Origin of the sequence: Legionella quinlivanii, from assembly GCF_003265995.1 — a bacterium.
Lineage (GTDB): Bacteria > Pseudomonadota > Gammaproteobacteria > Legionellales > Legionellaceae > Legionella_C > Legionella_C quinlivanii_A.
The window spans coordinates 1-57,671 of record NZ_MVJN01000005.1 but is presented as its reverse complement, the minus strand read 5'-3'; the positions used below and the strand labels follow the sequence as shown (position 1 = coordinate 57,671).

Below are 57,671 nucleotides of genomic sequence, written 5' to 3'. Positions count from 1 at the left end.
TCACATTTATGATGCTGATGCTGGTTACCAGTAATAATTTCCTGCAGCTCTTCTTTGGATGGGAGGGCGTTGGTCTTGTTTCCTATTTATTAATTGGATTCTGGTATCAAAAAGAATCAGCGATTGAAGGTAGCCTGAAAGCATTTCTGGTCAACAGGGTCGGGGATTTTGGCTTCGTTCTGGGAATTGGCCTGATTTTAGCTTATACTGGCTCGCTGGACTATGAAACGATTTTTGCAAGCGTAAAAGCACTATCCTCACAAACCATGCAGCTTTATACCGGTCATGACTGGTCCGTATTAACAATTATTTGTTTACTGTTATTTGTGGGTGCAATGGGTAAGTCAGCACAGGTACCTTTACATGTCTGGTTACCGGAATCAATGGAAGGTCCGACGCCGATTTCTGCATTAATCCATGCGGCTACGATGGTTACCGCTGGTGTATTTATGATTGCGCGTATTTCACCATTAATTGAATATTCAACTACTGCGCTGACAGTGGTTTTGGTGATTGGTGCGACAGGCGCTTTATTCACCGGTATTCTCGCTATCGTAATGAATGACATCAAGCGAGTGGTCGCTTATTCAACTCTGTCACAATTAGGCTATATGATGGTAGCAATGGGAGCTTCATCTTATAGTGCAGGGATGTTTCACTTGCTTACACACGCCTGTTTTAAAGCCTTGCTTTTCCTTGGCGCAGGATCCGTGATTATCGCCATGCACCATGAACAGGACATGCGTAAAATGGGTGGCTTGTGGAAAAAAATGCCAATCACCTATGTAACATTTGTTATTGGCAGCCTGGCATTATGTGCTATTCCTCCTTTTGCAGGTTTTTACTCCAAAGATACTATTATTGAAGCAGCCAAACTTTCTGAAATTCCCGGGAGTGGATATGCGTATTTCTGTGTAAGCCTCGGTGCCATGGTGACTGCTTTATATACCTTCCGCTCCTTGTTTATGACATTTCATGGCAAACCGCGCATGGATAAACACACTGAAGAGCATTTGCACGAGTCTCCCTGGGTTGTCTGGTTGCCTCTGGTGATTCTGGCGATTCCCTCTGTCATTATTGGTTATATTCTTTATATGCCCATGCTGTTTGATAGCCCCACATTATTATCTCGTTCGCTGTTCATATTACCTGAACATAATGTAATGGCTGAACTTGCAAAAGAAGTTCACTCTCCCTTGCTAAGTGCTTTGGAGGCGCCAATGACCTTGACGTTCTGGCTGACAGTTGCGGGGATTGTGATCGCCTGGATTTGCTATATTGCCTTGCCTTCAATCCCGGGAAAAATTGCTCATACATTCAAGTGGCTTTATAAACTGCTGCTGAACAAATATGGCTTTGATGCCTTCAATGATCTGGTTATTGTCCGCGGTACAAAAGCTTTGGGTCGGTTGTTTTATAATACTGGCGATCAAAAGCTCATTGATGGATTAATCGTCAATGGAACTGGTCAGACAGTTCGCTGGTTTGCTCAGAAGGGACGTGCATTCCAAAGTGGTTACCTTTACCATTATGCTGCAGTTATGGTACTGGGTCTTTTTATTTTCTTATGCTGGCTGCTATTAGGCTAATTATAAGGTGAAGGTATGTATCATTTGCTGAATTTATTGATCTGGTTGCCAATTGTTGGCGGTGTTTTTGTATTCCTCACTGGTGATGACAAAAACCCAAACACAGCCCGGTATTTGTCATTATTTACCGTACTGCTGACGTTATTAATGTGCATCCCTCTGATGAGCGGGTTTGATCCAAATACATACAGTATGCAGTATGTAGAAGAAATTATCTGGCTGCCGGCTTTAGGCATTAATTATACTTTGGGTGTTGATGGTTTATCGATACTGCTAATTGTATTAAGTGTTTTCACTAATCTAATAGTTATTCTTGCGACCTGGGAAAGCATACATAAGCGTGTTGCCCAATACATGTCAGCCTTTCTGATAATGCAGGGCTTGCTCGTTGGAGTATTCTCCGCAACCGATGCCATTGTCTTCTATATTTTCTGGGAAGCGACATTAATACCGATGTATCTAATTATTGGTATCTGGGGATCGGATAATCGTGTTTATGCTGCCATTAAGTTTTTCCTCTATACATTCCTTGGTTCAGTGTTAATGCTGGCCTCATTCTTGTATATGGGATATACAGTTGGTTCTTTCAAAATTGAAACTTTCTATGCGATTCGATTGGGAATGACAGCTCAGACCCTGATTTTTATAGCGTTTTTTCTGGGTTTTGCTATCAAGATACCCATGTTCCCGGTTCATACCTGGTTGCCTGATGCTCATACAGAAGCACCGGCTGGTGGTTCAATAGTCCTGGCCGCTATATTACTGAAGCTCGGAGCTTACGGATTCATTCGCTTTGCATTACCGATTGTTCCAGACGCCTGCAGACATTATGCGCCATTGATGATTGGATTGTCTTTAGTAGCCGTGGTCTATGTAGGTCTGGTTGCGATTATTCAAAAAGACATGAAACGCCTGATTGCTTATTCATCAATCTCTCACATGGGCTTTGTCACATTAGGATGCTTTACAATATTCACTATCGCTGAGCGATCTGGCTTAAGCAACGCAGGGCTTGTGCTTGAAGGCGCCATTGTTGTAATGATTTCCCATGCATTTATATCAAGCGGCATGTTCGCTGGTGTTGGATTTATCTATGATCGAATGCATACCCGTAAAGTGAGTGATTTTGGAGGTATCGTAAATACCATGCCCGTCTTTGCATCCTTTTTTATGCTGTTTGCCATGGCTAACGCCGGCTTACCAGGTACTTCCGGTTTCGTAGGCGAGTTCATGGTTATTCTTGGCAGCATTAAAGCCGGGTTTTGGATTGCATTTTGGGCTGCTACTACACTGATTATCGGGGCTGCATATACGTTATGGATGTATAAACGCGTCATTTTCGGCAAAATTGCCAATGAAAAAGTAGCTGCTTTGAAAGATTTATCTGTTTATGAGACCAGTGCCTATGTATTGTTGGCATTAATGGTTATCCTTATGGGAGTCTATCCAAAGCCAGTTCTTGATTACGTTCATCAGTCCGTCAGTTATACATTGGCTCAGGCTGACAAATCAAAATTATAAAAAATGCAAGGTTAATAAACATGATGTCTTTACTTGATAATCTACATGTCGCCATACCGGAAATAATACTCCTGATAACAGCTTGTCTGGCTTTGTTGGGTGATCTTTTCTTCAGGGAAAAAGTTAAAAACCTGGCTTATGGCATTAGCCTGGCGGGTATGTTACTGGCTGGAGTAGTCTGCTATCTGCTTCTGGGTAATTTTAAAATTATCGTGCTCGGCGGCCTTTTTATCTGTGATGATGTTTCCCAGTTAATGAAATTATTCATTCTGCTTAGCGTGTTTCTTGCTTTTATCTATTCAGAAAAGTATCTGGATGAACGTCAGATGCCCTCGGGTGATTACTACGTGCTGGGTCTTTTCTCCACTTTAGGAATGATGATCCTGGTTTCCGCTCATTCGCTGCTGACGGTTTATCTTGGACTTGAACTGTTGTCATTACCGCTTTATGCAATGACCGCTATAAGACGCACAAACAGCGATGCTTCAGAAGCTGCCATGAAATATTTCGTCATGGGTGCTATTGCTTCTGGTATGCTGCTTTATGGCATGTCCCTCGTCTATGGAGCAACCGGTAAACTCGATTTACTGGACATTGCCAATGCAATTGCTGCGAACTGGCAGGAGCAGGGCAGCTTGCTGACCTTCGCATTAGTCTTTATTGTTGCCGGCTTTGCCTTTAAGCTTGCTGCAGTGCCATTTCACATGTGGGCACCCGATGTATATCAGGGGGCGCCAACTTCTGTAACTTTATTTATCAGTACTGCGCCCAAAATAGCGGCAATTGGGATGACTTTCCGATTGCTTACGCTTGGACTAGTTGATTTAGCGGCTGATTGGCAGCAACTATTAATTGTTATTACTTTACTCTCTACTGGTATTGGCAATCTGCTGGCAATCGTTCAAACCAATTTTAAACGGCTGCTGGCTTATTCTGCAATATCACATGCCGGCTATGCCTTATTTGGTATTTTGGCTGGTAACGCGGCTGGTTATTCCGCTGCCTTATTTTATGTCCTCATGTATTCAATCATGACAGTAGCTGCGTTTGGTATCATTCTTCTGCTCTCACGCAGTGGTGTAGAGATTGAACAAATCAGCGATCTGAGAGGCCTTAATAAACGAAACCCCTGGATGGCGTTTATGATGCTGATCGTCATGTTTTCAATGGCGGGTGTACCTCCAACAGTGGGCTTCTTCACCAAACTGCTGGTACTCAAGGCGCTGGTTGATGTCCACCTTACCTGGGTTGCTGTTTTCGGTCTGATTTTTGCTGTGATTGGTGCCTATTACTATATTCGTGTGGTTAAAGTAATGTACTTTGATGAAATGGAAGATAGTGCTCCTATCAGACTATCAGGACCTACAACACTACTTTATTCACTCAATTGCCTGTCTTTACTTGCGCTTGGCTTGTTTCCAACAGGCTTATTAACCGCCTGCGTTAACGCGTTTTCCAGTTAGTTAGTTCTCTCAGGGCTGGGTTATGTTGCTCAGCCTGCTGTTACCAATCAACAGCTAAGCATAATAAATATTCGATACAGTAAATCCGGAATAAATTGTATCTTCCAAATACATGTATTGGTTTTAGTCAAAAAACCCTTGATTAACCATATAAAACACAACAATATCAATAAATCGACGAGATTATAAGAAAATGCTTGCAGAGTTAATAAATGCTGCGTATACTTGGTTCTGTTGATGCGGGGTGGAGCAGCCTGGTAGCTCGTCGGGCTCATAACCCGAAGGTCGTAGGTTCAAATCCTGCCCCCGCTACCACTACTAAAAGCCCCATTTATGGGGTTTTTTATTATGTAAAAAACGGATCTCATTTATCGGCAACCCTCTGAATTGCTTTCAGGAGCGAAAGGGAATGTCAAAATCATTGATGGATGAGTAATTGGAGTATAGGAGATATATTCTTTTGGAACTAAATGCTCCGACGCCAATAAACACTCTTTGAAACCGAGAGGTGTACTGTTTCCTGCAATCATATTCTGAACAAAGGTTGAAACCTTCAAATCGCCATAGCGCTGGTATAAATTCAGATGACTGAACAAGCATAGGAAAAAAGTAATTCCTGAACAGCAAATGATTAAGCAAAATTGAAGTTATCGATGATTAAAAATGACATAGAAAATTTGTTATATCCAATAGTGACCGCACTAGGTTACCAGCTATGGGCTTGTGAATATTTACCTCAGGGCAAACATTCCCTGTTAAGAGTCTATATAGACAGACCCGAAGGAATTGGCCTTGGGGATTGTGAAATAGTCAGCAAACAGATCAGTGCATTGCTTGATGTCGAGGATCCGATTCCCGGGAATTATAGCCTTGAGATTTCTTCACCGGGCATACCGCGTCCACTCTTTTATAGAGAGCATTATTTAATGTATGTTGGACAGGAAATTCAACTGAAGCTTAGAAGAGCAATACACGGCCAACGAAAAAAATTGAAAGGGAGCATTGAAAGCGTTCAGGAAAACTCTTTGGTACTAAATGTTGAAAACGAACATCTGGAAATACTATTTTCCGACATTATAAAAGCTAATTTGACAGGCGAGTGAGGCAGGCATGAGTAAAGAATTGTTATTAGTAGCAGAGGCATTGTCCAATGAAAAAGGGGTGACAAAAGATGTCGTTTTGTTAGCCATTCAGGCAGCTCTTGAATCAGCCACTCGAAAATTGTCAGGGCATGACATGGGCGTGCGCGTTAAGCTTGACCCTAAAACAGGCGAATATGAGACCTACCGCTATTGGGAGGTTGTTGCGGATGACGAGATTATAAATCCAGCAGCTGAAATAACCCTGTCAGCAGCCCGTGAGCGTTCACCCGCCATTGAGATCGGTGAAAAAATTGAAGAGCCGATGCCTTCTATTGAGTTCGGACGTATTGCTGCTCAAACGGCGCGGCAGGTCATCATGCAAAAAGTCCGGGAAGCTGAGCGGCAACAAATTGTCGAACAGTTTCGAGCCAAACAGGGGCAGCTGGTTTATGGAACCGTTAAAAAAGTAACCAGAGACAATATTATTATTGACCTGGGCGGCAAAGCAGAAGCGTTTATGCCACGTCAGGAAATGCTTCCTAATGAAATGTTCAGACCCAACGACAGAGTTCGCGCATACCTCTATGAAATCACACCGCAATCACGTGGTCCTCAATTATTTGTCAGCCGCATTCGTAATGAAATGCTGATTGAATTATTCCGTATCGAAGTGCCTGAAATTGGTGAGAATGTTATCGAAGTGAAGGCTGCTGCCCGAGAACCTGGAATTCGTGCTAAAATTGCAGTAAAAACTAACGATGGGCGTATTGATCCTGTAGGGGCCTGTGTTGGTATGAGAGGGGCTCGCGTCCAGGCCGTATCTAGCGAATTGGGCGGCGAGCGCGTTGATATTATTTTATGGGATGATAATCCGGCGCAATTAGTTATCAATGCAATGGCTCCTGCCGATATTACCTCCATCATTGTAGATGAAGACAGTCATACGATGGATTTGGCTGTTCAGAAAGAGCAGTTATCACAGGCAATTGGGCGCAATGGTCAGAACGTAAGGCTAGCCAGCCAATTAACCGGTTGGACATTGAACGTGATGACAGTCGATGACTTTAATGCAAAAACACAGGAAGAATCATCTAAAATAGTAAACCTGTTTACTTCTGCACTGGATATTGACGAAGAAATTGCAGCTCTGCTTGTCGCCAATGGTTTCTCTTCTCTTGAAGAGATTGCTTACGTGCCCAAAGAAGAGCTAATGGGAATTGAAGAGTTTGATGAAGAAATTGTTGATGAATTGCGAAATCGAGCGAATGACACATTACTTGCTCAAGCACTTTCTTCAGGCCAGGATTTAGAGAGTGAAAATGATAATTCCTTACTTGAAATGGAAGGAATGACTGCTGAGATTGCAGATGCCCTCAACAAAAAAGGGATTGTCACCATGGACGATTTGGCAGAGCAATCTGTTGATGAGCTTCTGGAAATAGAAGGTATGACCGAGAAAAAGGCAGCTGCCTTAATAATGAAAGCACGTGAACCCTGGTTTAGCTAAATTAAGCACATCTGGGGCAAAACAGGTTAAGTGTCTGCAGGACGCTTGACCAATGTTACGAAATGATATTTAGAACAAAGCAATTTGATTGAAGTTGCCAAAAGAGGATCATAAATATGGCGGATGTAACGGTTATACAATTAGCTCAGGTCGTGGGTATCCCGGTTGAGAGCCTGTTAAACCAGTTGCAGGAAGCGGGGCTATCGTTTACTGATGGTACTCAAACTGTAAATGAAGATCAGAAGCGGATTTTACTCAATCACTTGAAAACCAGTAGTCGTGGCGAGCTGCGGGCGAGTCCCGAGCGGATTACGCTCAAAAGAAAAAGTCTCACCAAAGTCACTGTGGGGCATGATATTCACAGTGGAAAAACTGTCAATGTTGAATTTAGAAAAAAACACATTTATGTGAAGCGCTCAGCTCTGGAGCAGGAACCTGAAGTCGAAGTAGAGACCACCACTGCGTTGATGGAACCTGTAGAGCATGAGGTAGAGGTTATAGAACCTCCGGTTGCTTTGGAAGAGGCGGTTGAGTCTGTCAGCAGCGAAGAATCCCCAATTTCTGCTGAAGTGGCAGAGACCGATGAATCCGGAATAGTTTCTGAAATCCAGGATGTGAAAGAAGCCGTTACTCCGAATATTGAGGAAGCGGCCAGCATTGTTGCCGAAACTCCTGCTGCCGAGCCAGTCCAAAAACCCTTTACTCCAAGAACTACCGATGAGAAATCGGAAAAGGCACCTAAAAAACGCCATATGGATAAAGAGGAAATGGAAGCCGATAAAAGCGATTACAAGCGAGGTAAAAAGAAGCCTAAATACCAGCAGATGTCTGAGCGTGATGATGACGACGCCGGTGTCCGTTTCAAACGTGGCAAATCGAAAAAACGAAAACCAAATGAAAAATCTGATAAATACCGGGAGGCTGAAGAAGCATTAACCCACGGATTTGCTATGCCTACTGCACCGGTTGTCAGGGAAGTTGCTATTCCTGAAACAATTACTGTGGGTGAGCTGGCCAAGCGAATGTCAGTAAAAGTTGCCGAAGTTATTAAAGTCATGATGGGACTTGGCGCAATGGCGACTATCAACCAGGTTATTGATCAGGATACAGCACTGATTGTAGTCGAGGAAATGGGACATAAAGCCCATCTGCTGAAAGAGGATGCGATTGAGCAAAATCTTGGTGATGCCCTCTCTAAAGGAAGCCATAGTGTTGAGCGTGCACCGGTAGTAACCATCATGGGGCACGTAGATCATGGAAAAACATCGCTGCTGGATTATATTCGCCGTACCAAAGTTGCAGCGGGTGAAGCAGGGGGTATTACACAGCATATCGGTGCATACCACGTGGCTACAGAGAAAGGTGAGATTACTTTTCTTGACACACCAGGTCATGCGGCGTTTACAGCCATGCGGGCACGCGGTGCACAGGTTACTGATATCGTTGTGTTGATTGTCGCAGCGGATGACGGTGTTAAACCACAGACTATTGAAGCGGTACAGCATGCGAAAGCGGCCAGTGTACCTATCATTGTCGCAGTAAATAAAATGGATAAGCCTGATGCAGATCCTGATCGGGTTATGAATGAGTTATCTGCTTATGATGTAATCCCTGAAGCATGGGGCGGCGATAACATGTTTGTGCAGATTTCAGCAAAAGCAGGGACAGGCGTCGATGAATTACTCGATGCAATTCTACTGCAGTCCGAGGTACTTGAATTGACTGCACCAACTGATGGTGCTGCCAAAGGGGTAGTAATTGAATCCCGTCTCGATAAAGGCCGTGGTCCTGTAGCTACTGTCCTCGTCCAGAGCGGTACCCTCCATAAAGGCGATATTTTACTGGCAGGTTTCCAATATGGCCGGGTAAGAGCGTTAGTTAGCGATAATGGGTCATTGGTTGACACTGCCGGACCTTCAATTCCTGTGGAAGTCTTGGGTTTATCGGCCATACCTCATGCAGGGGATGAAGCTGTCGTTGTACCGGATGAGAAGCGAGCACGTGAAGTTGCCTTGTTCCGTCAGGGTAAATTCCGTGATGTGAAACTGGCAAGACGCCAAAAATCGTCTCTTGAAGGCATTTTTGAAAATATGACGACCACTGAAGCGAAAGTACTTAACGTGGTGCTTAAAGCAGATGTTCAAGGTTCTGTCGAAGCAATCGCTGATGCGCTGGTCAAACTTTCAACTGATGAAGTAAAAGTAGAGATTATTGCGAATGGTGTTGGGGGGATCACTGAATCAGATGTTCATTTGGCGATAGCTTCCAGTGCGATCCTGATTGGTTTTAACGTTCGTGCGGATACTGGTGCCAAACGCCTTGCCGAGCAGGAGGGTGTATCCTTGAATTATTACAGTGTTATTTATGACATTGTAGATCAGGTGAAGGGTGCATTAACGGGTATGTTAGCGCCACAGTTTAAAGAAGAAATTGTAGGTATTGCAGAAGTTCGCGACGTATTCCGCTCTCCCAAGTTAGGCGCAATTGCTGGTTGTATGGTCATCGAAGGTACGGTGAAACGTAATAATCCAATACGTGTGCTGCGCAATAATGTGGTTATTTATGAAGGTACTCTCGAATCGCTACGCCGCTTTAAAGACGATGTCCTGGAAGTACGTCAAGGATTTGAGTGCGGTATTGGGGTTAAAAACTATAATGACGTTAAACCCGGTGATTTGATTGAAGTTTTTGAAACGATTGAGATAAAACGAGATTTATGAGTAATTTTAAACGAGTAGATCGGGTTGCGGAAATGCTGCAACGGGAACTGTCACAATTGATACAGCAGGAAATTAAAGATCCTCGACTGCCTTCTTTTGTGACAATCTCGGCTGTAAAAGTATCTCCTGATTTGAGCCATGCAAAAGTATATTTCACGGTGCTGAATCATGATGTTAAAATGACAGCCGGGATCCTGAACGCTGCTTCAAGTTATTTAAGAACCGCTTTGGCACGTTCTGTAAAGTTGCGCATAGCTCCTCAATTGCATTTTATCTATGATGAATCCATTGAGTATGGCCGTCGTTTGAGTAAGCTGATTGATGATGTTAACCCCGCGGAGCCTGATGAAGACGCGTGATTCCCTGGCAATTAATGGTATTTTGCTGTTGAACAAACCACAGGGATTGTCTTCTAATGCAGTATTACAAAAAGCTAAACGATTGCTTAATGCCACTAAGGCAGGTCATACTGGTAGTCTTGATCCTCTGGCTACTGGTATGCTGCCTTTATGTTTTGGCGAGGCAACCAAGGTTTGCCAATATTTACTGGACGCCGATAAAACTTACCAGGCGACGGGCCGTTTAGGTATCAAAACCGACAGTGGTGATTCAACCGGAACTATCGTGGCTCAGGTTTCAGATTTACCTGCGATTAGCGAATCCGTGCTGCATTCAGTCGTCCAGGAATTTACCGGGGCTATTGAGCAGACTCCATCGATGTATTCTGCCCTTAAACATCAGGGTAAGCCGCTGTATAAGTATGCGCGTGAAGGTAAGACCCTCGAGCGAAAAAAACGGATTATTAATATCTATCATATTGAATTAATGAGCTTTGATGGCCAGGATTTCGCTATTGAAGTCAGTTGCAGTAAAGGAACCTATATTCGCTCTCTCATTGAGGATATTGGCGAGAGGCTCGGCGTTTATGCGCATATGACGCAATTGCATCGACTGCATACTGCAGGATTTAAGCATGAGCCGATGTATACATTTGAGCAGTTGTCCGTACAAGATGACTTGCAAAAACTTCTATTACCTATGGATAATGCGATTTCGCATTTGCCTGCGGTTGAGTTAGAAGATAACCAGTTGCAAAGCTTACGGCAGGGTAAAATAATCCAATTAACAGACGATGTGCTTCCAGGCCTGCTGCGTCTTTATAATCAAAGCAGTTTTTCCGGCATTGGTGAAATCAATGAGAATGGAGACTTACTGGTCAGACGGTTGCTGTCGTTTTAATGATGGGCTGGAGTTGCAGTCGGATTGATTCGCTTCAGAAAAATCTAGTGGAAATTTTGCAAAAAGAGTTGTTTTTGAATAACTTTTTGACTAAAGTATAGCAATGCATTATCCAATACTTGTTTATTTGTTGTGGTCTTGGTAAAATGCTCGCCTTTAATACCACACACTTAGCTTATATCCAGGAGTGAACAATGTCGCTAAGCAGCGAACAAAAAGTAGAAATCATCAACCAGTTCAAGCGAGCTGACAATGACACCGGATCTCCCGAGGTTCAAGTCTCCCTTATTACTGGACGTATCAAATATTTAACTGAACACTTCAAAGTGAACCGTAAAGATTTCCATTCAAAACGTGGTTTGCAGGCTTTAGTTAACAAAAGAAGAAAGCTTCTCAAATATTTAAAAGATAATGACTCAGGTCGCTATCAAACACTAATTCAGAGTTTGGGATTAAGAGATTCTTATTGATTCAGGATTTCATTTAATGCCAGAAGCTCTTGACATATTTGACTAATGAAAGGCGCAGTGTTCTGCGCCTTTTTTTTATAATAATTAAACGAGGTAAATTACGTGTCCAAAATTATAAAAGAAATACGCTTTGGTGAGCATCGCCTGGTTTTGGAAACCGGTGAGATTGCGAGACAAGCGGATGGCGCCATATTAGCCAGTATGGCAGGTACCCAGGTATTGGTAGCTGTTGTAGCTAAAAAAGAAGGCGCTGATTCAAACAATTTCTTTCCATTAACAGTTAATTATCAGGAAAAAAGTTATGCCGCAGGCAAAATTCCTGGCGGTTTTAACAAAAGGGAAGGACGGCCAAGCGAACATGAGACGCTGACATCACGTTTAATGGACAGGCCATTACGTCCTCTATTTCCTGAAGGCTTTTCTAATGAAGTGCAAGTCATTGCCACCGTTTTATCTTTAAATCCGGAAGTTCCAGCAGATATTATTTCCATGATTGGTGCTTCGGCTGCGTTAGCTGTCTCTGGCTTACCATTTCAAGGACCAATCGGTGCCGCAAGAGTTGGTTATAAAGATGGCATTTATCTTTTGAACCCTGGCTACAAAACCTTGCAGCAATCCGAATTGGATCTGGTAGTTGCCGGAACGCAGGACGCCATATTGATGGTAGAGTCCGAAGCTAAAGAATTGTCCGAAGAAATCATGCTGGGTGCTGTGCTTTATGGCCATGAAATGATGCAGTCTGTTATTCAGGGGATCAAGGAATTGGCTAAAGAAGTCAATAAAACCCCTTGGAACTGGACAATGAAACCTGCCAATGAGGAACTGGTTCAGCGTGTCAGTGAGTTCGCCAGAGGAAGTATTACAGAAGCTTATTTACTCAAAGACAAGCAACAACGTTATCAGCGCCTGGATGAGATCAGAGTGCAGCTGATTGAAAATATGTGCGGCGAAACCCAGGAAATTATGCCTGCAGAAATCAGTGACATAATGAACTCGCTTGAAAAAGAAATCGTCCGTAACCGCATTCTGGATGGCGAGCCTCGTATCGATGGACGTGATCAGCACACTGTAAGACCTATCTCTATCCGTACCAAATTTCTGGAAAGAGCTCATGGTTCGGTATTATTTACCCGCGGTGAGACTCAGGCCATTGTAGCGGCAACCTTGGGGAATGAGCGTGATGCTCAGATTCTGGATAGCCTGACCGGCGAATCAAAAGATCGCTTTATGCTCCACTACAATTTTCCTCCCTATTCTGTTGGAGAAGTGGGAATGGTTGGTAGCCCAAAACGTCGTGAAATTGGACATGGTCGTTTGGCAAAGCGCAGTCTTATCGCCGTATTGCCAACAGCCAGTGAATTTCCCTATGTTCTGCGAGTCGTTTCTGACATTACCGAGTCGAATGGCTCAAGCTCAATGGCGACCGTCTGCGGTACCAGTCTGGCATTAATGGATGCCGGAGTTCCTCTCAAAGCTCCTGTTGCCGGGGTGGCAATGGGATTAATTAAAGAAGGCGAGCGCTTTGCTGTATTGACCGATATACTCGGCGACGAAGATCATCTGGGTGATATGGATTTCAAAGTGGCTGGAACTGATCAAGGCGTCACTGCTTTGCAAATGGATATCAAGATTACTGGTATCACCAGGGAGATTATGGAGCAGGCACTGGAACAGGCAAAAGCTGGACGGCTTCATATTTTGGGTGTGATGAATAACGCATTGTCTGAGCACCGTGATGAGCTATCGCAACATGCTCCACGCATTACCACCATGAAAGTTGCGGAAGATAAAATTCGGACAGTCATCGGTAAAGGCGGTTCTACAATTAAAGGATTGATAGAAAGCACAGGTGTTTCCATCGACATCGATGATTCAGGTGTTATCCAGTTGTTTTCTCCTGATGCGCTGGCATTGGAAGAAGCACAGCGTCAAATCAAGGCTCTGGTTGCTGAAGTTGAAGTAGGCCAGATCTATCGCGGTAAAGTAAGCAAGATAGTTGATTTTGGTGCATTCATTAACCTTCTGCCTGGCAAAGATGGGTTACTGCATATTTCTCAGATCTGCAGCGATCGCTCTCAGAAGGTGGAGTCTGTTCTCAGCGAAGGCCAGGAAATTGAAGTGCTGGTAGCTGGAATCGACAAACAAGGCCGTATCAAACTGGAGTGGAAGGACAAGCCTGAAGCCCCTGCGAAAGCTGAGAGTGAAAGCACTGCGTCTGCTGAGACTGAAACAGCTAATGCCGGCTCAGATCGTAGTGGGGAAGAAGAGTAATTTCACGTTCATTCCCAACTAGCATCTTAAGGTGTTTTGTCATTCCCGCGAAGGCGGGAATCTATTTCTCAGTTGCCATTATAGCTAGCTCAGAGATGGATCCCCGCCTGCGCGGGGAGGACAGTTTAATGGCAGTGTCCCTAACCCTGTTTACTTAAAAAAACCATGCCATGTATTAAGCATTTTGCAAAACAGCTCTGCTGTTTTTTCAGCATCATAAATCGCGGAATGCGCCTCCTGGGTATTAAACTCAATCCCCGCGGCCCTGACTGCTTTTGCCAACACCGTTTGACCATAGAAAAGTCCAGATAAGGTAGCGGTATCAAAACAGGTAAATGCATGAAAGGGTAATTTAACTTTGGTGCGTTCAGCCGCTTCTTTCATAAACAAAAGATCAAACCAGGCATTATGGCCTACGAGCACAGCTCTTTGGCAGTGATTTTTCTTCAATGCCTTTTGAATAGGTTTAAAGAGATTTTCAAGCGCTTCTTTTTCCTCAATAGCAAAACGTAATGGTTGAAACGGATCAACCTGAATGAATTCCAGCGACTTCTGATCCAGAACAGAACCCTCAAAGGGTATAACATGTTCAAAATGGGTAGATTCCCGATAATAATTCCCATGCTCATCGCGATTAATAAGTACAACACAGGCTTCTAACAATGCATTAGTTTTAGGATTTATGCCTGCAGTTTCCAAATCGACAATAACGGGTAAAAAACCTCTGAATCGCTCTTTTAACTGATTGCCATATGTTTCTAAAAATTTAGTCATCTATACTCCATGACAGTAATTCGCCTGCGGCCATAGGTACAATTTTGTCCTGGCCGAAGGTTAAAAACCCGGGAATCGACTGCGGTTTTTTAACAAGCTGCAATTGATCGACATTGGGAGTTAAGCGATAGAAATCAGAACCATGCTGAGCTAAAAATCCATTAAGCAAAGAAAGTTTGTTTCTCTCATCAAAAAGTTTAGTATAAAACGCTACTGCAAAAGGGGCTGAGTATACTCCTGCACAGCCGCAAGCGGATTCTTTATGCTGGACGGCATGCGGCGCACTATCGGTTCCTGCAAAAAATCTGGGATTACCGCTTAAAGCGGCTTCTTGAAGGGCCAGCTGATCGCGTTCATGTTTCAAAATTGGAAGGCAATAATAATGCGGCTTAAGGCCGCCAGCGAGAAGCTGGTTACGATTATACAGTAAATGATGAGGGGTGATGGTCGCAGCCAGGGTTTCAGGTCCATTATTAACAAACTCAACAGACTTTCGCGTAGAGATATGCTCCAGAACCACTCGTAACCTTGGAAAATTATGTAAAATGGGACTTAGGTAGCTGTCAATGAAATCCTCTTCGCGCTCGAAAATATCGCCTTCAACGGTCTCGCCATGAATCTGCAGCACCAGATCATAATCTTGCATGATCTCCAGCAATGGATATAGAGCATGAATTGAGCGGGCACCTTGTTCAGAGTTGGTAGTTGCTCCTGCAGGATATAGTTTGGCTCCAAGAATAAAATCGGATTGTGCCGCCTGTTGTAGTGTTTCCGGTGAAACAGTTTCATTGAGATACAAAGTCATCAAAGGTTGGAATTTACTGTTTGCGGGCAATACGTCCAGAATACGCTGACGATAGGCTATTATTGCCTCAACGGTGGTCAGGGCTGGTTTTAAGTTAGGCATTACCAATGCGCGTGCAAAGTGTCTTGCAGTCGCATTGACGGTGTCTTTTAACAAGATGCCGTCTCGGAAATGGACATGCCAGTCATCTGGTTTGGTAATGGTGATAGTTTTCAAGATAAAGATTCTCTGAAAATTGCCGATATAGGAGAATAACATGCTTTCGCGATGTGGATGAGCAAAAAATGACACCAGCACGCCTTTTTTTACCGCTTATATTGTCTGTGTTGAATCTGACATATGCAGTCTCATATGCCGCGCCGCTGCATGTCGAATATGTAAGTCCACTGGGAACAGAAAACTGGAAAATGACCGGTAGCCGCTTACGCTGTGGTTTATCACTGACAATTCCAAATTTTGGTGTTGCCTATTTTGAGCAATATGCAGCCAAACCCCCTCATTTCATTATGACTAAATGGGAGCAGGTTGAAAAAAGGCTACCGGCGGCATTTTATGCGGGGCCTCCGATGTGGAAACCAAATGGGCCAATTTTCTTTATATCCAAAACATCCATTAATCCAGGTAAGTATGGTGTATTTTTAAATAGAGAGCCGGCACTAAAAGCCTTAACTTATTTATCTCGTGGATTTATAACCAAATTTCAATACCATTCAGAAGAGGGTTTTGCTGTATCAGTTATTTTGTCACCTGTGAAATTTCAGGAGCCGTTTGCGAAATACCAGAAATGCCTGGGGAATCTTCTGGATTATACCTATCAAAGTGTTGCAGTAACAATTATCCTGTTCAACACAGATAATTCCGAGTTAAGTGATGCCGCGAAGAGTCAACTGGACAAAATAGTCGAGTATTTTCGCGCGGATGCGCAGGTTAAAAAAATTGCTATTGCGGGTTACGCCGACAGCACAGGACGTAAATCCTATAATAATGCTGTTTCCGAAGACAGGGCTGAGGCAGTGAGCCGCTATCTTTCTGGTAAAGGTATCGATAAGAGTGAGATGACAGTTACCTGGTATGGAGCAACCAGACCAGCAGAGACGAATGACACAGAAGAAGGTCAGGCTGCTAATCGGCGAGTTGTCGTTAAGCTGGTAAAGTAAGTATTCATTTATTCATTTGTAATTAATTTTACTTCTTCTTTCCTTTCAGACAAAGCAGAAATATACCCTATTTAAAAAGCAGTGATGGGCTTATCTTCATTTGACCACTTTGATCATAATAAACTCTTTTCTATATGTTGATGAAAGAGTCATCTCGATCTGGATTCGTGCATTTGGTCAAATATTGGTCTGTAGTCCTGAAATTATAAAGTTGATGATAAGTTGCTTATGATGATTATTTTGGAATCAATTAGTAAGGTTTGCTTATCAGTTTTTAAAAATTATATTGAAAATTAGATGAAATACTGTTGACTTTGCCAAATTGGCGCTTGATAATTTGCCCATGTACGTTCTCGGTTAGAGCGATGATTGCGTACTGTCGTCAACCTTCAATGGTTTGACAGCAAAACGGGAAATTAATAATAAAAAAGTGGAGATGAAGCATGTTAAATTTGAAAAAAACAGCGGTAGCTGTTCTTGCTTTAGGTAGCAGTGCAGTATTTGCTGGAACCATGGGTCCTGTATGTACCCCTGGTAATGTTACAGTTCCTTGCGAAAGAACAGCTTGGGACTTCGGCGTATCAGCTCTTTATCTTGAGCCTGTTTACAATGGCGATTTTGGTTACCACGGTGCTTATGTTGATCCTTTCACTGGCAACTACCGTTTCAACGAAAATGAGCCTGATTTCGATTGGGGCTTCAAAATCGAAGGTTCTTACCACTTCAGCACTGGAAATGACCTGACTGTAAACTGGTACCATTGGGATAATGATGACGATCGCAATGTTAACACTTACGACTACTTCCTGGAAGGCAACGTTCCTTACCACCTGAGCTGGGAACCTAAATGGGATGCTGTTAACGTCGAATTTGGTCAACACGTTGATTTCGGTGAGTTCAAAAACATCCGTTTCCACGGTGGTGTTCAATACGCTCGCATCGAACATGATCTGAGACTGCGTCCATGGTACAACTACAACATCCAGAACACTCGTTTCGAAACTAAATTCAACGGTTTCGGTCCTCGTGTTGGTGCTGACATGTCTTACGACTGGGGTAACGGGTTTGCAATCTATGCAAACGGCGCTACTGCAATCCTGGTTGGTGACAGCGATTTCAGCAACAACCTGGTTGCCTCAAGCCTGGGCTACGCTCACGGTTCCAAAACTTCTATGGTTCCTGAGTTGGAAGCTAAACTGGGTGCTAAATACACTTACGCAATGGCTCAAGGTGATCTGACTCTGGATGCTGGTTGGATGTGGGTCAACTACTTCAACGTTAACCACGTTGGTTACCCTGCAGCTGGTTTCCCAACTGTTAGCGAAAGCGACTTTGCTCTGCACGGTCCTTACGTTGGTCTGAAATGGGTCGGTAACGTATAATCGTAGTACAGCTTTAGTAAAGCCCATCACTAGTGATGGGCTTTTTTTTACAGAATGGAGTGAATATGTTGAAAAAAATGACTTTGGCTGTATTAGGCTTGACTGTAAGCAGCATGGCTGCTGCAGGAATGTACTCTGAGCCCCCTGCACCTACTTGCACACCGGGCGATGTGACTGTTCCTTGTGAAGCAAAACAATGGGATTTGGGAATACAGGCGCTTTACCTGCAACCTATTTACAGTGCTAGCCGTGGTTATAGACTGGGTGGTACTTTACTGTCCAATCTTTCCTCTACGTATTATAATGACGTTGATCCTGACTGGGGTTGGGGTTATCGATTAGAGGGTTCCTATCATTTCCGCACTGGCAATGATATTACTGCAACCTGGATGCATTATGATGCTGACAGTAAACTCGGTCCTTACTTTGGTCCGTTCTATGTTGCTACAACTCAAAGTTTTATCCCAGGTACTTATCGTCAGTATGTTGATAATCGCTTTGATCAGGTCAATGTGGTTATGGGTCAGCATGTAGATTTTGGATTGCTTAAGAACGCTCGTTTTTATGGCGGTTTACAGTATGCTGATATTCAGGTTGATGCGACTAATTACTACAATCTTCCATTAACTGTTCAGGCAGCTACCTTTGGTATCAGAACATTTAATAATACAGATTTCAATGGAGTGGGTCCGGTTATCGGCATCGATTACTCTTACGACTTATCTCCGAGCTTTAGCATCACTGCAAATACTGCAGGTTCTATTCTGTATGGAACTTCAAGAATTAATCGTGCAGATGTGTACAATGTCGGCCTGGTTGCTCTGAATGATTATGGTTCAAAACACAGTATCGTTCCAAGCTTTGAAGCCAAGTTGGGCGCGAACTATGCGTACCCAGTAGCTCAGGGTGTATTGAATATTCAAGGCGGTTATCATGTACTTAACTATTTCAATGCCCTGCAAGACGTGGAATTTCAATGCTGTACACGCGTCGTAGCCTATAGTGATTTCGGGCTGTATGGTCCATACCTGGGTCTTAAATGGGTAGGCTAAGCAACTGACCTAAAGTAAAAGTTCACTATATCAATTAAGTGAACATGGAGATCTATTTCCCAATTGTTCTATGCAATGAAAGAAATAGATCTCAAATTTCCGCAGCTTAAAAAATCTCGTTGATCATGATAAATAATGTGCAATTATTCTAGTCAGTCCGGGTTCGGCAGGCTATAATCGACCACGCCTTATGTGGAAGAAAAAAAAGAATAGTCAGGAGTACCCGTGAAACACAAAGCTTTAATCCTTGCCCTGGCCGCAGTCACAGCCCCGGTTATTGCAGCCGATAACGAGCAGCTCCAACAGCAAATTCTGCAATTACAACGCCAGACTCAAGAGTTGCAAAATCAATTAAGCCAGTTACAAAAGCAGTTAGTTGCTCAACCATCAGCGAATAAGAGTACGGTTAAAAGAGCTGCGCCTAAAAAGACAAATCGCACAAAAACAGCGCCAGCTCCAATCGCGCGGAAGGCAGAAACAAAACGCCAACAGACGGCAAGCACGCCAGCGGCAAAATCAGTGCCCACGACACAAAAAGGGACGCGTGTTTTTCACAATGCCAATATCACTGTGCATACTCCCGAGGGTCACCCGGAGTCTATTGGATTTTACCCAACAGCACTCCTGGCTGATAACCAGGTAGTTACTTATATTGCAGGAACACCAGTTGTAACCTCTCCCTATTTAGGCGATCGCCCTGCATTTGATGGTTCTGATTATATTGTGAATATTTCCAGTATTAATCGGGACATTCGTTTAATGCAGCAACGTCGGCGACTCTATGATGCTTACAAAAATATCGGTTATCCAATTCCCCATATTCCAATCATTGCATTAAGCGGGAAGGCGGAACCAGTTGCCAGTTTCAGTCAACCCTATGTGGGACAATCAAGTGGTGATTTGACGCTTGGATCGAGTGAGTTAGACGTGGCAGCGGCCTTGAATAGTTATGTTGAGGCATTTATCGGTATTGCTTATGATGAGAGTCCCCCGGATGTAGGAGGCCAGCGCCTGGCGAATTCTGCCTTTGGCCTGAACCTTGGGTTTGTGAACATTGGTAATCTGGATGAAAGTCCTTTTTATTTTACCGCCGGACAGCTCTATGCACCTTTCGGACGTTACTCCAGTTCAATGATTAGTTCCCCGATTACCCAGTCGATTACGCGCACAAAAACCAGACCATTCATCCTTGGATACAAGTCACAGACTGATACGGGTCCATTTGCAGCGGTTTATGGTTACAAGTCGGACACGACACTGGGCCATTCTGCAGTGGGGGGAGTCAATCTGGGTTATATATTTAAGCACGGGGATGCGTCTGGGGAAATTGGCGGCGGCCTGATAGGCTCCATTAATGATGCGCAAGGACTTCAGAGCACCGGCTCGGCACCCTTAACCACTTTTGGCGGTTTTGCTTCACCAACCAATGGAAATGAAGCAGTCGCAAAAAGACAAGGGTTGAATATTCATGGAAATATCAGCTTTGACCGCTACAGTTTAACCGCTGAATGGGTAGGAGCAAGCAAGGCTTTTCGTACTCAGGATCTAAGCTTTAATGGATATGGCGCAAAACCCCAAGGCGCTCAGCTTGAGGGTGCGGTCACATTCATGGCTTTTGATAAACCGGCTTCTTTGGCTCTGGGTTACCAGTGGTCTCAGCAAACGCTTGCGCTCAATTTACCGAAACGTCGTATTGCCGGAGTATTCAATATTTCTTTGTGGAAAGACACAGTGGAAAGTCTTGAATACCGCCATGATACAGACTTTCCTGTTACCGACTTTGCTAATGGTGCTACAGCGCCCGGCTTACTGAATTCTAACACTGTAGGTACCGGGCAATCCGCCGATTCAGTGATAGCCCAAATCGGGGTTTATTTCTAACTTCTTCACACTTTCTTCGTATTAGAGCCTCCGGGTCGGGGGCACTGCCATTAAGTTAAGCTCAGTTGTATATAAACTGTCCTCCCCGCGAAGGCGGGGATCCATCTCTAAGCTCGCTATAATGCCAATTGAGGAATGGATTCCCGCCTTCGCGGGAAAGACAAAATTTCCTTAACTTAATGGCAGTGCGGGTCGGGGGCTCTGCACAGGGATACAACTCTGTTCAATAAATTTACATATCCTTATCGCTTTCTATTGTGCAATAATTGTTCACTTATGTATACTTAAGTAATACGTTGGGGGGTTTTAATGGTTGCACATAATTCCACTCGCATTCTTCGCGTATATCAGACAGATGGAGTTGTTCAAGTTTACAGAAGCATGAACGAGCTGGTTGTCAATGAAAATTTTATAATAATTGAAAATGATATAATTGATACGTCGCTAGGAAGCCTTGTAATAGAAACGAATGATCATCAGTTGTTAAAGCTGATGAATGGATTTCGCTTCAAATTAACCAGCGTGTTGTTTGATGCGATAGAATCCAATTCGCCGCAATTATATCAATTAATATCCCTGTATGATCTGAATCAGATGAACAACATGGGATATAATCGAAGCAACCAGTATTATCTGGCCCTCCTCGCTGTTGCCATTGCTTCCTCAGTGACCAGCTATGTCGCTTATAAAACCTGGGATGACTGGTTTCCTTCAGCTGAAGGTGAAGACGCCTCCTATGGCTTTTTTAATTTTTCATTCCTCCTCGAACTTTTTAAAACGCTGGTTAGCCGATTGGAACTCATGGGCGACAGCAATGATTTTTCAACTCAGTCGGTACTGGTTTCTTTAGGAGATCATTTTCAGGAAGGGGCTCTCGCTGAGTATAAACCGCGCGGAAAATCAGTCGAAAACCCAACAAATACAGCGACCACGAGTAATGAGCAAACACGAGAGTCTGAGCACTCGGAGTTCATTCAACCACAGCCCTACAACCCCCAAACGCCCGATGTGATTATTTATGAGCCGCACTCGCCAGGTCAATTATCAGTTGACGGGCAGTTGGCCTTGCGAAGTTCTGGCAGCGGTTATTCAATGAATCTAACTGGCAGGACTGTTAATATAGCGCCCGGTTCAACGGTCATCGTTACGATTACCGATAGCCAGGGAAATTCAGTGCGATCAGTTATCCCTGTTAATGCTGTTGGAGGTTACAGTTTAAATGGTATCAATGTATCCGGTTTAATTGATGGCGTGTTGCACATCAATGCTACGGTGGTCGATGAGCTGAATCAAGTGGTTAGTGCCAGTGATCAGTTAGTGCTTGATGCGGTGCAGGGGGCGCTTAAAATTAATCTGGTTACCCAACAAAATCAGAGCGCTATGGCAATTGGAGGTACGTCTGCAGATATTCTGCCAGGGCGAATTTTAAATGCTGTGATAACTGATAAACATGGGCAAGTGGTCAATGCGAAAGTCATTATAAACCCGGATGGCAGTTTCAGTCTGTCGAATATCAATGGCGCCTCCCTCACGGATGGCAAGCTTACAGTCTCTATCTCTGGTGTAGATAATAATGGCTATACAGTAAAAGCGGTTGCGCAGGCCATATTTGATGCCATTGCCGGTTCAATCAGCGCCCAGGCGAGCACGATTATCCATTCTCCATTAATTGATATCAATGGGCTGACAAAGGATATTCCTGCAGGAAGTATTATTAATGTCATCATTACTGATAGCCATGGCAATCAGATTCACACTACAGCGACGGTTGGCAGTGACGGCCGCTTTCAACTCAGCCAGTTTGATGCTTCGTCTTTGATTGATGGGGATATTGCTATCACCGTCAGTGGTGTGGACAATAATGATACCGGGCGAACCGCAAATGCTGCAGCAGAACTGGATGCACTCGAAGGTTCTGTTAATGCGCAAATTACAACTTTCCTGCATTCACCTTTTGTTGATATCAGTGGCCAGACAGTGGATATTTATCCAGGAAACCTCGTCATCATTACGCTTACAGACAGCCACGGAAATCAGGTATCGGCTACTGCGGTGGTTAATAATGATGGAAGCTACCAGCTCAATCAACTGGATCTGTCCGGCTTGATAGACGGCAGCATTACGCTGGAAGTGGTAGGTGTCGATAATAATGGTTTCAGCAGAACTACAAATGTTCCCACTGTTCTGGATGCCTTGCAAGGCGCCTTAACTACAGAGCTAACGACCTATTCCCACTCTCCTTTAGTCGATATCAGCGGCCAAACCGTGGATGTGTATCCGGGGAGCGTTCTCGATATAACCATTACTGATAGCCATGGGAATCAGCTCACCACTACAGCTACGGTCAATAGTGATGGTTCGTTTCTACTTAGCCAGTTTGATGTCTCTGGCTTAGTGGATGGAAATGTCAGTATCCAGGTCAGTGGAACAGACAACAATGGTTTTAGTGTGTCGGCCAGTGATATTACTGAGCTGGATGCCCTGCAAAGTGCACTAAGCACCCAGCTGGTGACCTACAATCATTCCTCACTGGTGGACATCAGCGGTCAGTCCACTGATATTTATCCGGGAACGGTACTGGCGGTTATTGTCAGTGACAGTCACGGTCATCAGGTAGTTACGAATGCCATCGTTAATGGTGATGGTTCCTTTCAAATCAGTCAACTGAATGTTTCCTCTCTGACTGATGGCAATATTTCAGTGCAGGTTACGGGAATTGACAATAATGGCGATCCTTTGACTGCTACCCAGAATGCCAGCCTCGATGCTATTGCCAGCTCGCTGACTGCTGATCTGGTGACCACTAATTATTCGCCCCTCATTGATATCAGTGGACAGGCAATTGATTTTGCTTCAGGTGTTGTTAATTTTACTCTTAGTGATGTCAATGGAAACCAGATTTCAGGCATGACGGTGGTAGATGGCAATGGTATGTTTCATATAAGCCAGTTGAATGCTTCAGGGCTTGCTGATGGTGTTTTGACATTGCGGGTATTTGGCCAGGACAATAATGGCAACGCTTTAAGCGTACAGGATACCTCAATATTCAATGCCGTGGATTCGCCACCCGTCCTTAGTGTTATAAATCAATCGATTGAGTTTTTCCGGGACGCACAGGGATTGCAGTTGACTGATGCACAGGCGGCCCAGTATCTTCTGTCGCAGAAACTGAGCGGCAGCGGGGGGCAAACGATTACGGTGCCTGAGTATGGAGTGGATTTGTCCAATACTATAATTAATACCCCTGTTCAGGTGACAGTCAATTTTGTTACCGAAGGCTCTGGTTATAATAATCTAGTTGGGTATTATATTTTTGATAGCAATGGGCAAATTATTTCGGATAAAGTGGGCTTTATGTGGCTGGCAACGGATACCCCTGATGGAAGCTCGCTCTCCAATGTCCGTTTTGGTATTGCTCAGTCCGCTTCCTATACGATTACTGAGGGGATTCAGCCGGGCCAGGGGATTGGTTTCTTTGTAATTGCCAATGGTTCTAATCTGGCCTTTAATGCCAATTTAATTCAGGGAAACTATTCCAGTCTGGCGGCTCTGAATAATGACGTGACTATTGAAAATGGGCAGGTCAAAATCAATGGTACCGTAGTGAGCGGTGATGTGTTTTTTTCACACGACAAAAGCCTTAATGCGGATGCTTCTGTAAGCAACGATGCCCATGCAATTGGCGGTATCAGCTTCAATAACACTGGGAATATGGCTGATTATGCCGGGCTTCTGCTTATTGGTTTTGAAGACTTATATGGAACTGGCGACAGTGATTACAATGATTTAGTGTTTAGTGTGAATATTGGCACCAACATCAACCAGTTGACCACCACCTCCGCTTCAGGTATTAATACCTTGACCGATATTGACAGTTCAGGTATTACCAGCGTTGAAATCAGCACCAGCGGATTTCTGGCGGGTGATCTGTTGCAGTTTAATGGAACACTACCGGGTATAACGGTTGGAACAAACAGCATAACCATTAACTATCAGAACCAGAACTATCAGATTGACATCAGCCAGATCAATGACGGAAACCCTTATCATCTGCTTTTTTCAGGGCATGCCGGAGCAGTGCCTGTCGATGTATTTGAATTGTTACTTCAGGCGATAACGTTTGTACCGGTGGCATCTGAAAGCAGCGCCGGCACGCGCTCAATTCATTTTGCGGTTACCGATGATGGCGGAGCGGTTGGGCATAGCCAGATTAACTACAATGTCAGCATTGAAGATCTCGGTTTCAGCGGCCTGATGGCGGCCCAGGATCTCTCCAGTTTGAGTGCAGGCGATGAGGTGGTGCATGTGACTGATGATCTAAGCCATTTGGGGATTATGTCCGGCACTTCCGGAACTGACACCATACAGTTTGACCAGCTGAATATGGGCTTGAGTGCTTCAGAAATTAAGGAGCATTTTCAGTCAAATTGGGAAATCATTGATATGACCGGGCAAGGAAACAATAACCTGCAATTGGATTACGAAGCGATTCATCAATTGATTCAAAATAATCAACTCGTATTTGAATTAAGTACGGGAGAAGATGTTAATGTGTTAAAAATTGTTGCTGATGGCAAACAATCAGCAGCCAGCATGAACTTCGACAGTATTAGTCTGGAAAGCACCCATGTGACCCAGATTAATGATCCCAATCTTGCCAGCAATGAGCAATTATTCAAATTAACCAATGCTCAGGAGCAATCGGTGTACGTACATATTGTCAGCTTGACTGAGCACCTGCCGCAGGTTCACACGACCGAGGTTTCTGCTTAAATTTATAAGAGTGTTCATCAAATTGAGTATTGACACAATTTAATGAACACTCTCTAATGTGTTGTCAATTATCCACCGCTAAAAGGCTTTTTAAACAGGGTTTCGGAAGACTCTTCCTCCGTTTTCTTTTGCTCTTTATTCAACATGGAATCAAAATCTTGCTCACGAGTCGTTTTGACTTCCGCCGAGCTGAAAAAATAGGTTTTGCCTGCGGCTTTTCGACCCAGACCCACAAAAACACCGCCAAAAAGGGTGGTAAGTACCATGGCTAAATCTGCAATGAAACGCCTGGTCGAATGGCGAGGCTGAAATTCCTTTTTGGCCGCCTTTTTCATGGCCTCTGCCTGCTCTTTAATTGGCTGATCAGACAAGCGGGTTTTGAGCGTTTGCTCATAAAATCGATCCAAAGACGCTGTATATTCTTCGCCATACTTGTTCTTATGATTTTTTAACACTCTCTCGTCATGAAACTGCTTTAAACTGACTAAATCGGCGGCAATTTCAGGCTTTAACGGGGTGCTTGAGGATTTTACTGCGTTCCATAATCGCTGATCGCTGAGCAGCTCTTGCCTGAAGAGCTGTAATTCAACCTGGTCCCCCGCCAAGTCAGGGTTGGAAAACACCTTTTTCAATACAGGATTGATTTCTTTCACAGGAGTTGTCTCAGACACCACCTTTTCAGCGACTAATATTCGATATTGTTTCTCTTTTTCCAGCAGCTTTTCATACTCTTTCTGATAGGTTCCTTTTTTTGTATTGTCCATGCTGGCATATCGTTTAAGAAGTGGTTCAGAAAGGTTAAGAAACCGCTGAACAGATACCTCATCCCCCCTAATCTCATCGTAAAGTTTTTTAAAGTTCATGAATCGTAAGGCTTTGGTATAATCCGCTTCAAACTGGGGTTTATGTTCGGCAGGTAAGGCTTTAAAAGCCAATTCCAGGGCATTGAGATTAGCCATGGTATTATCTTTTTCGAATTCTGATAATTTGCTTTGACAATCAGCGATCCGAACTTGTGTTTCATTCTTTTCCGAAGCGTTTTGGTAACTTGATTGATGCTTGATTTGCTGTGGATCCTTTAATTTTTCATAGTGTGTTTTCAACAGTTCAAAGTGCTCAGTTGTGGAATTTTGCTCATATTTTTCAAGTGATAAAAGATAAGCCGTCTCCAGTTGCAATTGCTCCAGTGATTTCTCTGCCATTTCCAGACTTTGCTCTTTGCTTTTCTTAACATCAGAAGGCAGCATTTCATAATGAGATTTTAACAGTTCCAGTGTGCTCAGGCTGATATTGCTTTGGAATGCTTCCAAAGCCTGTTCAAAATCGATTTCCAGTTGATGCAGAGCCAACAGTCTGTCATCTGCTTCCTGAAGAAGTAAAACGGCCTCTTCCTGCAAATTAGTGTCCAGTTTTTTAAGTTGTTCGGCCATCCGCAGTCGTTCTTCCTGTTTTTGAATATAAGTTTCGGCAACACTGAATTGCTTGTATGTATTAATAAATAGATAAAATTTTGCTAATTCGGCGGTTTTGCCAGCTGGGGAATCCACTCTCTTGGTAAATACATCTTTTGAAAGAGCGGCTTGTACTTTCAAATAGAGTTCATCGTTACTTACAATTCGAGTGAGTAAAGAGCTCACTTTCCTGGCGTTTAATTCCTCAAGACAAATAGTGGCCAGCTGATCGTCAGACAAAGCCTTTAACTCATCTTCCTTAAATGGGTAAAAAAACTCGCTGCTGTACCTTTCGCTGTCTGTTTTTTGCGGAACTAACTGTTGGAAGCTCTCCTCCAGTTTCTTATTATGGTGCAAAAACTTACTAATAGCGTCTTTAAATTCTTTCAGATGCTCTTCGTTAAGGGATGGTGCGTCAGGTGATGATTGTATTTTTTGCAATACGTGCAGGTTATTGACGATAGCCTGGGCCTCAGTAATGGCATTCTGGCATAAAACCCAATATGAGTCGGGATGAGTTTGTACATAGCGCTCAATCGCTCCTTCATAAAGAGCAATACGGTGCGTTATGAATACGCCTAATGGATGGGCTTCGTCAATGTGCAGATAGCTATAAGCCATTCGCCGCAGTAAAGTCGCTTCACGGTATTGAGGAAGATAGGCATGTCCACGCAGAGCTTCCGTCTCAATTTCGGGTGCATAAGGGGTGAATATATTCTGATTAGATTCCTGATTCCCCCAGAGATTAAAAAGCTCACCTTGCTGCGCCCAAAAATCGATATAGCTATTCAGCTGATTTACTATCGCTGAAATATTAATCTGTCCAAATTCATCTTTATAGGTCCATTTTATGAACTCTTTAACGAGAATCGGGAAAGGTTCTTCCCAGACGGATGGATCGGGCCTCTGGGGAAAATAGATGCTTGTATGCATGCTGTTATCTGGTGCAGTCAGAAACAATTTTCGGGCTTTGTCCTTATAAGTATCCTCTGGTGTTTTTAAAGTTTCCATTTTATTCAGACGGCCGCCCATAATGGCGGCCATTTCCTGTGCCAGCTCCCTTGTACTTTCCTCATCACCCAGGCGAAGCGCATTGAAGCTGCTGATACTGGTATCCTTCGCCAGGGTGGCAAGCGTTTTCTGTTCTCCGGAATCAGGAAGTTCCTGCTGGAGTGGGGAGTCAATATCTGGTGAATCATTAGAAACTGGCTGCCCTGGCTTTTTAGTCTTCAATAAGTCGGCAGGTATTTCATTCAGCGCAGTATGAATAATATCAATGAGAAGCTCCTGCGGCAGTCTGGCATTTAATTGCCGCGCTCTCTCCGCCATTGTCTCGAATAAGCCAGGAATATATCGATAATTTAAGAAATAGGCTTTGGTGATGCCCTTGAGATTAAAAGCCCCTATGGATTCATAGCCATAAATAATGAGGTCAGTATTTTCTTTTTTTCCATAATTACGAAATGCAGCGCCCCAGTCAATTTTTCCATATTGATAGCAGACCTGACCGTCGATGTTTTTTGTCATGCGCACCATATTTCCACTATGCACACTGTAATCGCCAAGCAACATTGAAAGCATGAGGGTGGTTGATAGTCCAAACGTATTACTGGTATTCAGAAGTGACATGTAGTAAGCAGGACCGTTGGTTGCTTCAATTCTGGGGTCACGGTCAGAACCATCGCGATAGCCGGTGTTAATTATTTTATAGAGGAGTTCAAAATCAACTTTGGGTTGGATAAGTGCATAACTGCCGTCAGGCATTTGAACAACGTCAGCACAAATCAGGGAAGATGCATGCAGTTTGTCAACCAGACCGCGCTTTACAAACTCTTGTAAAATCAAACCTGCAAGTAATTCAGTCAATAACTCTGCCTTATCATCCGGTTGTTTAATAAAATATTCTTCACCGGTTTCCGTGTTTCGATAAAACCCGCCGACTTTGTTTTTGCCGCCTGTTTTATCACCAGTTTTTTCGAGATTCAATTGATTGAAATGCAACATTTTGATTCATTTTTAATTAAATAATGTTAATTTTAGCTGAATTTACCGGTGGATACCTTAAGTAAAACTTAAGGTCGAGGAATTTGGCAATTACTTGTACGTAAGTAGAGGTTGAAGCTTTCAGGGGGAGCTATTGTGGCGGCAACGAAGATAAGGGTTATACTTAAGGTGGTGGATTAAAGGAAATCAATATGGAAAAAATATTCGCAAGTCTGTTGCTGGTCATTAGCGGTGTTGCAAATGCCGAGCCGCTAGTCCTCATTTCTACTTCCGACCCTAATATTAACCTGCTTCCTTCCCCTTTTCCTGTGTATGTTATTGAGGGACAGGCAGTTATCAATCATCCCTCTCCGGGAGCGACCAAAGTTGATCTGCCCACGGACAATAGTTATACCAAACAACCGGGATGCTACATTGCCTGCTACTCTCATCAACCAGGCGTGTATGCTGTATCACCAACTATCAGCGTGATGGGGCAAATCAGGGTTCCGGGTACTTATGTTGCAAGGCTTTGCCAGCCTGCCGGTTTCGAGAATCAGGATATTAGTAAGGCTGAACAATTCAAACAGCTTTGTACCAGTAAAATTGCAGCCTGCAAAGGAAGCTGCTGGGCTGGTGGTGACACAGGCGGCTGGTTTGGTATTCAGGGAACTGACTGATTGGCCGCAGTATTATTTTTAATAAACTTAAAAAAGCTGATTAATTCTGTTAATTCCTGCTGAGAAAGTTTTGAAGGAGGAAATAAAGGATTAATCTGCAAAGCAAGGAAACCGAGTATCAGTGAAAGGCTAACCCCAAACCACCAGGCGCCAGTATTGCTTATGTTCATCTCTCGATAATATCCTTTCTGCCAGAATGAAACCCAATAAACAGTAATACCCAAGCCAGCAATGGTTTGGGATCAAATCGTACTGCAACTTATTGTAAATCATTAGCAAAGAGGCGGAAAGGGCCAATATCCACGGCATATACACGGCATATTTCAAGCTGCTGTACCAATAAAGCGTGGTCAGAATACCACCGAATAACAAGCCGCCAAGAATATCGTAGAAATTATGATAGCCATAATGCATCAAGCCGGCTCCGACAGCCGAAAGAATGGCAGCAATCAGTAGTTTAAGCGGCCGGCTAGGGGTATGCCAGGCCAGCCACAGATAAAAGACAGTGGATAACTGCATATGGCCGCTGGGAAACGCATAGCCTTTTCCTAGCCAGGCGACCAAGGGCACTTTAAAAGTTCCTTTTAAGGCCACATTGACTACTATATCAAAGGCAGTGAGACAAGCGGTTTGAAAAAACAAGGGCTTGCTGATGAGAAAAAAACCAGCCAGTGCAATGATTAACAACACATTGAGCTGGCTGAAGGACAGAAAGACATCTGCTAAAGAGTCATGCAGCATGGTCAACCTTACTGGGCTAAATCAAGCGATTTTTTTTTTGCGACACTTGCCGGCGCAGGGGCCTCTGTCCCGTCTGTTTCAGATTGCGTTTTATGATTTTTCAGAACATAGGTGCCAGGCGCATCAATAATTGCTTTGAAAGCCAGTTTAGCCATATCAGGTGCTGCAACCAGCTCTCCTGATTGTTTCTGCAGCCATTTCAGCCACTCAGGCCACCAGGAGCCGGCATGCTCAGTGGCTTGCTGCAGCCATTCCTCTGCTGTTGCTGGCGCTTTGGGGTTCGTGTAATAACTGTACTTCTGACTTTGCGGCGGATTGACGATTCCGGCAATATGGCCTGAGCCTCCAAGAAGGAATTGTTTTTTGCCTTTCATATGCTGGAAACCGGTATAAGTGGTTTGCCAGGGAGCGATATGGTCTTTTTTAGTGGAAACAAAGAAAGTTGGAATATCAATCTGACTGACATCAAGCGGAGTATGGTTCAGTTTGATTTTACCCGGTTTGATCAGATCGTTATGCAGGTACATCCAGCGCAGATATTGCGAGTGCATTTTTGCTGGCATGTTTGTCGCATCGGCGTTCCAGTATAAAATATCAAAGGGAACCGGATTTTGGCCGCGCAGATAATTTTTGATGAAAAAAGACCAAATCAAGTCATTGGCACGCAATGAATTAAAGGTGCTCGCCATAAACCGGCCGTCCAGAAAACCTTTCAACTTCATCTCTTCCTCGAGACGCTTAATCTGGTGTTCATCAATGAATACCGAGATATCGCCAGGATCGCTAAAATCAATCATCGAGGCTAGAAATGTGGCGCTGCGAACGGGATCTTCCTGATGCGCCTTTAAGTAGGCTAACATACTGGCTAAAAGAGTACCGCCGATACAAAAGCCCAGTGTGTTGACCTGCTTGACCTGGCATTGCTTTTTCATAATCTCGATAGCCGCCATCGGGCCATCCTGCAGGTAATCGAACAGGCCTTTGTCCGCATAGCTGGCATCCGGATTAATCCAGGAAATGACAAAGACCGTAATGCCCTGGCTTACTAACCAGCCAATAAAGGAGTTGTCTTTGCTTAAATCAAGAATATAGTATTTGTTAATCCAGGGTGGAATAATCAACAAAGGAATGGAATAGACGGTTTCAGTCGCCGGTTTGAACTGAATGAGTTCCATCATGTCATTGCGAAAGATGACTTTCCCTGGTGTGGTCGCAATATTTTCACCAATTTTAAAGGCGTTCATATCGGTCATCTGAATGATGAGACGGGAAGAGCCTGATTCCAGATCGGTTAACAGATTTTGTAAACCGCGTAATAAATTTTTGCCATGGCTTTGGATGGTTTCAGCCATTAACTGCGGATTGGTGGCAATGAAATTGGCTGGCGACAAGGCATCGAGGAATTGCCGTGTAAAAAATTGCACTCGGCGAGCGAGTTGTTTATCCCCATAATCCATATGCTCCAGGAGGGAGTTCATATGCTCGCTGGCCAGTAAATAATGCTGGCTTAAAAGATTAAAAAAGGGATTGTTAACCCATTCTTCGCTGCTAAAGCGCTTGTCTTCAATAGGCATGGGCTTGCCTTCAAGCCACGAGGTAAACTGGGATTGAGCAAGGCTCATCGCGTCTTGCCAGTAAGCGAGCTGCATTTGCCAGACTTGCTCAGGATTTTTCAGCAAGCTGACTACTAATGACTGAAAGTCATTGGTCAAATCAATATACTGGTTAATCACCATAGGTAAAGCAGCCGGTTGATTCTTCAACTGACTGATCATGCTCAAACTTTTTTCGGCAACTGATTTCATTAAATCGCCAAGTTCTGTGTCCTGAGTCATCCGTACTCCTAAGCCTGTTTAATTAATTTAGAGTAGCAAATAAAGTCTATAATAGCGAGGCGTTATGCAGCCTCGGCCAAATGAAGATAGGAGCAAAAAAAAATCGTCTTTGCGAGCGTTCGCAAAGACGACAGCGAAGTCAGGCCACAGGGGCAAGCCTTGTGTAGGTTATTGATAGGCAGGGGCGGTTATTTCAGGCTCGGTTGGCTGGACAGTTTGTGCGCCAGGAGCCGCGTTAAGCCCTAATCCTGAAAGCAGACGCGCGACAGAAGGTGAATCTTTTTTCTCAGCTGCCTTGGCACTGCCAATGGTTTGAGTACTATGAATAATGACCTTATTCTCGCTATCGGTCACACTAAGCTCAATTTCATCGCCTGGTTTGCAGACTTGTGGCTTAAGACTATGCAATTGTCCGGATAGATCGATATACTCTTCAAACGCTTCATTATTTTTGCCGGCCACTTTAACGACAGTGGTGAAAAGACCGCGGGTAGCCGCCCAGGATCTCATAATCTGGGGATCTTTCAAAGCCGCTAAAAAATCCGCGCTGTTAATGTTAATGATCTGGCCTTTAAAGGTTTCGACCACATCTTTCATCACCGGAGCCTGTTCGACACCAAAAGACAGAATGTAGAATTTGTTACGTGCCTTCAGCGCCGCATTTTCTGGTCCAAATTGACTCAGAGCAGTACTGACCTGGTCTGGGCGAGTCTTGGGATGGCCAAATAAGCCTATATGCTCAAAGGAGCAATTTTCACCATCAGTAAACAACAGAACATTATTGCAGCCGGGTTCATTCCTGATTTCATTTAACACCCTGATAGTGGTTTCATATAAAGGTGTGTCGCCTTTCGTCTGCAAGGATGAAATTATTCTTAAAAAATCATTAAGATTGTTGTTACCGTAAGTGCCAAGTTCATGAATACCGTCAGAAAAAGTAGTCAGTTTGATTCTGGCATTCGGTTGAAACTCAAATAATTGCTGGGCCAATTCATTCACACTCTTTTTTAATCCCTCCATGCGTTTACCACTTGCCATACTACTGCTTATATCAAGCACTATCCGATATAAAGGAGGTACTACTGCACTGGGAACAAAGAAGTAAGGCGTGACCTCCAGGTTGCCATCATCAAGAGGTTTCGTAGCATAGAATACTCGATTGGCTTCAAGAGCTGCGCTATTAAGCAGAAGCATGTCCTGATTGGTGTTTAAGTCGCTGATTGCAATCAATGGCTCGGGTCTGCTTTTGATATATTTTTTAATATCGAAGCGAATTTTTCCGTCATCGCTAATGCTTAAATTGGGATATTTGAGTAATTTGAACATGCCGGCATAAGCAGGTTTAGGCAATTTCATTTCGATAAAGCCGGACTCTTTTGAAAAGCTTGCATTCCATGAAAATTTTCGCAAGGTAGAAAAAAGGCCTTCACAGGCTTCCTTATCTTCTGGATCCGCGGTGGCATTTTCAATTTCTTCGGCAATAATGTCCGCAATTTTGATCGTTTTTAAGGTGTTTTTTTCACCAGAACCATTTAATACATTGAGGATTGATTCGCTAAATTCCTGTTTGCGCTGGGGATTGGGGAACTCAAAGCTGAAAACTCCCTCGACACTCTTGATGGTTAAATCGTCGGTTTTAATTCCCATCGGGTTTAAAAATTCCCGCAGAGAATTCTCACGTAACGCGGCATTACTTAAGTTAGGCATAAAGGCTCCATGATTGAACTGCAGGGCAATTATACAGAGTGATCCTTAATGAAATCTTAAGAAATGAGCTTTTCTGGATCCTGAGAATGAGTCGACATTGGATAAAGAAGATAAGCGTACAACAAACCGATTGATAACTTACTAGCCCACCATGTACCGCGACTCGTTTTTTTAATTAGCCTGAAGTTAAGCTCAATTGCATAATAATTAATCTGTCATCCCCGCGAAGGCGGGGATCTATCTCTGAGCTAGCTATAATGCCAATGAGGGATGGATTCCCGCCTTCGCGGGAATGACAAAATTCCTTAACTTAATGGCTGTGAGGGCCGGGGTATTGAATTGACCCACAGGCTATTCCTGATCTTTCCTTAAAATCTCACTGGTGATGATAATTTCTCCCAGTAAGGTACGATGTACCGGACAGCGCTCTGCGATTTCTTCAAGACGCCGAACCTGTTCATCGGTTAAGGGGCCGCTGATATGCAGTTGTTTAAAAATGTGATCGAGCACTTTGTTTTTATTTTCAAAATCCTCGCAATCGCGAATATGTTCTTTTTTATGGTTTAAGCGAACACTGACATGCTGCAGGGGAATTTGCTTATGTTCTGCATAAAGACGTAAGGTCATGCTGGTGCAGGCGCCAAGAGCCATTAGTAAATAATCATAGGGTCCGGGGCCTGTATTTTTTCCGCCGGACTCAATGGGTTCGTCGGCAATCAACTGCTGTCCCTGCCAATCAATAATCTGCTGAAATTTGCTTTGATGGCTTTCACTGACAATCACCTGATTCTGGCTGTCAACTGCTTGAGGTTCATTCTCAATGTTCACCCAACGCATACTCCACCCGGCTATCATGCGGGCCAGAAAATCGGCATCCTTTTGCTGGGTAACCAGATGATCGGCATCACCCAGTGACAAAAAACTCTTGGGATGTTTTGCCGCTTTAAAAATCTGCTCGGCATGTTCTATAGATACGGTGGTGTCGACAGGGGAATGACAGACTAAAAGAGCCGCCTTGTTCTTTGCCAGACGCTCCACACAATGATATTGAGCCAAATCATTCAGAAACTGGCGGGTAAGTGTGAGCTTGCGTCCGCCCAGAAGAACATCTGCCTGTCCATTCTTCTCAATTTCACTGATTTTGTCATTAAAATTATGAACAACATGGGCGGCATAAGCCGGAGCACCGATAGTTATAACCACCTTGATATCTGGTAATTGATTAAGCGCTGCAAGAACTGCCGCTCCGCCAAGACTATGTCCGATTAATATCTGGGGAGTATTAAACTCCTGGCTAAGAAAGTGAAAGGCGGCAATCAAATCATCAAGGTTGCTGGTGAAATTGGATTCACTGAAATTGCCTTCGCTTTGCCCAAGACCCGCAAAGTCAAAACGCAGCACATTAATTCCCTGTTGTGCCAGTGCCTTGCTCACTCTCACGGCAGCCAGGGAGCTTTTGGTACAGGTAAAGCAATGCGCGTAAATCGCATAGGTTTTACTGGCTATGAGAGGCTGCTCAAGGATGCCTTTAAGGCGTATTCCATTTTTATTGATAAATGAAACAGGCTTGCTTGCTGTGACCAGATTCATCATATTCTCCTTGCCTCTAAGACAGGCTTCAGACTATTTGCGTACGCGCCATAGCGAATCCACAAAATAGTTTTTTGAATCCATATAATTTTTCACGATTTCAAAACCACTGTTCTCTGCAAAAACCGCCAGTTGATCAATCAGATATTTGTAAGAATATTCAACATGAATGGGTTCGTATTCATAAAAGCTAAAAGAGCGGTTTAAGGCATCAATAGCGATGGATTGTTTTTTTCGGCTGAGCAGGTAACTTTCCATTGCTCCCGAATAGACGTTATAAGTGGCATAATGCTGAAATTGTTCTGGATTAAAGTGGGCGCCCAGTTCACGATTCATGCGATTTAGCAGATTCAGATTGAAATTGCGGGTGATCAGATCACTGTCGTTATATGCCTTGTTTAAAATGTTGATATCTTTTCTAAGGTCAAAGCCAATAAGCAGATAGTCATCATTTTGCAGATCGCTGGCAATATTCTTCAGAAAAACCTGGGTATCTTCCTGATTAAAGTTACCAATACTGGATCCTAGAAAAAGAACTACATTTCGTCGTTTAGAGCGCTGGCTCAGCCAGTGCAGGCCGCTAAAATAATCGGAGTTCAAAGCGATAAGCTTAAGTTTTGGCAAGTCATGATTAAATTGCTTAACAATCTGATTAAGATAGCGTCTTGAAATATCGATAGTAAAATAAGTGAAATCCAGGGACCTCTGCAGAAACTCATCAATAAATATTCTGGATTTAATTCCTTCACCTGGGCCAAGCTCAATCAGATTAAAACTGCTTTCTCCAAAAATGTCGGCGAATTCCCGCTTGTTGTCTTCGAGAATTTCGAGTTCACATTTTGTCAGGTAGTAATCAGGATGCCTCGTTATCTGATTAAATAACTCACTGCCTTTCTCATCATAAAAATATTTTGAGGAAATGTACTTCTTTTTACTGGAAAGTCCTTTTTCAACATCGCGCATAAATTCCTGGCGATCATTCTGCGGGTATTTTCGATCACTTATCGTCTTAATCTGTAAATTTGCATTCATTTTTTATCCTTTTTATTAGTTTGAATCGACAAATTTTCTTCATCCCGGGCCAGACGAATCCCGCTGAATGCCCAGCGTTTATCTGGTTGAAAAAAATTTCGATAAGTAATGCGGATATGAGCCGCAGGCGTTGCACAACTTCCCCCGCGCAAGACTCGTTGGTTATTCATAAATTTGCCATTATATTCACCCAGAGAACCTTCAAGTGATTTGTACCCTGGATAAGCGCTGTAGCAGCTGGCAGTCCATTCCCAGAGATCACCAAAAAGCTGATGAACGTTACCCTTATTTGGCTGAGAGCAGGGCAGCGGGTGGAAAAGTCCTTTGTCCATGAAATTTTCACTTCCTGTTCCCAGTGGATAATGACATGCAAAGTGTTCCCATTCTTCCTCAGTGGGCAATCGACAACCTCTCCATCTCGCAAAAGCCTCTGCTTCGTAAAAACTGATATGCGCCACTGGTTCTTCCGGGACCAGCTCGTTTAGGCCAGACAACCCAAAAATGAACCATTGATTATCTATTTCATGCCAGTAAAGTGGCGAACGAATATGTTGCTGCTGAAGCCAATCCCAACCATCAGACAACCACCATTGCGGTTCCTGATAGGCATTGGCCTCAATGAATTCCAGATATTCTCCATTGGTAACCAGTCGATTAGCGAGTGCATAGGGTGTTAATATCTTACGGTGTCGCGGCAGCTCATTATCAAAACAAAATTTGCCGCCATCGTGGCCAATTTCTGCGATAGTGCCGGCTACTTCAATAAATTTTAAAGAAAGCGGTTCAGTTGCTTTTACCAAGGCTCGTTGCGGCTTATAGACCGGGAATAATGGGTTCACGGAAAAATTATATTTAATGTCCATGAGCAATAATTCCTGATGCTGCTGCTCATGATGCAAACCCAGCGTAATCAATGCGGTAACGCGTTCAAGTTGTTCCTCAGGGAGGCGGTCAAGCATTTCGAGTATTCGATGATCAATAGCCCTGCGGTATCCAAAAATTTCATTCACTGTCGGGCGGGAGAGCAAGCCGCGCTGGGGGCGGGGAAAGGGATGGCCAACCCCTTGATAGTAAGAGTTAAATAAAAACTCAAAATCATTCTGAAACAGAGTGTAATCAGGAACAAAGGATTTAAGAATAAACGTTTCAAAAAACCAGGAGGTATGTGCCAAATGCCATTTGGGCGGGCTGACATCTTCAATTGCCTGAATCACATAGTCTTCAGTAACCAGGGGTTCGCAAATAATTTCTGTCTGATAGCGAATAGTCTGATAACTATTTTTAAGCTGTGCCCGATCCATTTTCAAATCCTTCTAGGGAGGATATCACTCATTAATCGATAATGCTTACGCCTTTCCAGAAAGCGATATAATTTTTTATCCTGTTGGCTGCCTCTTTTGGCTCCGGATAATACCAGGCCGCTGCCGGGTTTGTTTTGCCATCTACCGTAACATCATAGTAATGAGCAATTCCCTTCCAGGGACATGTTGAAGTATGGGAACTGCCTGTTAGAAATTCCTGATGTACTGAATCTAAAGGAAAGTAGAAATTTCCTTCCAAACGCTCACACTGATTACTTTCAGCAATTATTGTGCCATTCCATATTGCCTTGGTCATTTTCTTACCCTCTCTGGCAGTTTCAGGCGCTTGCAGCCTGCCAAGGAAGCTGGCTGTCAGAAAAATGGCTGCTTGTTTCTCAAGTATAGCCTATCACACGACATAGTCCTGGCACTTTGAATCCAGTTTGTGACTGGATATTGCCTATCTTAAAAAAATAGTGTTGTTTGTTCGCAAAGATAACAGGTTGTTGCATGTCCTATTTACGCAACAACGCCGTGCTGAAATAACATTGTCTGCCGGGAAAATAATGCAGCCAAAACCTTCTCTTCATTGGAGATATTAAGGTACAATTTTTCAATAATCGATTGCCCTTCATCCCATGCAGCTTAAACAATTAAAACTGGCAGGTTTCAAATCTTTCGTAGATCCAACCGTAATTCCATTCCCAAGTCAGCTTGTCGCTGTCGTCGGGCCCAATGGTTGCGGAAAATCCAATGTCATCGATGCGGTGCGTTGGGTAATGGGTGAAAGCGCTGCAAAAAACCTGCGCGGTGAATCAATGACCGATGTCATATTCAATGGCTCATCAACCCGAAAAGCAGTGGGCCAGGCTTCGGTTGAACTGGTATTTGATAACAGCATGGGCCGTTTAACGGGTCAATACGCCAGTTATCAGGAAATTTCAGTCAAGCGCCTAATCACCCGCGACGGCGATTCCTCCTATTTTTTAAACGGAACCCGCTGTCGCCGCCGCGATATTACCGATATTTTTTTGGGAACCGGTGCGGGCGCCCGCGGTTACTCAATCATTGGCCAGGGAACTATTTCCAAAATTATTGAAGCCAGACCTGAGGAGTTACGCGCCTTTCTGGAAGAGGCCGCGGGGATTTCCAAATACAAGGAAAGACGGCGGGAAACTGTGCTAAGAATCGGTCATACCCGCGAAAATCTCTTACGCGTCGCTGATGTCCGGGAAGAGTTGGGCAAGCAATTGCAGCGTCTCGAACGTCAGGCTAAAACCGCCGCGCGTTATCAGGAGTTAGTGGAGCAGGAAAAGCGATGCAAAGCCGAAATCCTGGCTTTAAAATGGGATGCCTTAATCAAGGAACAGGAACAAACCCGTAAAAATCTCGCCCAGTTGCTCATTAGCCATGAACAACATCAAACGCAATCTACGACTGCCTATCGGGTATGTACGGAAATGCGTGAGAGTCTGTATCAGAAGAACCAGCAATTTCAGTTGCTGCAGGAGCAATTTTATCAGCTGGCTACGGAAATAGCCCGCCTGGAAGAAAGTCGTGAACAGCAGCATCGCGAAAAACAACGTCTGCAGAGCGATCAACAGCAATTACAGAATGACTGGCAGACGGTTTGCGAGCAATTGCAACTGGATGCTGAAACCCTGGCATCCAGTGAGCTTAATCAGAAAGAACTGGACGTCAGACTGGATAGCTTGCGCGATGAGCTGGATGAGTGTACCCAGGCTTATCAATCGCTGCAGGAAGAATTTGCCGCCTGGCAGAATACCGCCGGTGAAGTAAGCACCCATTTAAACAAACTTGCACGTGACAGCCAGCTTGAGCAACTACGCCTGCAGCATATTCAGCAGCGAACGCATGAATGTCAAATCAGGCTGGAAAAAATTACTATTGAGAAGCAGCAACTCACCCCCGTAGACGGGCTTTTGGAGCAATTCAATGGGTTGCAGGATGCCTTGTCTCAAACAGCAGAACAATCTGAACAGGCTGAAACACAGAGCCAGCTTCTTATGGCCGATATCCAGGCATTGAAGCGTCTGGCGAATGAAACTGAAAGCAGTCTTCGTCAGCAACAAAGCCGCTCACATCAGTTAAATGTAGAGCAGGCCAGTCTAAGCGCTGCCCTCCACAATCGCGTTAACCAGCAGCATACAATCCCACAACCCTGGTCAGCCAGGCCCCGTCTTATTGAAAAAATGCAGGTGGAAAAAGGCTGGGAATATGCGATTGAGTTAATCCTGGGACTGGGTATGCATGCAGTCGTTGTGGACGATATCAGCGAATTAATGCCGGCGCTCAGCGAACAGCAGATTACCGGGGGAACCTTCACCACCGCGGCGCACACTGCACAGGTTAAACAGGACATTCCCTGCCTTGCCGATAAAATTCAGGGACTGATTCCTGAATCCGCGGTTTATCTTGGTCGAATTTATGCTGCCGAAGATTTGGAGCAGGCGCGTGCGTGGCTGCCGAGACTCAAGCCTGAAGAGTCTGTGATTACTCCGCAAGGAATCTGGATGGCGCAAGCTTGGCTACAGGTCATTTTGCCGCAAGAGCAATCCGGTGAGAGCTTGCTGGTCAAGCAGCAGCAATTAAATCACTGCCGTGAAAAACTGGCCGAATGCGAAGCGGTATTGAAGGTGCTTCAGGGTCAATTAGAGGAAGTTCGCGAACAAATTCAGAATAAAGAGTTCGAGCTTGAGAACTGGCAGGATAATCGTCGACAGAGGCAGGATCAGCAAAGACAGCTGAAAGCGGAAATAGACGCACTGGAACGACAGATTGCGCATCAGAAACAAATGCGCCACCGTTTTGATGATGAGACGCATGAGCTGTATCAGCAGCTCGAAGAGCTAAATCTGGAAAAAGAAGACGTTCAAATCAAACTCAGCCTCACCCAACAGGAATTGCAGCGTTATGAGCAGGAACAGATTCGTTTTAATGCTGAAAAGCAGATCTGGGATGAGCATAGCAAGGCGCGCCGTCAGTCCCTGGACGACTGCCGCAGCCGCATCCATCAGATAGAATTGCAGCGAGAGAGAGAAGCACTGATTAATAAGCAGCTGAGTGCCAACATTCAGCGAGAGGAAGTCAGGCAGCAAACTATTGGGGAACGTCTGGAAAAAATCGCACAGCGTTTATTTGAGCTTGAAACACCTGATAGCAGCAGGACCAATTCACTGGATGACAAACTGGCTCAGCATCAGGAGCTGGAAGATGTGCTTTGCCAGTACAGGGAGGCAATTGACAGTTTAAACCAAAGTTTGTCTCATCAGGAATCACTTTACAAAGCAGAGGAATCTGCCGCCAAAACCCTGCAGGATAAAACGCAGCAGGAACAATTACAGCTGCAGACCTTGACTGTTCGGATTGATACTGTTCTGGAAAATCTTAATGAATTGAATGTAAATCCTCAGGACATTCTAAATGAAATTCCTGAGGAAAGTACTTGGGCATTATGCGAACAGCAGTTACAGGAAATTGTTGACAAAATTGGCCGGCTTGGGGCAATCAATCTTGCCGCTATCGAAGAATACGAAACGGAAGCTCAGCGTAAATTGTATCTTGATGAACAGCACAACGATTTAACAGAGGCGCTGTCGACGCTTGAGGTGGCTATTGAAAAAATGGATAAAGAAACGCGGCAGCGTTTACAAATTACCTTTGATGAGGTGAATTCGCGTTTTCAAAGTCTTTTCCCACGCCTTTTTGGTGGAGGGCGAGCCTTTCTTGAATTAACCTGTGATAATCTTCTGGAAGCGGGAATCATGGTAATGGCTCAGCCCCCGGGCAAGCGCAATAGTACGATTCATCTGCTATCAGGCGGTGAAAAGGCTATGACAGCTGTTGCTCTGGTATTTGCCATATTTCAATTAAATCCTTCACCGTTTTGTATGTTGGACGAAGTGGATGCGCCGCTTGATGATGTGAATGTCGGAAGATTTTGTGCTTTGGTTAAAGAAATGTCACAATTCGTGCAATTCCTGTTTATTACTCACAATAAGATCGCAATGGAGTTGGCGGATCACTTAATTGGTGTCACTATGAGGGAACCCGGTGTATCGCGAGTGGTCACTGTCGATGTTGAGCAAGCTTTAGTAATGACCGAATCATAATTTATAAAAATCAAATGTCTGGGAAGGTGAGTTAAAACCTTGAAGACTAATTAATAGGAGTCAAACATGCAGGCAAACTGGAGTCTGATTCTCAATGTGGTGTTACTCATTGGGGTGGTAATCGCAATCGGGCGATTAATGAAAGCCAGGCGGCAAAGTTTCAGTACGGCGGTGAATCAGCAAGCGAAACCCACACTGGGAACCGCTGCGGAGAACCGTTCATTTGATGACATTATCGCTGTACGCAAATTGACTCAGGACAATACCGCTTCTTCTGAAGTGAAAGAGGAGCCCGAAGTCAGAAAGCATCCAGTTCGTGAAGTCAAAACACCCGTGGTAAGAGCGGTCGTAGAAGAGAAAAAACAACCGAGGGTTAAACCTGGAAAAATGATCATGTTGTTTTTACAGGCCAAGGAAAATCGCCAGCTGGCTGGCTATGAGCTGTTACAGACAGTGCTGGCTGCGGGTCTGCGTTTTGGAGAAGGTCAGTTATTTCACCGCCATCAGCAAGCCAATGGTCAGGGAGCTGTTCTTTGCAGTCTGGCTGCGGCAACCGCAACAGGGGTATTTGATTTGCAGAATATCGGTGCGTTCAGCGTAAAAGGCCTGTGCCTCTTTATGCAGACTTCCGGCGAACCAGAGGTGGATGCCGAACGAATCAGAGCCATGTTTGAAACTGCGAGATTATTAAGTGAGGGCCTGGATGCGCGTTTACTGGATGATCAGCAGCGAGTTTTAAACGAAGAAGGTATGGCAAGGTATTATCAGATGCTTAATATTCCGGAAGAGGAACGAGATTTGATTGAACTTGCCCACTAGCTTTTGAACTGAGCAGAATTTAAAACCCAAATGAAGCAATTCCGGAAGGACGAGAGTTCATGAAATTAGAAGAAATTACAAAGATACTGGGATGCCCTGAATTCGCAGGTGAAATTCAGCGGATTGTGATTGATAGCCGGCAGGTAAAAAAGGGCGATTTATTTGTCGCGTTACAGGGTGAACGCCTTAATGGTTATGAATTTATTCTGGACGCCCAGGCGAATGGCGCTGCGGCTGTTATTTGTGAGCAAAAGCACCCAAAGGCGAATATACCCCAGATTCTGGTGGACAATTCTCTAACGGCAATGACTGAACTGGCCAAAGCCCACCGCCAGAGTATTGATTGTCCGGTGATTGCCCTGACAGGAAGCAATGGTAAAACAACCGTCAAGGAAATGATTGCATCGATTTTACCCAAGCCCTCCCATGCAACCTTTGGCAATCTGAATAACCATATTGGCGCACCACTCAGTGTCCTGCAGTTAAGCAAAGCACATCGCTATGCAGTATTTGAACTGGGAGCGAATCATCCGGGAGAGATTGCTCATACGGTTGCCATAGTCAAACCGCAAATCGCTTTGATTAACAACATTGCTCCGGCACATATCGAAGGCTTTGGCTCTATTGATGGAGTAGCTCGTGCCAAGGGAGAAATTTACGAGGGCTTGTCCGAAAATGGCACTGCTGTTGTTAATCAGGATGATCATTATGCCCATTTCTGGGATGGACTATTTACCGACAGAAAAGTCCTGCGTTTTGGATTGCACACTGGCGATGTTCATGCCCGGGACATTACTTATGATGATAAAGGATGTGCCTCATTTACCCTGATACTACCTAATGGAAGTGAGAAAATTCATCTTCAGGTTCCTGGAGAGCATTCTATTCGTAATGCGCTGGCAGCCTCAAGTTGTACTTATGCTGCCGGTATTAGTTCTGTAGATATTGCCAATGGTCTCAATACCTTTTCGGGTGTAAAAGGCAGGATGACTTATTTGGCCGGTAAAAATAATTCCATAGTCATTGATGATACCTACAATGCTAATCTTCGCTCAGTATTAACGGCTGTCGATGTGCTGTCGAAGCGGCAGGGCAAGCGTATTTTAGTTTTGGGTGATATGGGTGAACTGGGTGCCTGGACACAAAAACATCATGAAGAAATTGGTCAGGCCGCTCTGTCTCACGGCATCGATTTACTCCTGACCTGTGGCCGGCAAAGCGAATTCACCAGCAAGGCATTTGGTCAGGCTGCCAGACATTACACCAGTCAGGACGCCCTGGCCCAGGATTTACTGCCGCAATTGGACAGCAGCACGACAGTATTGGTAAAGGGCTCTCGATCGGCTGCGATGGAAAATATTGTTCACCAGTTAGTGGCTTGATGTGGAACCCGCCCTGCGGACACTGCCACTAAGTTGAGAAGGCTTTGTCATTCCCGCGAAGGCGGGAATCCATTCCTCAGTTGCCATTATAGCAAGCTCAGAGATGGATCCCCGCCTTCGCGGGGACGACAGGTTAATAGAAAATTGATCTTAACTTAATGGCAATACGCTTGTCTCAAGGTGGGCTACAAATTGAAGCCTGGTTTGTGGTATTCTTGCCCGGTTTTGCGTTTGTATTTTGCTGGAAAAAAACAACTGGCAGAAAAAGTATTTAAATATTAATTATTTTTGAGGAATTCCCAACATGCTTTACTGGTTAACGCAGCTTATACAGGGACAGTATCATGCGTTCAGAGTGTTTCAATATTTGACCTTTCGCTCAATTCTTGCGGCACTCACGGCTCTTTTAGTAAGCCTGTTTTGCGGTCCATTAATGATTCGCTGGCTTCGCAATTTGCAGATGGGGCAAGTGGTGCGTAATGACGGTCCGCAAACTCATTTGTCAAAGGCAGGAACTCCCACTATGGGGGGCGTACTGATTCTTGTGGGGATTACGGCCAGCAGCTTATTATGGGGCGATTTACATCAACCCGCCTTGTGGCTGGTTCTGCTGGTAACACTGGGCTTTGGTGCGGTAGGCTGGATTGACGATTATCGTAAAGTCGTTCGTAAAAACAGCAGGGGTTTGCCAGGGCGTTGGAAATATTTCTGGCAATCCGTAATCGCAATCCTGGCTGTACTTTATTTATACCTCAATGCCAACTTGCCGGTGCATACCCAGCTCACTATCCCTTTCTTCAAAAATCTGATAGTCAATCTGGGACCGCTATTCCCGATACTGGCTTATTTTGTTATCGTTGGTAGCAGTAATGCGGTGAATCTGACCGATGGACTGGATGGTCTGGCCATAGTGCCTATTATAATGGTTGCTGGAGCGCTTGGTGTATTTGCCTATGCCAGCAGCAATGCGGTGTATGCTCATTATCTGTCTATCCCCTTTGTACCTGACACTGGCGAACTGACTATCTTCTGCTCAGCGGTTTTGGGCGCAGGGCTTGGCTTTCTCTGGTACAACACCTATCCGGCTCAGGTGTTTATGGGCGATGTCGGCTCATTGGCATTGGGCGCTGCCTTGGGAACCGTTGCAGTAGTGGTTAGACAAGAGCTGGTTCTCCTGATCATGGGCGGCTTGTTTGTATTGGAAACTATGTCGGTAATTTTACAGGTGGGTTATTTTAAATATACCGGTGGCAAACGCTTGTTCCGTATGGCGCCTCTGCATCATCATTTTGAGTTAAAAGGCTGGTCGGAACCTAAGGTTATCGTGCGTTTCTGGATTATGACAATAATCTTCGTTCTTTGTGGTTTGGCTACATTAAAGTTACGATAGGAAAATTATGAATCAATCATTGTATCTGGTTGCCGGTCTTGGAAAAACAGGGCGCTCAATAGCAGGCTATCTACATCGTCGTAATTTACCTTTTGTGGTATTTGATACCCGCGCAGAACCCGCTGGTTTAAGCGAATTCAGAACTGATTTTCCGGGAGTTGATATTTTCCTGGGGCAGTTTCCAGATGAAATATATGATCAGTTAAAAGAAATCATTGCCAGCCCTGGCATTTCTCTGGATGAGCCTTTTCTGCAAAAAGCGATTGAAAAAAAAATTCCGGTAATTGGTGATATCGAATGTCTGGCGCGAGAAATCCAGGCTCCGGTTGTCGCAATTACCGGCACTAACGGCAAGTCCACTGTAACCACCCTGGTTGGCGAGATGGCCAAAAAAGCGGGCTTGTCTGTGGCTGTTGCAGGTAACATCGGCCTGCCTGTTCTGGATTTACTCGATGATAAACAACACTATGATCTTTGGATTCTGGAACTCTCAAGCTTCCAGCTTGATTTAATCTACAGCTTGTCTCCGGTTGCGGCCACCATATTAAACATCACCCCCGATCATTTGGACAGACACCACAGCATCGAAGCTTATCGGTTTTCCAAACAGCGAGTTTATAGGAATGCCGGACTCTGTGTGTATAATCGCGATGACTGGCAAACCACACCGATTGAGCAAGAGGCAGTTCATAAGGCAATCAGCTTTGGCTTTAGTCAGCCCACAGCCGGACAATGGGGAATTATTCGCCAGGCAGAAATGAACAGTCTGGCCTTTGAAGAGAATTGCATCATTCCAGTAAACGATATCCTGATTAAGGGCAAGCATAATTGGCAAAATTCACTCGCTGCCTGTGCTTTAGCAACCGCCGCAGGAATCGATACACAAAGTATTCGTGATGTGTTAACCCGATTCGCTGGACTTCCTCATCGTTGCCAGTGGGTGAGAGCGCTGGATGGGGTCGACTGGATTAATGACTCGAAAGGAACCAACATTGGAGCGGCCATATCAGCAATATCAGGAATCGGCGGGGCCATGCAGGGGCGAATTGTTCTGATAGCCGGTGGTTTGGGGAAAGGGGCTGATTTTAATGAATTGCGTACTCCTGTGAGCGAATACGTGCGCTCGGTTGTATTAATTGGAAAAGATGCTGACCAGATTGAAGCCGCGTTGACCGGAGTCGTTCCGGTGTTAAGAGCATCAAATCTTGATAATGCCGTAGCACTTGCCAGAGACGAAGCTAAACCGGGGGATGTGGTGCTGCTTTCTCCTGCCTGCGCGAGTATGGATATGTTTAAAGATTTTAATCATCGGGGCGAGGTGTTCAGCGAAGCAGTCAGAAGGTTATAACGATATGCAACCCAGGCATTATACTCAACGCGGTAAACCCACGAATAAACCTTTAGCCCTTTATGACAGATGGCTTATGGGGGCGGTATTGGGTTTGATTATCATTGGCCTGATGATGGTTGCTTCAAGCGCCGTTATGATTTCAACCAAATATTATCATCAGCCTTTTCATTTTCTCATTCGCCAATTCTGTTATCTGTTCGCGGGTTTTATGGTGGCTTTGGTTATCATGCGCATTGACAGCAGCTCCTGGGAAAAATTGAGTATGCCGCTTTTGCTGGTCTGCCTTTTGATGCTGCTGGTGGTTTTGGTTCCTGGCATTGGCCGGACAGTGAATGGCAGCCGGCGCTGGCTGGCATTTGGCCCTATTGGCATTCAGGTATCCGAACTCGCCAAAATGACCATGATCTTTTATGTTTCGGGCTACCTGGTACGGCAGCAACAGTCGATCAGACAATCGATTCTAGGCTTTATAAAACCCATGATTATTTTGGGTGTGGTCGCGGTTTTACTACTAATGGAGCCTGACTTTGGTGCCACAGTGGTCATAACCGGAACTGTGATGGCGATGTTATTTCTGGCTGGGGTTAAATTTCGTTATTATGCCGGGTTACTACTGGTGGTAGGGGCGGCTCTGGCTTTACTGGCTATTTCGTCTCCTTATCGTGTCGCCAGATTGACCGCATTTCTTGATCCCTGGGCGGATCAATACAATAGCGGTTACCAGTTGACCCAGTCTTTAATCGCTTTTGGGCGAGGCGGATGGATGGGAGCCGGACTTGGCGACAGCGTTCAAAAATTATTCTATTTGCCTGAGGCGCATACGGATTTCTTATTTGCTGTACTGGCAGAAGAATTAGGTTTGCTGGGTGTGCTTCTAGTATTGATTTTGTATAGTATACTGGTGTGTCGAGGTTTATTAATTGGATATACCGCGCATAGCCAGGAGAGGCTTTTTGCTGCTTACGCTGCCTATGGTTTAACCTTTTGGCTGGGATTACAGGCAGCTATTAATATGGGTGTGAATTCAGGGTTACTGCCGACAAAGGGCTTGACGTTACCCCTGCTGAGTTATGGGGGCGCAAGTATGGTGGTAAATTGTATGGTCATTGCATTACTGCTGCGTATCGATCATGAAAATCGTTGGCAATCATTGGGATTAAGATCGCCAGCCTAATAGAAAATAAAGGGGAATTGTGTGAATAGCTTGGGACACTTTCTTTCGCCAAGGATGGGGCGGGTGGAACAGATTCATTTTGTTGGAATTGGCGGTGTTGGCATGTGTGGTATCGCTGAGGTGCTGCATAATGAAGGGTATCGGGTAACCGGCTCTGATATTAGCGAAAATAAAACGGTTCAACGCCTGCAATCTCTCGGCATCAAAGTTCACATCGGACATCGCGTGGAAAATATTCATGGCGCGGATGTGGTCGTTCGATCAACCGCTGTCCAGTCTGAAAACCCCGAAATTATTGCAGCGCATGAGCAACTAATTCCCGTTATCCCCCGGGCGGCCATGCTGGCAGAGCTTATGCGCTTTCGCCATGGGATCGCTATTGCCGGTACTCATGGTAAGACCACTACAACCAGTCTGGTCAGTAGTATTCTGGCCGAGGGTGGTTTTGATCCCAGTTTTGTTATCGGCGGCAAGCTTAATAGCTGCGGTAGTAATGCGCAATTAGGTAAATCGGCTTATTTCGTGGCTGAAGCGGATGAAAGCGATGCCTCCTTTTTATACCTGAAGCCAATGATGGCTGTGGTTACCAATATCGATGCCGATCATATGGCCACATATGATGACAATTTCGACAAGCTTCGCAGCACCTTTGTCGAGTTTCTCCATCATTTACCTTTTTATGGTCTGGCAGTGGTTTGCCTTGAGGATGATGAAGTGCGGCGTATATTGCCGGCCATCCAGCGGCCGACCAAAACCTATGGTTTCCGGGAAGATGCTCATTTTCGAGCAGTGGATTGGACGCAGAATGGCCTGCTCAGTGAGTTTACGGTCATCAGACCCGCGCCCCACAAACCACTGGCGATTAAGTTCTCCTGGCCGGGCCGGCATAATGTATTAAACGCTTTGGCGGCAATTGCCATTGCGACTGAGCTTGATGTGAGTGATGAAGCGATTATCAATGGCTTGTTCAAATTCCAGGGTGTGGGTCGCCGCTTTCAGATTTTAGGCGAGCGCCGCTTTGAACAAGGCAGTGCTATTGTGGTCGACGACTATGGACATCATCCCCAGGAAATTATTTCAACTATCGACGCATTTCGCCGGGTGTGGCCTGATCGACGCCTGATTCATGTATTCCAGCCGCATCGATACAGCCGTACTCACTCCTTGTTTTCACAATTTGTAGACGCTCTGAGTCTGGCCGATGAGCTACTGTTACTGGATATTTACTCAGCAGGAGAATCTCCGATTGAAGGCGTTTCCAGTCAGTCGCTTTTACAGGAAATTCGTAAAAACTTCCCCAATGCCCGCCTTATTAACGAGCAGACTTTGCAGTCGACCCTTGATGAAATCGTTACTGAAGGCAATGTCATTCTGATGCAGGGTGCTGGAAATGTTGGGCAGATGGCAATCAACCTGGTACAAGCCATAAGAGAGCCAGCATGAGCACAATGAATCTGCAATCTGCGGAGCCGACTTATCAGGGAGAGCTGTTGCTGCATGAGCCTTTGGCTGATTATACCACCTGGCGAGCAGGGGGGCCGGCTCATAAACTGTATAAGCCAGTGAGTATTGAGGATTTGGCTGTTTTTCTGAAGCAATTACCAGCCGATGAACCATTGCTCTGGCTGGGGCTGGGCAGTAATTCTCTCATTCGAGATGGTGGTTTCCCGGGAACGGTTGTTCTGACTCAGGGGTGTTTGAAAAACGTTCATCTTATTGATGAGACAACTGTACAGGTTGAAGCAGGAGTTTCCTGCGCCACGATGGCCCGTTTCTGCGCACGTAATAATCTGGCTGGCGGGGAGTTCTGGGCAGGTATTCCTGGAACGATGGGGGGCGCTTTGCGAATGAATGCGGGTTGTTTTGGCAGCGAAACCTGGAAGGCGGTTGTTCAGGTTGAGACCATGACTCGACGAGGTGAACGCAGAATTCGCAAGCCTGAAGAATTTGAAATTTCCTATAGGCATGTTTCTGGACTGGCTGATAATGAGTGGTTTATTGCGGCCACCTGCCGTCTGGAAAAGGGAGAAAAAGAGCAGTCTCTGAAACTGATTAAAGAGCTGCTTGCGCACAGAGCCGAAACCCAGCCCACCAGCGAATATAACTGTGGTTCAGTCTTTAGAAACCCGCCAGGCAATTTTGCGGCCCGATTAATTGAATCCTGTGGGTTGAAGGGAAGGCAAGTGGGTGGGGCTGTAGTATCTGCCAAACATGCCAATTTTATTATTAACCAACATGGAAATGCTTCTGCTAATGATATTGAATCGTTAATAGAGCTAGTGCGTGAAACAGTTCATCAACAAACAGGCGTAGAACTAATTCGCGAAGTACATATCATCGGAGCAAAACATGTCTAATCTAATTAATCTCGTACTTCTTTATGGTGGAAAGTCCGGCGAACATGAAGTGTCACTCATTTCTGCCGCCTCCGTATTAACTCAGCTCCGAGCCGATAAGTATCGGATAATTCCTATTGGTATTGATAAGGAAGGGCGATGTTATTTAAACGATTATCAGGAGCTGCTGGCCGCTGGGAAAAGCCTGCCAGTGCAGACTGAAAAATCCCGGCTTCTTCCCAGCCTGTTTGTCAATGGCCATTTAGCGGTTGAAGCCGATGTGGTCTTTCCTGTAATGCATGGGCCCTTATATGAAGATGGCTGTATTCAAGGTTTGCTGGAATTGGCAGATACGGCCTACGTAGGTTGCGACGTCCTTGCGTCTGCTATCGGCATGGATAAGGACATGGCGCGACGCCTGGCTTGCTATGGTGATATTCAGAGTGCGAGATACCGCATGCTGTCCTGGCATGCGACTGCGAAAGAAAAACAGCAGTTTTGCCAGCAAATGATTAGCGAATTCGGTTTGCCGCTTTTTGTGAAACCCTGCTCGCTCGGTTCTTCAGTGGGAATTCATAAAGCCAAGACAGCCGAAGAGCTTGCCCGCGCGGTAGACGACGCGCTGCGCTACGATGAAGCGATTCTGGTGGAAGAGTTTATTGCCGGTCGGGAAATTGAATTATCAGTTCTTGAGAATAGTCAACAGCCTGCCGAGCCTTTGGTTAGTGTGGCTGGTGAAATAAAAGTTAACCATGCGGATGGATTTTATTCCTACACGGCCAAATACCTGGAAAGCGAAGAAACTGAATTACACATTCCCGCCAGCCTGCCTGCCTCTTTACTGGAGCGATTACAAAAAATGGCAAGCGCTATTTTTCTGCGCCTGAAGTGCAAGGGAATGGCAAGAGTCGATTTCTTTGTTAACGAACAGACTAATCAGATTTATTTTAATGAAATCAACACGCTGCCTGGGTTTACTCCTATCAGCATGTATCCGAAGCTTTGGGATGCCAGTGGTCTTTGCTATCCTGATCTGCTGGATAAGTTGGTTGAACTGGCGATGAGACATCATCGCTGTAAACAACAGTTAGTGACCAATTATCAGTAGGAACAGGAACGAATTGCCGGGCTTATTTAAGCCCTTCGCGATTATAAAAGACGAGGCAAGAGGATGGATGGGGAAAAAGGGCAACTGCGCTATGCGAGTGTATTATCACTGTTAATCGCCTGCGCCCTTTTTTTGGCGGCGCGTCTGATTTATTTATTTGTGGCAGATCCAGAACGCTTCCCAATAAGTACTGTAAAGATTGCTGCCAGTTACCACCATATTTCGCATAAGCAGCTGGAAGAGGTACTGGAAAAATATTTAAATGACAGCTTTTTCTCTTTGTCGGTAGGAAGACTGCATACGGAGCTATCAGCTTTTGAATGGACTCGCCAAGTTCATATTGAACGAGTCTGGCCGGACACTCTGAAAATTACCCTGGTAGAAAAAATTCCATTCGCGAAGTGGAATGACGCTATGCTGACTGAAGATGGAGAAATGTTCAATGAGGGCAATTCTCAAACAGATATATTGCTACCGGAGCTGAGTGGACCGTCTAATCAATACAGAGAAGTCTTACAAGTTTACAAAAAAATGAGTAAGATATTATCAATTTATGGTTTGCACGCATCCTCACTGGAATTACGCGACAATCATGCCTGGGAGCTTGGTTTGGATAATGGCGTGCAATTGCGACTGGGTAAGCGGGACCTGGAAAAGCGAATATTAAGGTTTTGTAAGGCTTATCCAGCAGTTTTTGCAGAAAAATCAGCGCAATTGGCAAGTGTCGATCTACGCTATCCGCGTGGTATGGCAGTGCAATGGAAAAATGAAGCGGGAAGATAATGGCTAAAAAATCAGAAAAAAATATCATAACCGGTTTGGATATAGGAACATCAAAGGTAGTGGCGCTGGTTGGGGAAGTTAGCTCCGATGGAACTATTGAAGTGATCGGTATAGGGCGCCATCCATCTCGTGGTTTAAAACGTGGTGTAGTTGTCGATATTGAGGCAACTGTGAACTCAATACAGCGAGCCGTACAGGAAGCGGAACTAATGGCTGGCTGTGAAGTACGAACTGTATATGCCGGGATCGCCGGTAGTCATATTCGCAGCCTTAATTCGCATGGTATTGTGGCTATTCGTGATCAGGAAGTCTCCCAGGCTGATGTTGAGCGGGTTATTGAAGCAGCAAAAGCAGTCGCCATTCCTGCTGATCAAAAAATTCTGCATATCCTTCCTCAGGAATTTATTATCGATAATCAGGGAAGCATCCGCGAACCAGCCGGCATGTCAGGTGTCAGACTTGAAGCCCGAGTGCATATTGTAACCGGAGCGGTGAGTGCTGCGCAGAATATAGCAAAGTGTGTGCGCCGCTGTGGTCTTGAGGTATCAGATGTCATTCTCGAGCAATTGGCATCCAGTCATGCAGTACTTACTGATGATGAAAAAGAGTTAGGGGTCTGCGTATTGGACATTGGCGGGGGTACAACAGACATCGCTGTATTCGCCGAAGGAGCTATTCAGTATACCGCCGTGATTCCAATTGCCGGCGATCAGGTAACCAATGATATCGCGATGGCGCTAAGAACCCCAACCAAGGCGGCAGAAGTGATTAAAGTCAACCATGCCTGTGCCTTGCCCGAATTTGCGAATGCTGATGAAATGCTGGAAGTCATAAGCGTCAATGAACGTCCAGGTCGAAAAATTTCCGCAAAAATCCTGGCTGATGTGGTTTCGGCACGTTATGAAGAACTATTCAGATTGGTTAGAAATGAACTAAGACGCAGCGGGTTTGAAAATCGAATTGCTGCGGGAATGGTTATAACCGGTGGCGGCTCCTGCGTGCGCGGTGCTATTGAACTGGCGGAATTATGTTTTGAAATGCCGGTAAGGCAGGGATGCGCGCATCATGTGGCAGGATTAGTGGAGGCGACAAGCAACCCCTCACTGGCTACAGGAGTGGGTTTACTACTGCACGGATTTCAACAGCAATACGAAGGAGGCTACAGCGTGCCGACTCTTAGTGAAAGCGGTAAAAGCATGTGGTCAAGAATGCGAGAATGGTTTCAAGGGAATTTTTAAACTGGAGTTTTAGGAATACAGGATCTAATCGCTCAATGAATTATTAGGCCCTGTATAAAAATGAGTTGAATTGTGTGTGGACGTGTTCTGATTTATTAAATGGACAGTATGATATACATAATCTCTAAGTATTAATCGGCAGTTAAAAAGAGGGGAGAGGCAGGAATGTTTGAATTAACGCAAAGCCAGGACAACAGTGCCGTTATCAAAGTGGTGGGAGTTGGCGGCGGTGGCGGTAATGCGCTTGAGCATATGGTCGCTGAAAATATTGATGGAGTTGAATTTATCTGTGCCAATACTGATGCACAGGCATTAAAAAACTCCAACGCTAAAGTTCATATTCAATTAGGTGATAATCTCACCAAAGGGCTTGGCGCAGGTGCCAATCCGCAAATCGGCCGCGAAGCGGCTGAAGAAGATCGTGACCGCATTCGCGAAGTGCTTGAAGGCGCGGATATGGTATTTATTACAGCGGGTATGGGTGGCGGTACCGGTACCGGTGCGGCTCCAGTGTTTGCTGAGGTGGCCAAGGAATTAAATATCCTTACTGTGGCAGTTGTCACCAAGCCTTTCTCTTTTGAAGGCAAGCAACGAGCCCTGGCTGCTGATGAAGGAATCAGACGTCTTGCGGAGCATGTGGATTCATTAATTACAATTCCTAATAACAAGCTCTTAAGCGTTCTGGGTAAAAATATCAGCCTGCTTAATGCCTTTAAAGCGGCAAATAATGTATTGCTGGGTGCAGTAAAAGGGATTTCTGATTTAATCACCCGTCCAGGATTAATTAATGTGGATTTTGCTGACGTTCGTACAGTAATGTCTGAAATGGGCATGGCGATGATGGGCACCGGCAGCGCCACCGGCGAGCAGCGAGCCAGACAAGCGGCAGAAGCAGCCATTGCCTCGCCTTTATTGGAAGATGTGAATTTCTCAGGCGCACGCGGTATTCTGGTGAATATTACTGCCGGTCTTGATATGTCAATCGGCGAATTTGAAGAAGTGGGTGATGTGGTGAAAGAGTTCATTTCTGATGATGCCACGGTCGTTGTCGGTACCGTCATTGATCCGGATATGACCGATGAGATGCGAGTCACAGTCATCGTAACCGGTTTAGGTGATCCCAATCGCGGCAGACAGCAGCAACAGCAACCGCAATATGCTGGAATTGCCAAAACCCGCACTTCCGAATCAATGCGAAGCGATGGCACCTTTGATTATCAGCAATATGAGAGACCCGCTGTGATGCGAAAGCAAGCAACTCCCGCGATGCAGTCGTCTGCTGCCAAGTCAAACGAACCCACTATTCCCGATGTCGATTATCTCGATATTCCGGCTTTCTTACGCCGTCAGGAAGAGCAGGTAGAGTCTTAAGTATAAGTGCAGATTGGGAATGGCCGCCCAATCTGCACCTTGTTATCAAGTGGTCAGATGCAAATTAAGTTAAACGTATTCAATAATGGCTCCTGTGCTCAAGTCTATGCTTTCTGTGACCCAGATGAAGATGCTTGGCTGAACTTCAGAATTGTCAAAATATGGCATAATTCGACGAAAACCAGCATGGTTGGGCTTTATGCTGCTCCTGATAATTACGACAATGATTACTGTGTTAGCTTTGTCAGTAAAATGTCTTTTAATAGTTTCTGTTCTCAATTTGAATTATCGGAGTATAACCGTCCTGAAAATTATCAATATTTGACTCACAATTGTTCAAATGCTGCGTATTATGCGCTGCAGCTGGCGGGAGTCACCATGCCCTCCAATAGCTTGCGATGGATGAGTTTTTCCAGTTATGTTTCTATTCCGGGGCCATTTCTAACACCTATTGAGCTTTTCAATCGGGCTAAAAAATATAAAACCAGCTTACTTGAACACCCCACACGACCATTCAGCGAAATTCCTTTCAGGTTTGAATTGATATCGTCGAGACTGCGTTTTTGGTCCACAACAGCCGACGCCGAAAACAGAGATAAAATTCATACTCTACTTTCTGAAATGAATCAGCGCATAAAAAAACGGCCTTGGCATGCAGAGATGCATCTTGAGACGTTAGTCAATATAACTGATTGGCTAATGCATGAAGCTTCTGAAAGCGAAGCGACTGATTATGAAGAATTGGCGTCTACATTTCGAGCAAGGAACAATTTTCTTGAGACTCAGTTTCTGGATACAGCAGTCTTTGCGCTACTTTTACTCAAATGTTTCATGCTAGTGCATTATGGTCTACTCCATTACGAGTCCAATTGGCAGTTTGCACAGAGTTTTCTTAAAAATGCTCTGGTTGGATCACAAAATGACTGGCTAATGCTGATTCCTTTCTTCCTGCTGGTGATCGCCACAGGGGCTTACGATATACTCTATCCTCCCAGGTCTTCAGAAACGGTACTTTCTCGAGTAATAAGCAATTTAACGGCTGGTGCCAATCAGCAAAGTTTAATTCAAAACACGCAGCGTATTCGTTTCCTGGCGACATCGGAGAATAGACGAAATGAGACTACAGCTCAGTCAGATGATTTGCCGAGCGACCTGACTCTAAGCAAGTATCGATAAAATAAATAAAAAATTAGACTAATCAACCGATTGTTGATATGATTGGGGGAATTATTGTGTGAAAAAATGGGATATCTGAATAAGGTGATCGCTGAATGATTAAACAAAGAACTCCTAAAAAGGTGATTCAAGCGACAGGTGTTGGTTTGCATTCTGGTGATAAAGTACTTTTAACCTTGCGTCCCGCTCCAATCAATACTGGCATCGTATTTAGACGTATCGATTTAAATCCCGTGGTCGAAATCCCTGCAGTTTATGATTATGTTGGCGATACCATGTTATGCACGTCATTACTGCATCAAGGGGTAAAAGTTGCTACAGTAGAGCATCTGCTTTCTGCGCTGGCTGGTTTGGGTATTGACAATGCCTATGTCGATATTAATGCGCCTGAACTGCCGATTATGGATGGCAGCGCCGCGCCTTTTGTTTTTCTGATTCAATCGGCCGGAATTCGTGAGCAAAGCGCCGCTAAACGCTTTATTCGCATCCTCAAGCCGATTCGTGTCGAAGATAATGGCAAGTATGTGCAATTTCTTCCTTATAACGGCTACAAAGTTTCCTTTACTATTGATTTTGACCATCCAGTTTTCAATGACAAGCCGCAAACAGCGACTTTTGATTTCTCAAACACCTCCTATGTGAAAGAAGTTTGCCGGGCCAGAACTTTTGGTTTTCTTTCTGATTATGAAAAATTACGTGAAAATGATTTAGCCAAAGGTGGAAGCCTGGATAATGCGATTGTTGTCGATGAATACCGTGTTCTGAATGAAGATGGTCTTCGTTTCGACAGTGAGTTCGTTACCCATAAAGTGCTCGACGCCATCGGTGATTTGTACTTGCTGGGCTGTGGATTAATCGGTGCATTTGAAGGTTACAAATCAGGTCATGAACTCAATAATCGCCTGCTCAGAGAGCTGATGGTTCGCCAGGATGCCTGGGAATATACTTATTTTGACGCCGAAAATTACATGCCTGCCATGCCAGGTTTTATGCCTGTAGAAGCCTGATTCTGGTTCCGCAAAAAGCGTAGGTCGGGCGCTTTCGCCCGACATTTCCTCTTAATCCTTATTAAAGCATTCAGCAATTTATCAATATGACGTTCCTTCCTTCTTTGAATCAGTAACAGTAACATCATCTCATTTGTGAAAAATCGAATGTCGGGCGCTTTCGCCCATAGCCGTCAGGCTAAGGAACTAAAATCCCTCCCCCGGGGAGGGAGCTGGCTCCCAATCGGGTTTCTTTTTTACATTTTTTATAGCAAAGCAAGCGAGACTTTCATAAAAGGAATGGATAAACGATTTTAGGCGATAGACAGAGACTAGAGCAGAAGCTAGTTCTGAGACGTTGATGATTAGGAGTTTACAGGCTTTGTAAAAGGAAAATTCTATATTGTTATGGTTTTTT

Annotated in this window: 40 protein-coding genes and 1 tRNA gene (1 of these 41 running past the window's edge); 31 read left to right on the top strand and 10 right to left on the bottom strand. The window is 44.6% G+C overall.

Annotated features, from left to right (window positions below):
* The 11 genes from nuoL to pnp all read left to right on the top strand — a co-directional run.
* Positions 1–1,589 carry the 3' portion of an NADH-quinone oxidoreductase subunit L gene (gene nuoL, locus B1207_RS07155; protein WP_112219319.1) on the top strand. Its footprint begins 385 nt before the window's first position, so 1,589 of the gene's 1,974 nt are visible here — the last part of the coding sequence; the start codon falls outside the window, past its left edge; it ends in the stop codon at positions 1,587–1,589.
* 15 nt (positions 1,590–1,604) lie between these two features.
* Positions 1,605–3,110: an NADH-quinone oxidoreductase subunit M gene (locus tag B1207_RS07150; protein ID WP_112219318.1), complete on the top strand. Its 1,506-nt coding sequence runs from the start codon at positions 1,605–1,607 to the stop codon at positions 3,108–3,110.
* Positions 3,111–3,130: 20 nt separating this feature from the next.
* Positions 3,131–4,573, top strand: coding sequence for an NADH-quinone oxidoreductase subunit NuoN (gene nuoN / locus B1207_RS07145; RefSeq protein WP_112219317.1), 1,443 nt, complete (start codon positions 3,131–3,133; stop codon positions 4,571–4,573).
* Between the two features lie 238 nt (positions 4,574–4,811).
* Positions 4,812–4,888 (top strand) — tRNA-Met (locus B1207_RS07135).
* A 338-nt stretch (positions 4,889–5,226) separates the two neighbouring features.
* Entirely contained in the window at positions 5,227–5,676 is a 450-nt protein-coding gene (rimP, locus tag B1207_RS07125; protein ID WP_112219314.1) for a ribosome maturation factor RimP, read from the top strand.
* 7 nt (positions 5,677–5,683) lie between these two features.
* Positions 5,684–7,162, top strand: coding sequence for a transcription termination factor NusA (gene nusA / locus B1207_RS07120; RefSeq protein WP_112219313.1), 1,479 nt, complete (start codon positions 5,684–5,686; stop codon positions 7,160–7,162).
* 116 nt (positions 7,163–7,278) lie between these two features.
* A complete protein-coding gene (gene infB, locus B1207_RS07115) occupies positions 7,279–9,882 on the top strand; it encodes a translation initiation factor IF-2 (protein WP_112219312.1) in 2,604 nt (867 codons plus the stop codon).
* Positions 9,879–10,241: a 30S ribosome-binding factor RbfA gene (rbfA, locus tag B1207_RS07110; RefSeq protein WP_112219311.1), complete on the top strand. Its 363-nt coding sequence runs from the start codon at positions 9,879–9,881 to the stop codon at positions 10,239–10,241. Before infB ends, rbfA begins: the two co-directional genes overlap by 4 nt.
* The gene (truB, locus tag B1207_RS07105; protein ID WP_112219310.1) at positions 10,228–11,121 is read left to right on the top strand and encodes a tRNA pseudouridine(55) synthase TruB; all 894 of its coding nucleotides are present in this window, start codon (positions 10,228–10,230) and stop codon (positions 11,119–11,121) included. Before rbfA ends, truB begins: the two co-directional genes overlap by 14 nt.
* A gap of 194 nt (positions 11,122–11,315) precedes the next feature.
* Positions 11,316–11,591 carry a 30S ribosomal protein S15 gene (gene rpsO, locus B1207_RS07100; protein WP_058507252.1) on the top strand — a complete coding sequence of 92 codons (276 nt, stop codon included), beginning with the start codon at positions 11,316–11,318 and terminating at the stop codon, positions 11,589–11,591.
* Between the two features lie 102 nt (positions 11,592–11,693).
* Complete coding sequence (gene pnp / locus B1207_RS07095; RefSeq protein WP_112219309.1) at positions 11,694–13,862, top strand: polyribonucleotide nucleotidyltransferase; 2,169 nt, start codon at positions 11,694–11,696, stop codon at positions 13,860–13,862.
* A gap of 150 nt (positions 13,863–14,012) precedes the next feature.
* Here the strand turns inward: pnp and rnt are convergent, their stop codons facing one another.
* Entirely contained in the window at positions 14,013–14,636 is a 624-nt protein-coding gene (gene rnt / locus B1207_RS07090) for a ribonuclease T (RefSeq protein ID WP_112219308.1), read from the bottom strand.
* Complete coding sequence (pyrC, locus tag B1207_RS07085; protein WP_172458213.1) at positions 14,629–15,657, bottom strand: dihydroorotase; 1,029 nt, start codon at positions 15,655–15,657, stop codon at positions 14,629–14,631. The genes rnt and pyrC overlap by 8 nt, the downstream gene beginning before the upstream one ends.
* A gap of 68 nt (positions 15,658–15,725) precedes the next feature.
* On the opposite strand from pyrC, the gene B1207_RS07080 reads away from it, so the two are divergent.
* The 5 genes from B1207_RS07080 to B1207_RS07060 all read left to right on the top strand — a co-directional run bounded on the left by B1207_RS07080 (position 15,726) and on the right by B1207_RS07060 (position 25,686).
* Positions 15,726–16,598 (top strand): flagellar protein MotY, encoded by an 873-nt coding sequence (locus B1207_RS07080; protein WP_112219307.1) that lies wholly within the window; start codon positions 15,726–15,728, stop codon positions 16,596–16,598.
* A gap of 443 nt (positions 16,599–17,041) precedes the next feature.
* Positions 17,042–17,980: an Lpg1974 family pore-forming outer membrane protein gene (locus B1207_RS07075; RefSeq protein ID WP_112219306.1), complete on the top strand. Its 939-nt coding sequence runs from the start codon at positions 17,042–17,044 to the stop codon at positions 17,978–17,980.
* A gap of 65 nt (positions 17,981–18,045) precedes the next feature.
* Positions 18,046–19,032, top strand: a complete 987-nt coding sequence (locus B1207_RS07070) for an Lpg1974 family pore-forming outer membrane protein (protein WP_112219305.1) — start codon at positions 18,046–18,048, stop codon at positions 19,030–19,032.
* Between the two features lie 225 nt (positions 19,033–19,257).
* Complete coding sequence (locus B1207_RS07065) at positions 19,258–20,913, top strand: LbtU family siderophore porin (protein ID WP_112219304.1); 1,656 nt, start codon at positions 19,258–19,260, stop codon at positions 20,911–20,913.
* A gap of 309 nt (positions 20,914–21,222) precedes the next feature.
* Complete coding sequence (locus tag B1207_RS07060; protein ID WP_112219303.1) at positions 21,223–25,686, top strand: beta strand repeat-containing protein; 4,464 nt, start codon at positions 21,223–21,225, stop codon at positions 25,684–25,686.
* Between the two features lie 68 nt (positions 25,687–25,754).
* On the opposite strand, the gene B1207_RS07055 is transcribed toward B1207_RS07060, so the two are convergent.
* On the bottom strand, positions 25,755–29,141 hold the full coding sequence (locus B1207_RS07055) for a LepB GTPase-activating domain-containing protein (protein ID WP_112219302.1): 3,387 nt from the start codon (positions 29,139–29,141) through the stop codon (positions 25,755–25,757).
* Positions 29,142–29,332: 191 nt separating this feature from the next.
* Here B1207_RS07055 and B1207_RS07050 point away from each other — a divergent pair, with 191 nt between their 5' ends.
* Positions 29,333–29,800, top strand: coding sequence for a hypothetical protein (locus B1207_RS07050; protein ID WP_112219301.1), 468 nt, complete (start codon positions 29,333–29,335; stop codon positions 29,798–29,800).
* Positions 29,801–29,929: 129 nt separating this feature from the next.
* On the opposite strand, the gene B1207_RS07040 is transcribed toward B1207_RS07050, so the two are convergent.
* From B1207_RS07040 to B1207_RS07010, 7 genes are all read right to left on the bottom strand, one after another.
* Positions 29,930–30,541 (bottom strand): phosphatase PAP2 family protein, encoded by a 612-nt coding sequence (locus B1207_RS07040; protein ID WP_112219299.1) that lies wholly within the window; start codon positions 30,539–30,541, stop codon positions 29,930–29,932.
* Positions 30,542–30,549: 8 nt separating this feature from the next.
* Positions 30,550–32,376 carry a PHA/PHB synthase family protein gene (locus B1207_RS07035; protein ID WP_112219298.1) on the bottom strand — a complete coding sequence of 609 codons (1,827 nt, stop codon included), beginning with the start codon at positions 32,374–32,376 and terminating at the stop codon, positions 30,550–30,552.
* 168 nt (positions 32,377–32,544) lie between these two features.
* Positions 32,545–34,083: a vWA domain-containing protein gene (locus B1207_RS07030; protein ID WP_112219297.1), complete on the bottom strand. Its 1,539-nt coding sequence runs from the start codon at positions 34,081–34,083 to the stop codon at positions 32,545–32,547.
* Between the two features lie 351 nt (positions 34,084–34,434).
* The gene (locus B1207_RS07025) at positions 34,435–35,676 is read right to left on the bottom strand and encodes a bifunctional alpha/beta hydrolase/OsmC family protein (protein WP_216362462.1); all 1,242 of its coding nucleotides are present in this window, start codon (positions 35,674–35,676) and stop codon (positions 34,435–34,437) included.
* A 30-nt stretch (positions 35,677–35,706) separates the two neighbouring features.
* On the bottom strand, positions 35,707–36,705 hold the full coding sequence (egtD, locus tag B1207_RS07020) for an L-histidine N(alpha)-methyltransferase (protein WP_112219295.1): 999 nt from the start codon (positions 36,703–36,705) through the stop codon (positions 35,707–35,709).
* Complete coding sequence (gene egtB, locus B1207_RS07015) at positions 36,702–38,006, bottom strand: ergothioneine biosynthesis protein EgtB (protein WP_112219294.1); 1,305 nt, start codon at positions 38,004–38,006, stop codon at positions 36,702–36,704. Before egtB ends, egtD begins: the two co-directional genes overlap by 4 nt.
* 31 nt (positions 38,007–38,037) lie before the next feature.
* Complete coding sequence (locus B1207_RS07010; RefSeq protein WP_112219293.1) at positions 38,038–38,322, bottom strand: DUF427 domain-containing protein; 285 nt, start codon at positions 38,320–38,322, stop codon at positions 38,038–38,040.
* Positions 38,323–38,644: 322 nt separating this feature from the next.
* Between B1207_RS07010 and smc the strand changes: the two genes are divergently transcribed.
* The 14 genes from smc to lpxC all read left to right on the top strand — a co-directional run bounded on the left by smc (position 38,645) and on the right by lpxC (position 57,274).
* Complete coding sequence (gene smc / locus B1207_RS07005) at positions 38,645–42,139, top strand: chromosome segregation protein SMC (RefSeq protein ID WP_112219292.1); 3,495 nt, start codon at positions 38,645–38,647, stop codon at positions 42,137–42,139.
* Positions 42,140–42,205: 66 nt separating this feature from the next.
* On the top strand, positions 42,206–42,958 hold the full coding sequence (locus tag B1207_RS07000) for a cell division protein ZipA C-terminal FtsZ-binding domain-containing protein (RefSeq protein WP_112219291.1): 753 nt from the start codon (positions 42,206–42,208) through the stop codon (positions 42,956–42,958).
* A 59-nt stretch (positions 42,959–43,017) separates the two neighbouring features.
* Entirely contained in the window at positions 43,018–44,340 is a 1,323-nt protein-coding gene (locus B1207_RS06995; RefSeq protein WP_112219290.1) for a UDP-N-acetylmuramoyl-tripeptide--D-alanyl-D-alanine ligase, read from the top strand.
* 304 nt (positions 44,341–44,644) lie between these two features.
* Positions 44,645–45,730 (top strand): phospho-N-acetylmuramoyl-pentapeptide-transferase, encoded by a 1,086-nt coding sequence (mraY, locus tag B1207_RS06990; RefSeq protein WP_058506299.1) that lies wholly within the window; start codon positions 44,645–44,647, stop codon positions 45,728–45,730.
* A gap of 7 nt (positions 45,731–45,737) precedes the next feature.
* Positions 45,738–47,078 (top strand): UDP-N-acetylmuramoyl-L-alanine--D-glutamate ligase, encoded by a 1,341-nt coding sequence (gene murD / locus B1207_RS06985; RefSeq protein WP_112219289.1) that lies wholly within the window; start codon positions 45,738–45,740, stop codon positions 47,076–47,078.
* Between the two features lie 4 nt (positions 47,079–47,082).
* The gene (gene ftsW / locus B1207_RS06980; protein WP_058506297.1) at positions 47,083–48,255 is read left to right on the top strand and encodes a putative lipid II flippase FtsW; all 1,173 of its coding nucleotides are present in this window, start codon (positions 47,083–47,085) and stop codon (positions 48,253–48,255) included.
* Positions 48,256–48,309: 54 nt separating this feature from the next.
* Positions 48,310–49,698, top strand: a complete 1,389-nt coding sequence (murC, locus tag B1207_RS06975; protein ID WP_437178499.1) for a UDP-N-acetylmuramate--L-alanine ligase — start codon at positions 48,310–48,312, stop codon at positions 49,696–49,698.
* Positions 49,695–50,612, top strand: coding sequence for a UDP-N-acetylmuramate dehydrogenase (gene murB, locus B1207_RS06970; protein WP_112219287.1), 918 nt, complete (start codon positions 49,695–49,697; stop codon positions 50,610–50,612). The genes murC and murB overlap by 4 nt, the downstream gene beginning before the upstream one ends.
* Complete coding sequence (locus tag B1207_RS06965; protein ID WP_112219286.1) at positions 50,605–51,699, top strand: D-alanine--D-alanine ligase family protein; 1,095 nt, start codon at positions 50,605–50,607, stop codon at positions 51,697–51,699. Before murB ends, B1207_RS06965 begins: the two co-directional genes overlap by 8 nt.
* A gap of 63 nt (positions 51,700–51,762) precedes the next feature.
* Positions 51,763–52,482 carry a cell division protein FtsQ/DivIB gene (locus B1207_RS06960; protein WP_112219285.1) on the top strand — a complete coding sequence of 240 codons (720 nt, stop codon included), beginning with the start codon at positions 51,763–51,765 and terminating at the stop codon, positions 52,480–52,482.
* Positions 52,482–53,720, top strand: a complete 1,239-nt coding sequence (gene ftsA, locus B1207_RS06955) for a cell division protein FtsA (protein WP_112219284.1) — start codon at positions 52,482–52,484, stop codon at positions 53,718–53,720. Before B1207_RS06960 ends, ftsA begins: the two co-directional genes overlap by 1 nt.
* Before the next feature lie 165 nt (positions 53,721–53,885).
* Positions 53,886–55,091 (top strand): cell division protein FtsZ, encoded by a 1,206-nt coding sequence (gene ftsZ, locus B1207_RS06950; RefSeq protein WP_112219283.1) that lies wholly within the window; start codon positions 53,886–53,888, stop codon positions 55,089–55,091.
* Between the two features lie 57 nt (positions 55,092–55,148).
* Positions 55,149–56,267 (top strand): hypothetical protein, encoded by a 1,119-nt coding sequence (locus B1207_RS06945; RefSeq protein ID WP_146740039.1) that lies wholly within the window; start codon positions 55,149–55,151, stop codon positions 56,265–56,267.
* Between the two features lie 95 nt (positions 56,268–56,362).
* The gene (gene lpxC, locus B1207_RS06940; protein ID WP_112219281.1) at positions 56,363–57,274 is read left to right on the top strand and encodes a UDP-3-O-acyl-N-acetylglucosamine deacetylase; all 912 of its coding nucleotides are present in this window, start codon (positions 56,363–56,365) and stop codon (positions 57,272–57,274) included.
* The last annotated feature ends 397 nt before the right edge of the window (positions 57,275–57,671 follow it).

Bases quoted from the DNA above. Each gene is read 5' to 3' on its own strand.
- B1207_RS07150 (WP_112219318.1), top strand. From the start codon at position 1,605: ATGTATCATTTGCTGAATTTATTGATCTGGTTGCCAATTGTTGGCGGT.
- nuoN (WP_112219317.1), top strand. From the start codon at position 3,131: ATGATGTCTTTACTTGATAATCTACATGTCGCCATACCGGAAATAATA.
- rimP (WP_112219314.1), top strand. From the start codon at position 5,227: ATGATTAAAAATGACATAGAAAATTTGTTATATCCAATAGTGACCGCA.
- nusA (WP_112219313.1), top strand. From the start codon at position 5,684: ATGAGTAAAGAATTGTTATTAGTAGCAGAGGCATTGTCCAATGAAAAA.
- infB (WP_112219312.1), top strand. From the start codon at position 7,279: ATGGCGGATGTAACGGTTATACAATTAGCTCAGGTCGTGGGTATCCCG.
- rbfA (WP_112219311.1), top strand. From the start codon at position 9,879: ATGAGTAATTTTAAACGAGTAGATCGGGTTGCGGAAATGCTGCAACGG.
- truB (WP_112219310.1), top strand. From the start codon at position 10,228: ATGAAGACGCGTGATTCCCTGGCAATTAATGGTATTTTGCTGTTGAAC.
- rpsO (WP_058507252.1), top strand. From the start codon at position 11,316: ATGTCGCTAAGCAGCGAACAAAAAGTAGAAATCATCAACCAGTTCAAG.
- rnt (WP_112219308.1), bottom strand. From the start codon at position 14,636: ATGACTAAATTTTTAGAAACATATGGCAATCAGTTAAAAGAGCGATTC.
- B1207_RS07080 (WP_112219307.1), top strand. From the start codon at position 15,726: ATGACACCAGCACGCCTTTTTTTACCGCTTATATTGTCTGTGTTGAAT.
- B1207_RS07075 (WP_112219306.1), top strand. From the start codon at position 17,042: ATGTTAAATTTGAAAAAAACAGCGGTAGCTGTTCTTGCTTTAGGTAGC.
- B1207_RS07070 (WP_112219305.1), top strand. From the start codon at position 18,046: ATGTTGAAAAAAATGACTTTGGCTGTATTAGGCTTGACTGTAAGCAGC.
- B1207_RS07060 (WP_112219303.1), top strand. From the start codon at position 21,223: ATGGTTGCACATAATTCCACTCGCATTCTTCGCGTATATCAGACAGAT.
- B1207_RS07055 (WP_112219302.1), bottom strand. From the start codon at position 29,141: ATGTTGCATTTCAATCAATTGAATCTCGAAAAAACTGGTGATAAAACA.
- B1207_RS07050 (WP_112219301.1), top strand. From the start codon at position 29,333: ATGGAAAAAATATTCGCAAGTCTGTTGCTGGTCATTAGCGGTGTTGCA.
- B1207_RS07040 (WP_112219299.1), bottom strand. From the start codon at position 30,541: ATGCTGCATGACTCTTTAGCAGATGTCTTTCTGTCCTTCAGCCAGCTC.
- B1207_RS07035 (WP_112219298.1), bottom strand. From the start codon at position 32,376: ATGACTCAGGACACAGAACTTGGCGATTTAATGAAATCAGTTGCCGAA.
- B1207_RS07030 (WP_112219297.1), bottom strand. From the start codon at position 34,083: ATGCCTAACTTAAGTAATGCCGCGTTACGTGAGAATTCTCTGCGGGAA.
- B1207_RS07025 (WP_216362462.1), bottom strand. From the start codon at position 35,676: ATGATGAATCTGGTCACAGCAAGCAAGCCTGTTTCATTTATCAATAAA.
- egtD (WP_112219295.1), bottom strand. From the start codon at position 36,705: ATGAATGCAAATTTACAGATTAAGACGATAAGTGATCGAAAATACCCG.
- egtB (WP_112219294.1), bottom strand. From the start codon at position 38,006: ATGGATCGGGCACAGCTTAAAAATAGTTATCAGACTATTCGCTATCAG.
- B1207_RS07010 (WP_112219293.1), bottom strand. From the start codon at position 38,322: ATGACCAAGGCAATATGGAATGGCACAATAATTGCTGAAAGTAATCAG.
- smc (WP_112219292.1), top strand. From the start codon at position 38,645: ATGCAGCTTAAACAATTAAAACTGGCAGGTTTCAAATCTTTCGTAGAT.
- B1207_RS07000 (WP_112219291.1), top strand. From the start codon at position 42,206: ATGCAGGCAAACTGGAGTCTGATTCTCAATGTGGTGTTACTCATTGGG.
- B1207_RS06995 (WP_112219290.1), top strand. From the start codon at position 43,018: ATGAAATTAGAAGAAATTACAAAGATACTGGGATGCCCTGAATTCGCA.
- mraY (WP_058506299.1), top strand. From the start codon at position 44,645: ATGCTTTACTGGTTAACGCAGCTTATACAGGGACAGTATCATGCGTTC.
- murD (WP_112219289.1), top strand. From the start codon at position 45,738: ATGAATCAATCATTGTATCTGGTTGCCGGTCTTGGAAAAACAGGGCGC.
- ftsW (WP_058506297.1), top strand. From the start codon at position 47,083: ATGCAACCCAGGCATTATACTCAACGCGGTAAACCCACGAATAAACCT.
- murC (WP_437178499.1), top strand. From the start codon at position 48,310: ATGGGGCGGGTGGAACAGATTCATTTTGTTGGAATTGGCGGTGTTGGC.
- murB (WP_112219287.1), top strand. From the start codon at position 49,695: ATGAGCACAATGAATCTGCAATCTGCGGAGCCGACTTATCAGGGAGAG.
- B1207_RS06965 (WP_112219286.1), top strand. From the start codon at position 50,605: ATGTCTAATCTAATTAATCTCGTACTTCTTTATGGTGGAAAGTCCGGC.
- B1207_RS06960 (WP_112219285.1), top strand. From the start codon at position 51,763: ATGGATGGGGAAAAAGGGCAACTGCGCTATGCGAGTGTATTATCACTG.
- ftsA (WP_112219284.1), top strand. From the start codon at position 52,482: ATGGCTAAAAAATCAGAAAAAAATATCATAACCGGTTTGGATATAGGA.
- ftsZ (WP_112219283.1), top strand. From the start codon at position 53,886: ATGTTTGAATTAACGCAAAGCCAGGACAACAGTGCCGTTATCAAAGTG.
- B1207_RS06945 (WP_146740039.1), top strand. From the start codon at position 55,149: ATGCAAATTAAGTTAAACGTATTCAATAATGGCTCCTGTGCTCAAGTC.
- lpxC (WP_112219281.1), top strand. From the start codon at position 56,363: ATGATTAAACAAAGAACTCCTAAAAAGGTGATTCAAGCGACAGGTGTT.